Origin of the sequence: Kitasatospora sp. NPDC058063 (assembly GCF_042885395.1) — a bacterium.
Lineage (GTDB): Bacteria > Actinomycetota > Actinomycetes > Streptomycetales > Streptomycetaceae > Kitasatospora > Kitasatospora lactacystinica.
Genome location: NZ_JBHVSD010000042.1, coordinates 1 through 53,614, shown reverse-complemented (window position 1 = coordinate 53,614; position 53,614 = coordinate 1). Strand labels below are relative to the sequence as shown.

Below are 53,614 nucleotides of genomic sequence, written 5' to 3'. Positions count from 1 at the left end.
GCGTGAGTCGCTGGGGCCGCTCTGGCAGTACTCGGACGCCCCGGACGACGCCTCCTACACCGACGGCCACGTGCTCGGGCTGGCGGGCAACCTCACAGTGGTCTTCGAGCTGTCCATCAGGTTCAGGGCCAGTGGCACGGACATGCTGGCCGGCGTCTCCGTCGAGGACGATGCGGGGAACATCGCGGAACTGCTGTCCACAGGGCCCGAGGAGTTTCCCCTGAGCGCCGACGATCTCGGCATCGAGATCGGCCGGTGCCTGGACCGCATGGAGCAACTGGATCTTTCGGACGTGATCCGCTGACCCGACCGATCACATGGCGGACTGCCCGCGATGCGGTCTCGCTACGTGATCACGATCTGCAGCTGGAGCACGAGAGGCAGTTTGCTGCGCGTGCGTGAGAAGTCGACCCGGCCGACTTCCCACGCGTACCTGGAGATGACGGCAGTCCGTGGCCCAGGACGCCGGGGACACGGGCCGAAAGATGCACACCGCACAGGTCACGTCGTCAGGTGGTCGAACTCCCCGGCCCTCACGCCGCACAGGAACGCGCCGAGCGCACCGGGCGAAGTGGTGAGGACGGTGTCGGGGTCATCTCTCTCACGGAGCTTGATGCCGCTTTCGGGGGCTACGGCAAGGTAGATGCAGTTGGCCGACTCGGAACTGTAACTGGACTTCTGCCAGTTGAGATGCCATGCGCGCTTCCTCTCAGATGTCCTTCTCGACGCAGGAAATGAGATCCCACTCGGCCACGCCCCGCCCGCCGGCCGCTCTGACCTTCGACCAGGAGCTGCGCGGGCTCGTGATCGACACCGCGCCCCGACTGTTCGCCGTCGTCCAGGTGTGCGGCGAGGACGCTGACGGGTGGGTCCGCGGCCTGGGGGCTCACCGACTCGGACGGCCGGACCCACGTGATCGGCGTCGACGGGCGGACGCGCATGACCCTCGCGTCAGCCGAGCGGGCCGTGCGTCACTTCTCCAGGCGGCCGGATGTCACCGCCCGACTGATCCGGCTCGCGCAGCGGGAGGCCGCCGCGGCGAGCCGGGCCGAAGCCGCCTGAGCCCGAGCCGGCGCCCTCCAGATCTGTTCACAAGCGGAACCGCGCGCAACCGTAGCGCGAACGGGGCACCCGTGCCAGCCTGTTCGAGGCCTCGGGGGCAGTGGTCCGCACGGGACTCGGCCCGCCCGGCCTTCCTGCACTGTCGACTGGGACGGGAGTACGGAATGCGCATCAAGATCGGGCGGCGCACGGCCGCGATCGCGGCCGTGGCCACGATGACGGCCGGCGCGGTGGCCATGGCCACCGGGAGCGCCTACGCCGCAGGGCCGGGCGGGGTGGAGGCTTGCCCCAACGGCAGCGTCTGCCTGTACTACAACTCACCGGGAGTCGGCTGGGGATCGTTCGACAACTTCTCGCCGAACCAGAACCTCGACCTGCACAACTACACGTTCGCCCGCTACGCGAACGGCTCCGGCTACGGGGTGACGATGTACAACAACGCCGCCTCCATCGTGAACAACACCGACCACACGGTGTGGGTCAGCAGGATCAGCGACGGCCTCTGGGTGGCCTTCGGATCGGGGTACGCGGGCTCGCTCAACAGCGCCGCGAACAACGACGCCCGCCTGTTCTCCTGACACGCCGCGCGGAAACCCGAAGGGCCCTCCGCTCCACGCGAGGGCCCTTCGGGCCTTCCCGAGCTATCGCCCGACGGCGCCGATGAAGGCCAGCAGCCGTTCGTTGACCGCCTCCGGCCGCTCCAGGTTGAGCCCGTGCCCGGCGCGTTCCAGGATCTCCGCCCGCACGCCCGGCACCAGCCTCGTGACCCGCTCCACCACCTGGCGCGGCCGCAGCAGCGCACTGCGCCTGCCCACCAGGACGAGCACCGGCAGCTCGATCGACGCCAGTTCCTCGTCCGTGAACGGCCGGGCCGGCGGGCGGCTGCCCGGCTTGTAGCTCCGCATGGCGAGCATCAGCGGGGCGATCATCTCGCGCGGCGCGCTGAGCGCGGGGTTGGCGAGCAGTCGGCCGACCGCCGGGCGCAGCGGGCGCGGGGCGAGCATCCCGAACAGGCCGCCGATCATGTGGGCGTAGAACCGGGCGGGGACCTTCTCGATCCCGCCCGGGTCGAGCGGCGTGATCGAGGCCAGCCGCTCGGGCGCGTGGATCGCCTGGTTGAGCGCCAGCCAGCCGCCGTACGACACGCCGACCAGGTGGACCCGTTCCAGGCCGAGGCCGGCCAGGACCTCTCCCAGCCAGGTCGCGTTCTCCTGCGACCCGGCCGCGACGGCGCGCTGCACGCTGCGGCCGGGGTCGTCCAGGGTGTCGATGGCGTAGACGGGGTGGTGTTCGCCCAGCGCCGCGATCTGCGGGTACCAGTTGGACGGGTGTCCGGCGTGGCCGTGCAGCAGCACGATGGGTTCGCCGGTCGTGGCGCCGTAGCGGTGGACGTGGACGCTGCCGTACGCCGTCTCGATGTCGAGTTCCTGGCGCTGGCCGGGCCACAGCTCCATCGCCCGGTCGTACGCCGCAAGGAACTTCGCCCGGGCGGCCTCGCTGACGAAGTGTCCGACGCTGGTCCTGGTCATGATCCCTCCCCTGTTTGATGGTATGGTTGTACCACAAAAATATTCGGAAGGAACCCGATGCCGAAGCTGGTGGATCACGAGGAACGGCGGGCCCACATCATCGACGCACTGCTCCGCTCGGCGGCGAGCAGCGGCCTGCACTCCGTCACCATGCGTTCAGTGGCGGTCGAGGCGGGCGTCTCGGTGCGCCTCGTGCAGTACTACTTCGACACCAAGGAGCAGTTGCTGCTCGCCGCCATGACCCGGCTGACGGCCCGCATGGGCGAACGGGTCCAGCGGCGCGTCCGCGCGAGCGGCGCCGCCGACCCGCGCGGCATCATCGAAGCCGTCCTGCTCGAAGCCGTCCCCACCGACGAGGAGAGCCGGGCCTTCCACCTCATCCACACCGAGTACGCGGTGCTCTCCGTCACCGATCCGGCGCTCGGCGGGCCCCAGTTCCTCGCCGCGCCCGACGAGATGGAAGCCTTCCTCACCGCCCAGCTGACCGCCGCCCAGCAGGCCGGAGCCGCCGACCCCCGGCTGGACGCGCGCCACGAGGCCGTCGTCCTGCTCGCCGTCTCCGCCGGCCTGGGCCTCAGCGTCCTGCTCGACCAGCGGACGGCGGACCAGGCGACCACCGTCCTGCGCTACCACCTCGGGCGGCTCTTCCCGGGCTTGTCCGGTTCCGGGCTGTGAATCGCTTCGATGGTGGTACCGGCCGGAGGTGGTCGACGGTCGCCCGACGGGTGCCGGACCGGCCCTGTCGACGTGGTCGTCAGAAGTAGCCGAAGAAACGATCCGACCAGGTGGGCCGCTGAATGTACGAGGGCAGTCGGCTCGGCCCGTCGTAGTCGCTCTCCAGTAGTTCCTCGGCAACCACGACATAGCCGAGTTCGACCAGCGCCCGGGTGACCTTGGCGAGGTCCGCGCCGTCCAACTCGCCCTCGGCCCGGGCTTCCTCCGTTCCGAGGAAGGCGCCCGGGTTGTCGGCGCAGACCAGAGCCAGTGAGCCGAACTTGCTGACGCAGACGACGATCCGGGTTCCGCAGACGGTCGCGTCCCCGGGAACGACGACGCGTCCGTACTCGCTGGAGTCCTGGGCGTCCTGCTCGGCCGTGCAGGGAACCGCGAAGTCTCCTTCGAGCCGAGCCACCAGAGCACCGAAGTGAACCGCGGTCTCGCGACGGTCGTAGCGCTGCGGCCACTCCAGCCACGCCGGATCATCGAGCTTGCGCAGCAACGCCAGCAGATCCGCTTCACTCTCGGCCATACGCTCATCTTGACGCAGCAGCCGCCCGCGGAACAGTCCGGGGCACCGGCACATTCACCGTTCCCCGGCATCACCCGCTCAGGTTCACCAGTATCAGGGATTTCCGATCTTGAAGGAGTGCCGACCGCGTGGGACTCGTCCGCGACCCCGTGTACGGCGAAGTGGATCTCATGGTGGTCAACAGTCCGCACGGAGGCATGCCGATCCACTGAACGGGCCGTTGGCTGCTGCCCATGGCCATGGGCGACGAGCCCCGAACAACCGAGGCTCCGATCAGCAGGATGCCCGCCGGTGCGACACGCAGCACCCTCGACCCTTCGGCGGGCCGGAATCTCGGATCCGCTCTTGTCCAGACCAGGCCCCCGACTCCACGGGTTGGCGCGGAACGCCGTGGAACACCTGGTCCGCATGCCACTCCCGGTGCCGGTCCGCGACCGGCGGACGGCCCGGCTGCGGGCCGATGACCGGCCGTCCGGACAGCGCGAGCACATGGCGGCGACTGGCCTCGCTGCGGCCGACGAAGCGGTCGGAGACCAGGATGCGACGGCCCTCGCCCAGGCCGAGGACGCCCTTGTCGAAGAGCTTGTGGTGCAGTGAGCACAGGCACAGGCCGTTGTCGACCTCGTCCGGCCCGCCGTGCGACCACCAGCGCACGTGCGCGGCCTCCAACCCGACCGGTCTCCCCCCGAGGGCGCCGTCGTATCCGCAGAAGGCGCACTGGAACTCGTAGGCGGTGAGTATCAGTTCGCGCATCCGCCGGTCCCGCTGCCGCCGGGCCGCGGCCTCGGCCCCGCCCACGGCCCCGGTCTCGGCCCGCTCCAGGTCGAGGCCGACCGCCTCGCAGAGGTCGGTGTGCAGGGACGACGGGAAGTGGGCGTCCAGCAGCACCCTGGCCATCCGGCCCAGCAGGGCCGGCTCCTCGCCGAGCGCCGCCCGCAGCGCGGGCGCGAGCCTGCCCGCGGCCCCGCTCGACCGGAGGATCCCGACCCCGCTGCCGGGGCTTCCCGTCCCCTGATCGGTGCGGACCTCCCACACCCCGTCGCTGACCAGGTGGTGGAAGGGGTAGGCGGGGGTCGTCGGACGCGGCGGCCCGTACTCGGCGAGCAGCCGCTTCAGCTCCTCCTCGACCGCGCTGTACCGCAGTTCGCCCTCCGCGTCCCGCTGGTACCCGCCGAGCGCGTAGAGCAGCAGCAGCGGCTTGTGCGGCGCACGCTCGCCGCCCTTCGTCCAGCGCCTCAGCCGCGCCACCCGATCCAGCCAGTCCATGCCGGCCGGCGCAGTCCGCGGGCCGGCGGAGGAATCACCCGGGCCGATGGCCCGATCCGCCGTCATCCGGCGCTCAACTGGTCGTACTGGTCGAGGAGTTCTTCCGCCGTGGCCTGGTCCGGCGCGAGCTCCAGGGCCGCGGCGAGGTGCCGGCGTGCCCGTCCGTCGCCGAGGATTCCGTAGACCACCATCAGGGCGCCGTGCCCGTAGCAGTCGAGCCCCTCGGTGGCGGCGAGGCCCTCGGCCAGCCACAGTGCCTCGGCCACGTTTCCGATGCCGACCTCCACCTGTGCCAGGCAGCGCTGGACGTCCGGGTTGTTCGGAGCCGTCCGGTACTGCGCCCGGAGGTCGCGGAGCGCGCCGTGGGCGTCCTCGGTTTCGGAGGCGGCGATCGCGAGCAGCCGGTCCGGATTCGGCGGCGCGGCGGGCGGGCCCGAACGCCAGTGATCGGGGTGCTCGGATCCGGGCGCGACCCGTTCCAGCGCCAGCAGCGCCGCGTGCCACTGCGCCTCGGCGCCCGCGTGGTGAGCTGCCGCCGCCAGGAGTTCCAGCACCTGCTCGTTGCCGTCGTCGAGGTGGTGCGCCCGCTCCAGGGCGCCCACGACGTCCGGCCAGTCGACGCCGCTGCGCGGGACCGTGGCCAGCTGGTACAGCACCTTGCCGCGGGCGAGGTGGCCGGTCGGGCCGCCGGCCCCGTCGGCGGTCAGCGAGAAGAGCACCTCGGCCTGCTGCCGCAGGAGGTGCACGGCGTCCTCGTGCCACCGCAACCAGGCCCGGACCTCGGCGAGTTGAAGGACGGCCGGGGCCCATCCGGGCCGGTCCGCGAGGATCCGCTCCAGCTCCCTCCCCGCCCGGTCCACGCTGCCGATCCGGACGTAGGCTCCGGCCAGGTCGTACCGCACGGCCGGATCGTCCGGCTCCAGGAACGCCAGGAACTCCAGCAGCGGGACGGCCTCCGCCGGCCGCCCCGCGAGCAGGTGGGCCGACGCCAGCGCGTGCAGGTCCCCCACCTGCGCGCCCTCGGCCCGGGCCAGCTCCTTCAGGGCGGCCAGCCACCCCGGGTCGGACGTGGCGACGAACCGCTCGTAGCACTCGGCGACCTGGAGATTCGAGGAGGCGCCTCGGTACTGCGGCTCCCAGTCGATGGTCGGTTCCCCGCTCACAATCGCCTCCCCGGTCACCCGTTCGCTGCGTGGAATACCCAGGCCCCGTACGGTCTCACGCCGCACCGACACCCCGTCACCTCCGGCGGCCGCAGTGCCGCGCCGCCGTGCGCCAGGCGACGGTGACGGCCCGGTGGGCGGCGGCGGTGGCCTCGGGGATGTCGCCGGGCAGGTGGAGCGGGGTGCCGAGGTGGACGTGCAGGGCGGGGCGGCGCAGGGGGGCGGTGGCGAAGCCGGCGAGCTGTTTGGCGGTGCTGCCCGAGCTGAGGCGGCGGGCGCCGCACTGGCCGAGCGGCACCACCGGGGCGCCGGTCGCCGCCGCGAGCCGGGCGAGGCCGGTGCGGAAGGCGCCCGGCTCCGCGTCGCGGGAGTCCCGGTGCTTCGGCAGGCCGCCCTCGCCGTAGATGAGGACAACCCGGCCGGCCGCCAGCGCCGCCGCGGCCGCGTCGAGGGCCTCGGCCGCCCGGGCGGTGCCGCGGTGGACGGGGATGTGCCCGCCGGACCGCAGCACCCTGCCGAGCACCGGTACCCGCCACAGCCCGGCGGCGGCCATGACCACCGGTTCGGCGCCGAGCCGGCGCAGTGCGGCCAGCACCACTCCCGGGTCGGCCAGGGAGCTGTGGTTGGCCGCGACGATGCTGCCCGGGGTGACCGGGCCGGCCGTCTCGGAGGTGACGGACAGCCGGCCGAGGACGGGTACCAGGACGGCGGCGATCGTGCTGAGCATGGCTGTTCCCCCGTGTCCCGCGGCGAAGTGACACCTCCATGCTCGCGGAGCGCCGCCACCGGCCGCCTGAGTAGCCGTACTCAGACCGGGCCGGGTGCCGGCCGGGTCAGCCGCGCTGCACGGTGACCCGGTCCACGGCCGTGCCGTCCTCGGTCAGGGAGCGCACCTCCATCCGGGCGGGCCGGCCCGCGGCGGCGGGGGTCACCTCGACCGCGACCAGGCAGTAGCCGGTGTAGCGGACCCTGGACCAGGTGACCTTGACGGTCTGGTTGTGGCCGCTCCGGTCGGCGACCACCATCGGCACGGGCTTGTCGTCGGCGCTCTCGTGCCCGAGGTAGGTGTCGGCGGCCGGGAAGGAGTAGAGCCCGCCGCCACCGCCGCCCGCGACGACGTAGGTGGTGCCGTCCTTCGCGGGGTCGACGGTGTCGCCGGAGGCGGCCTTGCGGGTGGCCTTGCCGGCCCGGATGGGGTCGGTCCGCTCGTAGACGTGGTTGTGGCCGCTGAGCACCAGGTCCACCTGGTACTTGTCGAAGAGCGGGGCCCAGTCCTGCTGCGCGCCGAGTTCGGCGCCGTTGTCGTGGCAGGTGGAGTACGTGCACTGGTGCAGGTAGACGACGATGAAGTCGATGCCGGTGTCGGCGCGGAGCGCCGTGAGCCGGCTCTCCAGCCACTTCTTCTGCTTGCCCTTGGTGTAGTCGAGGTTGGCCGGGGTGTTGTAGCAGACGTCGTTGCCGTCGAGGCTGATCAGCCCGACGTTCTGGTACCGCCAGGAGTAGATGCCGGTGGACCGGCTCCAGGCGTTGTCGGGCGTCGTGAACCGGGCGCGCATGCCCCCGTAGCCGTCCGTCCCGTACCACGGCTCCATCTCGTGGTTGCCGATCGCCGGCATCCACGGGGTCCGTGCGGCGACGGGCTCGTTCTGCACGAAGAAGGAGTCCCACAGGCGGGCGTCGTACGCGTCGCTGGTCTTGCCGCTGCCGCCGGCGTTGGCGTAGGACAGGTCGCCCATGTGGAGGTGGAAGGCGGGGTCGAGGCCGGCGATCAGGTTGCCGGTGGCGGCCGCGTTGTACCCGATGCCCTGGTCGCCGAAGGCCGTGAAGGTGAACCCGCCGCCGCGGCCGGGGGCGGGTGCGGTGCGGAAGCTCGCCACGTCGCCGAGCCGGGCGCCCTGGCCCGCCGGGTCGTAGCCCTGGTGGCCCACGACGTAGTAGTACGTGGTGTCCGGGATCAGCTGGTCCAGCTGCGCGTGCAGGTAGTACTGGGTGACGGTGGTGGGCTTGATCAGCGGCTGGTCCTCGACCGGGTGCTGCCAGGAGAGCTTGCTGACCAGGGTGCGGACCTCGGCGGCGATCGGGGCGCCGAAGTCGCCGGGCTGGACGCCGATCCGGACGAAGGGCGCGGTCACCGCGTCCGGCACCTGCCAGGAGACGACGACCTGCTGGGAGGGGTCGGCCCCGAAGGCGAGGTGACGGCCGAAGGGTCGCAGCGCGGACCCGGCGGTCCGCTCGCTCCGGGGTGCGGGGCCGGTGGTGGCGGCGCGGGCGGTCGGGGCGTCGAGGGTGGCCGGGCGCGGGGCGGCCAGGGCCGTGCCGGGCAGCAGCAGGCCGCCGGTCGCGAGGACGGCGCCGCCCGCCGCGCCGGCCCGGAGGAGGTCGCGCCGGGAGTGCCGTGGGGTCTCGGTCTCGGACATGACATCAAGTTAGGAAACTTCCCTAACCTTCGACAAGAGGCCCGACACCACCGGATGTATTTTCGATTCCCTTGCACCGCAGGCGAGTTGGAGAGCCCGCCCGGGCCCGCCGCGCACGGTGCGCGACGGGCCCTCGGTGGACCCTCCGCGGACAGCGGTGGCAGGCCCGCTACCGGCGGACGACGAGGACGACGGCCGATCGGCCGCGGGCCACCGAGGTGGTACCGGGCCGCCGTGCGGGTGACCTGCCCGACGTGTCGGCGCCGGAACACCCCGTCCGGCGTGCATGGGTGGAAGGGCGCCGTCCGCGGACGGCGCAGGTTCTGTCCCCCAGTCCGAGAGCCGCCCATGCCTCCCACCGTCTGTCTGCGCCGCATCGTCCCGACCGCGCTCTGCGCCCTCACCGTGGCCCTCGCCGTCGCCCCGGCGGCCCACGCCGCGCCACCGGGCCGCGACGGCGGGTCCGACCCCGGAAGGGCGGACGGCGGCAGTTACGACTGGGACCGCGTCGCGGCCTGCGAGAGCAGCGGCAACTGGCGCATCAACACCGGCAACGGCTACTACGGCGGCCTCCAGTTCGACCGGCCCACGTGGCGGGAGAACGGCGGCCTCGCCTACGCATCGCGTGCGGACCTCGCCACCCGCGAGCAGCAGATCGCCGTCGCCGAGCACCTGGCCGGCCAACGCGGCCTCTCCCCCTGGCCCGTCTGCGGCGCCCGCGCCACCCGCGGCCACGGCCGCGAGGGCGTCCTGCCGGCGCCGACCGCCGCCCCGGCCAGGGCCGTGTCCAAGGACGGCACCTGGACCGTCCGCGAGGGCGACACCCTCGGCGGCATCGCCGAAGTCCTGCGCGTCCCCGGCGGCTGGCCCGCACTGTACGAGCTCAACGCCGCCGCCGTCGGCGAGGACCCGGACCTCATCGAGCCCGGTCTGGTCCTCGACCTCCCCTCCTGACCCCGTCCCCGCCCGCGACCCCTTCACCGCCCCACCGACCCGCCGCCCGCGCCCGCCCCGGCGCGGGCGGCGGTCCGTCGTTCACGCCGCTCCCGCGCGAAACGCCGACGGCCCGCCCGCTCACTCGGAGCGGACGGGCCGTCGGCGTGTCGGACCGGGCGGACGGGCCCGGTCAGCCGACGTGCACGCGCGGGCGGCGCGAGCGGTCCGGTTCGGCCTCGCGCAGCACCTCGCGGGTGACCGGCGCGACCTCGCCCTGCCCGAACAGGAAGAACCGCAGGAACTGGGCGAAGGGGCTGCCCTCGGTCCACTCGAAGTAGAGGTGCGGCTGCTGCCCGGTGCGGTCCCGGATGTTCAGCGCCAGCGCGGCGAGCGCGTTCGGGATACTGGAGCTCTCCAGGGTGAGCACCCGGTAGCGGCCGTGCAGCACCTCTCCGCGCACGGTGAGCTCGGCCTCGAAGTCGGAGGCGTCCCGGACGGTCACCTCGACGAAGACCAGGTCGTCCTCGCCGGGGATGTCGTTGTCGGCGCGGATCTGGCGGATCTTGTCGCGGTACTCGGCGACGTCGCGGTGGCTCGGCTCGTTGGCGATCAGCCGCAGCGGGCGGTGCGCGTAGTCCCTGATGAAACGTTCCGCCACATCGTCCATGGCCACATTGGTGACACGCAGCTCGAAGGCGCGGCGCAGCCGGGAGAGCAGCGAGACCAGGATGATCCCGGCGATGAAGCAGGCACCGATCTTCAGACCGTCCGGCCGCTCCAGCACGTTCAGCACGGTGGTGTAGAGGAAGATCGCCGAGATGACCGCGAAGGCGACGGTCCAGCCGCGCTCGCGCTTGCGGTAGGCGGCGATGGTCACCGCGATGGCGGCGGAGCTGATCAGCACCAGCACGCCGGTCGCGTACGCGCCGCCCTGGGCGTCCACGTTCGCGTCGAAGATCCAGGTGACCAGGAAGCCGATCAGGGTCAGCACGATCACCATCGGCCGCACCGCGCGCGCCCAGTGCGGGGCCATGCCGTAGCGCGGCAGGTAGCGGGGCAGCAGGTTGAGCATGCCCGCCATGGCGGAGGCGCCGGCGAACCAGAGGATCGCGATGGTGGAGAGGTCGTAGACGCTGCCGAAGGCGCCGCCCAGGTACTCGTGCGCCAGGAACGCCAGGGCGCGGCCGTTGGCGTCGCCGCCGGGCTTGAACTGGTCGGCCGGGATGAGCAGCGTGGTGATGAAGCTGGTGGCGATCAGGAAGCAGCTCATGATCACGGCGGAGGTGGTCAGCAGCTTGCGGGTGCCGCGGATCCGGCCCGCCGGCTCGGCCTCGGTGTCGGTCGGGTCGCCCTTGATGTGCGGCATCACGGCGACACCGGTCTCGAAGCCGGACAGGCCGAGCGCCAGCTTCGGGAAGGTCACCAGGGCCACGCCGACCATCACGATCGGGTTGCCGTGCTGGAGGGTCAGCGCGTGCGACCAGTCGGTGACCACGTGCGGCGCCTCGACGATCTTCCAGAGGCCGACGGCCACCACGACCACGTTCAGCACCAGGTAGGTCCCGACCAGGAACACCGCCAGGCCGATCGCCTCGCTGAAGCCCTTGAGGAAGACCGCGCCGAGCAGCGCCACCAGGACCAGCGTGATCACCACCTGCTTGCCGCCGAGGAAGCCGGTCAGGTGCGGGTTCTCCACCAGGTGCGCGCTCGCGTCGGCGGCGGACAGCGTGATGGTGATCAGGAAGTCCGTGGCCGCGAAGCCGAGCAGCGCCAGGACGAACAGCTTGCCCTTCCAGAACGACAGCAGCCGCTCCAGCATCGCGATCGAGCCCTCGCCGTGCGGGCTCTCCTTGGCCACCCTCCGGTAGACCGGCAGCGCGCCCAGCAGGGTGACCACCACCAGCACGATGGTGGCGATCGGCGACAGCACGCCCGCGGCGAGGGCGGCGATGCCCGGCTGGTAGCCGAGCGTCGAGAAGTAGTCCAGGCCGGTCAGGCACATCACCCGCCACCAGCGCTGGCCGGCCTGCGCGCCGTGCCCGGCGGAGTCCCCGGCCGCCGGGCCCTCGGGCGACGCCTCCGGGCCGTCCTCCGCCGCGGTCGGCTGGGCGGGCTTCTCCGCGGTCACGTCCTCCAGCAGCCAGCTGCGGAGGCGTATTCGCGCCGACGGCGCGTCCGTCTCCGCCGTCCCCGTCGTACCCGACGAAACCACCTTGCACCTCTTGTTTAAAGACCCCGTAAAACGCCGTCGGGCGACGGCCGTGCGAAACGCTATGCGACGGCCGTTAAGGATCCGTCATCGGGCCGCGTTAAGAAAACGTCATTACGGCGCAGGTCGGCGCGGGTGGCCGAGGTGGCACGGGGTGGCACGGTGCGACCGGAGGGGTGCCCGGGGAGGAAATGACCCCGAACCGTTCCGCCGGTTCGGGGTCATTTCGGGGGTCAAGTCCGGCGTCCCCTTCCTCGGGGGGGGGGGAGCCCCGGGTCAGGCCCGGTAGCCGAGGACGGTCATCATGCCCGTCTCCGCGTGGTAGACGTTGTGGCAGTGGACCATCCACAGACCCGGGTTGTCCGCGTCGAAGTCGACGGCCAGGGTCGCGCCCGGCAGCACGACCGCGGTGTCCTTGCGCGGGCCGTCGCCGGGCAGCGCGAAGCTGTGGCCGTGCAGGTGGACGGGGTGCCACATGGTGGTGCTGTTGCGGAACTCCAGCCGCACCCGCTCGCCCGCCGCCACCGGGTGGCGCTGCGCCGGGTCGTACCTGCGGCCGTTGAACGCCCAGTCGGCCTTCGCCATCCCGCCGGTGAGCTCCAGCTTCACCGTGCGGTCCGGCGCCTTGGCGGGCAGCCGCACGCCCGGGGCCGCCCTGAGCTGCCCGGCGGTGACCAGCCGGCCGTCCAGCTCGGCCGGGCGGACGGCGGCCCCGGGGGCGGCACCGCCGCCGGTGCGCAACACGGCCAGGGCGGTGGCGTTCTTGCCCTCGGCCAGCGCGGTCAGCGGGAAGACGCCGTCCCCGGCGGTGACCAGCACGTCGTAGCGCTCGCCCATGCCGAGCAGCAGCGCCTGGGTGGTGGCCGGTTCGACCGGGAAGCCGTCGGTGTGGGTGACGGTCAGCTCGTGGCCGCCGAGGGCGACCCGGTAGGCGGTGTCGCCGCCCGCGTTGATCAGCCGGATCCGGATCCGGTCGCCGGGTTTGGCGGCGAAGGTCTCGGGCGCGGTGGCGAGCCTTCCGTTGACCAGGTGGAACGGGTAGGCGACGTCGCCCGCGTCACCGCCCAGCAGCGGGCTCCGGGCGCCCATCAGCATCCGGCCGGGGGCCGCGCCGCTCGGGGCGCTTCCTCCCGTCCCGGGCGTCCCCGGCATCCCCGGCATGTCGTGCCCCGACATTCCCGGCATTCCCGGCATGTCGTGTCCGGAGCCGCCCGAGTGGTCCATCCCTCCCATGCCCTTGGCGAGTTCGGCGAGGACGGCGTCCGGGGTGCTGCCGTCGACGCCGTCCACCCAGTCGTCCAGGACGACGACCCACTCCTTGTCGTAGGCCAGCGGCTCCCTGGGATCCTCGACGATCAGCGGCGCGTAGAGGCCGCGGTCCTGCTGGACGCCGGAGTGCGGGTGGAACCAGTACGTGCCCGGGTGGGAGAGCGCGAAGCGGTACTCGAACGAGCCGCCGGGCCTGATGTCGGCCTGGGTCACGCCCGGCACGCCGTCCATGTCGTTGCGCAGGGCGAGGCCGTGCCAGTGCAGCGAGGTGGACTGCGGCAGGTGGTTGGCCAGAGTGACGGCGAGGGTGTCGCCGAGGGTGGCGCGCACCTCCTGGCCGGGCGGCCGGTCGCCGTACGCCCAGCTGCGGACGGTGCGGCCGCCGAGGTCGAGGGTGGCCTCGGTGGCGGTGAGCGCGATCCTGCGCTCCGGGCCGGGGTTGCGCGCGGCCTCGGCGGCGGCGACCTCGGGGCCGTTCGGGGTGAGGTAGCCGGCCGGGGCGGCGGACGGGCCGGCCGATCCGCTCGGGCCGGTCGCTCCGGTGGTGGGGCCGTGGTTCATGGACGCGTGGTCCATGCCCGGCATGGAGTCGGAGGAGCAGGCGGCGAGCAGGCCGGTCCCGGCGGCGGCGAGCGCGGCGCCGAGGACGGTACGACGGGTGGGTGTGCGCATAACGGAGTGCACCTCGTGCGGTGGGTGGGCGTACAGGGCGTCGCGTCGGCCGTTCCGTGCGCGGGCGCCGCGGGGCGCGAGCGGGCACATGGAGGTGTGCGCGGGCGCTCCCGAGCGGGCGCGGGCACGGGACGGCGGGCGCGCGCCTACTGACGCAGCACCGAAAGCCGGGCGAGGAGGATCCGTCCGCCTCCGGGCGGGGGCAGCGCGCGGACGGCCCGCAGCAGCCGGGCCCGCACCTCGGCGGCGGCGTCGCCGCTGCGGCGCAGCAGCGGGCCGGCGAGGAGCAGCACCAGGGTCCAGCCGGCCAGCACGGCGAGGCAGACCGCCATCGGGTCCATGCCGCCGGGGGCGGCGGGGTCGAGGGCGCCGACGGTGCCGACCGCGGAGGCGGCCCGGTGGACGGGGGTGAGGTGGTCGGCGGCAAGGTGAACCGGGGCGGGCCGGCCGAGGGCGGGCCCGGCGGCCGGTCCGTGCCGGACGGCGCCCGACGGGTGCGGCGGCGGGGCCAACGTCCCGGCGCCCTCGTGCCCGCTCTGCCCGCCGTGGCCGCTCGCTCGGCTCTGTCCGCTGTGTCCGGCGGACCCGCCGTGCCCGCCGACCGGATGGCCGAGCGTGTGCATGGTCACGACGCCGAGCAGCAGCGCGGCGAGCAGCAGCAGGCGCAGGGCCCACGGCACCGGCGGACCGAACGGCCGCGACCGCGACCGCGACCGCGACCGCGCCATCCTCCGCCTCCCGTCCCCGACGCCCGCCAAATGTACCCCCGCAGGGTATCCCGACCTTACGCCGCCGGCCGAGCCCGGCCGGGCAGGGCCGGGCCGCTCTCCTGTTCACTCCGTGGCGTGCTGGTCCGCGCCCAGCACCGCCGCCGCCACGTGCTCGCGGAACCAGCGGTGGCCCGGATCGGCCGCATTGCGCGGGTGCCAGGCCATCCCCAGCTCCAGCGGGGCGAGTTCGAGCGGGATCGGGAAGGTGCGCAGGCCCAGCGCGGCGATGGTGTCCGGCAGCCAGTCCGCCGGGGCGAGGGTGATCAGGTCGCTGTCCCGGGCCAGCAGCATCGCACCGGTGTGGCTCGGCACGACGACCGCCACCCGGCGCTTCAGCCCGAGCGCGGCCAGCGCGGTGTCGATCGGGCCGAGGCGCTTGCCGCGCCGGGAGACGCCGATGTGGTCGGCGGCGGCGAAGCGACGGGCGGTGATCCGACGGCCGTCGAGCAGCGGGTGGCCGCCGCGGGCGAGACCGACCAGCGGGACGCTCATCAGCCGACGGGTGCGGACCTCGGGGTCCAGGTGGCCGAGCACGCCGAGCTCGACGTCCACCAGGCCCTGCCGCAGCGCCGGGCCGCCCTCCAGGGTCTCCGGCAGGAACACCACGTCGACCCGCGGCGCCTCGGCCCGCATCCGCTCGGCGAGCGCGCCGGCCGTCCGCGCCAGCATCAGCTCTCCGGCCTGCACCGTGAAGGAGCGGTCGAGGTGCACGGGGTCGAACCCGGCGCCGGGGCGCAGCACGCTGTCGCAGCCGCGCAGCAACGCGCCGACCTCCTCCCGCAGTTCGAGCGCCCGCGGGGTCGGGACCAGCCCCTGCCCGGCGCGCACCAGCAGCGGGTCCTCGACGGCGCGGCGCAGCCGGGCCAGCATCCGGCTGACCGCGGCCGGCGAGGTGCCGAGCCGCTCGGCCGCACGGGTCACGCTGTTCTCCTGGAGCAGGGCGTCCAGGGCCCGCAGCAGGTTGAGGTCCATCGATCACACGCTCCTGAGCTGTGTCTTTGCGTTCCGCGCAACTATCCGATGCCGATCCTTGCATTGTTCCTGCCGGCGCCGGCCCCCGAAGGTGGAGGTGACAGGTGATCACCTGCCCCTCCACGACCACCCCTCGGAGCCCTCGTGTCCCAGCCCTCCCGCGCCGCCCGCGCCGGCGACGTCCTCGCCGTCGTCAGCCAGAGCGGCCCGACCGTCTCGTTCTTCGACGCCGCCACCGACCGGCACCTCGACACCATCCAAGTCCTCGCCGAGCCGCACGAGTTGTGCTTCGACCCGACCCAGCGGCTGCTCTGGTGCAGCAGCGCGTACCACTCGGGCTACTACCACGCCAACAGCGGCCGCCGCACCGAGCTGACCGTCATCGACGCGGACACCCGCCGGATCGTCGAGGTGATCGACCTCGCCCCCGAGCACGGTCCGCACGGGCTGGCACTGGACACCGCCCGGGGCCGCCTCTACGTCAGCGTGGAGGGCGGCGAGGACCGCCCCGGCGGCGTCGTGGTCATCGACACCGCGACCCGCCGCCCGCTCGGCCGGATCGACACCGACGCCCCCGGCCCGCACTGGTTCGCCGTCTCCCCGGACGGCCGGACCGGCTTCGCCACCAACAAGGAGGCACCCTTCGTCTCGGTGGTGGACCTCGAACGGGGCACGCTGACCGCCAAGGTGGAGGTCCCCGGCAGCGAGGGCCTGGCCGTCTCCCCCGACGGCACCCGGGTCTACGCCGCCGGCCCGTACCTCTCCACCTCCGCCGCCCCCGCCGCGGCGCCGGGCATCCGCGTCATCGACGTCCCGACCGCGACCGTCACGGCCGTCCTCCCCACGGACTCCCCGGCCCTGCCGGTCCACCTCACCCCGACCGGCCTGCTCCTGGCCGGCGAGGTCCGGCCGGCCCCCGCCCCCGACTCCGCCCTGGGGCGCCAACTCCCGGGCCGCCTCACCGTGTTCGCCACCGACGACCACCGCCGCCTCGGCTCCGTCGAGGTGGGACTCTTCCCCCTCACCATCACCTCCTCCCCGGACGGCGGCCTCGCCTACGTCGCCAGCGTCGTCTCCTCCACCGTCGACGTCGTCGACCTGGCCACCCTCACCCCCGTCTCCCGCCTGACCGTCCCCAAGCTCGCCGACCCGGGCGCCCACGGCCTGGCCTACCTCCCCCGCGCCGAGTGAACCTCCGAGCGGCCGCGAGGTGACCGCCGGGATGCGGCCGCCGGGCAGCCACCGTCCGGTCGAGGTGGACCGGCGGCCGCCCGGCGGCCGCGCCGCGTCATGATTCCGGTGACCGGGTCACCACCGGCGACCCCTTGGACGACACCCTGGAGGGAAGACTGATGCGCGATCGCAGCCCCGGACCCGACGGACGGCCCGTCAGGTCGCTCTGTCTCGGCGCGATGACCTTCGGCACCACCGTCGACGAGCGGACCGCGACGGCGATCCTCGACCGGTTCACCGAAGCCGGCGGGACGTTCATCGACACTTCGAACAACTACGCCTTCTGGTCGCCCGGCGCGAACGGCTACGAGAGCGAGGAACTGCTCGGCCGCTGGCTGGCGCGGCGCGGCAACCGCGACGACCTGGTGCTCGCCACCAAGGCCGGCGCCCGCCCGGTGCCCGGGCTGCCCTTCCCCGAACACGTCGAGGGCCTGTCCGCCCGCACGCTGCGCGAGGCCGCGGAGGGCAGCCTGCGCCGCCTCGGCACCGACCGGCTGGACCTGTACTACGCGCACGTGACCGACCCGGCGACGCCGCTCGAAGAGACCATGGGCGCCTTCGCCGGGCTGGTCGCCGACGGCAAGGTCACCGCCCTCGGCTGCAGCAACCACCGCGCCGCCGACCTGGCCGCCGCCAACGACCTCGCCGCCGAACGGAGTTGGCCCGGCTACCGGTACGTCCAGCAGCGCCACAGCTACCTGCGGCCGCGGCCCGGCGCGGACTTCGGCATCCAGCGGCACGCCGACGAGGCCCTGCTCTCCCACCTCGCGGCCCGGCCGGCGCTGACACTGCTCGCCTACTCCCCGCTGCTCGGCGGCTCGTACTGCCGCCCCGACCGGCCGCTGCCCGAGCAGTACGGATGGCCGGCGGCGCGGGCGCAGCTGGCCGCGCTGGCGGAGGTGGCCGAGGAGACCGGCGCCACCGTCAACCAGGTGGTGCTCGCCTGGCTGATCGGCCATCCCGTCCCGACCGTGCCGGTCGTCGGCGTCGGCTCCGTCGCCCAACTGGACGAGAGCCTGGCCGCGTTGGACCTCGTCCTCGACGAGGAGCAGCGCCGGCGGCTGGACACCGCGGCCTGACCGTCCGTCCCGCCGTCGGGGCCTGTCGTGCGGGACAGGCCCCGGCCCACGCCGACCGACCCGCGCCCCGTCCGCGCCCGTGGGCCTGGGCGCGCTCCGTGCCAAGTTCGCGGTTTTCCACGATGCCCGAGCGTGGCGGTCGCGTGCCAGTCTGTGACCACCACCGCACCCCACGGCCGGGCCGGGGCGGGACCGATCCGCCACGGGTGACCGGCCGTTCACGTGGAACACCAGGAGGGACTTGTCATGAACAGGCGAATTCGCGCGGCTTCGCTCTGCGCCGCTCTCGCCGCCGCGGTTCTCGTCGGCGGCACCGCCCAGGCCTACGCCGCCGCGGCCTCCCCCGCCCCGGCGCACGCCGCCGCGACGCCCGCCGTCCAGGAAGGCACCTCGACGCAGGCGATCGAGATCTGGCACTACGCCGGCCGGTACGACTCGTTCGTCGCGGCGCAGGCGGCCTACTGGGTGCTCTACGGCCTCGGAAGCGCCATCAAGGACAAGATCGAGCAGGTCGTGGTCGACGGCGCGTACCGGTGGGACCTCTACATCCAGTGAGTCCCCCGGCGCCGGCATCGAGCCGAGACGCCCTCCGGACGGAAACAAGGCGAGCGTGAGACACGTCCGCTCGCCCGGCCTCGAAGAGAGTTGGTAGACCCATGCAGCGTACGACGTCCATCACCGGTCTGGGCCGCACGGCCGCCGGCGCCCTCACCGCCCTGCTGATGGCGGCCGGAGCGGTCGCCCTCGCCCCGTCCGCCCAGGCCGCGGCCGGACAGACCGGGCCGCAGGCGTCCGCGGCGCAGCGCCCGGCCGCCGAGAGCGAGTCGGCGAGCGTGCCGCGGATCACCGCGGACCGTTCCACGAAGGTCACCCTCTCCAACAACAGCGGGTCCGGCCTGACCAAGACGTGGGAGAAGCTCGACCACGGCTGCTGGACGAACGACATGCTGCCGTCCGACTACGTCCCCAACACCAAGTCCTCCAGCTGGCAGAGCGAGTCCTGCGGCTTCGCGACCGGGACCGAGGGGAACATCACGTACACGCTCGCCGACGGCGGCGAGGTCAAGCTGCACTGGAACAACCCCTACTGGGGCAGCAACGACTACAGCTGCTCCGTCCCGTACGGCTACACCTGTTCCCGGAGCGGCGGCAGCGGGGACAACACCTCGGTGACGTTCAGCATCGGGCGGGCGTCCCTGGCCGCCGCGTCCCCGGCCGCCGCGGAGTCGCCCAGCCTCCTCTCCGCCGCCCGGAGCACCTCCGTCAACCTGACCAACAACTCCGGCAAGCTGCTCACCCGCTCCGGCGCGAGCCTGCAGTGGGGGATCTGGTCCGACGGCGGGATGCCCCCGTCCATGGTCCAGTCCGGTGTCACCGCGAAGTGGGCGAGCGAGTCGGACGGCTTCATGACCGGCACGGAGGGCGACGTCACCTTCGACGTGCTCGGGGAGCAGAACAAGGTGAAGGTGCACTGGAACAACCCCTACACCGGCAGCAACAGCTACAGCTGCGACGCCCCGGCCGGGTACAAGTGCACCTGGCAGGGGGGCGGCGGTGACAACGCCGCGGTCTCCTTCACCCTGTCGAAGTCCTGATCGCACCGCATGAACCGGCGCCGCCCCCGTCCGGGCCGGGTGCACCCCGCACCCCGGACGGGGGCGGCGCGGTCGGTCCCCGGTCCGCCGCGGCCCCGGACCCGGTCGCTACCGCTCCAACACCGCCACCAGCTGGGTGCGCCGGGCGATCCGCAGCTTCCGGTAGGCGTTGGTGAGGTGCGTCTCCACGGTGCGGCGGGTGAGGCAGAGCGCGGAGGAGATCTGGGCGTTGGTGTGCCCCGCCGCCGCCAGTTCGGCCACGCGCCGTTCAGCGGGGGTCAGGGCGTGTCCGCCGTCCCTGTTCCGCACCCCGCCCTCGCGCAACGCCTCCTGCGTCAGGCCGAGGAGACGGCCGACGGCGGCCGGCCCCCCGGCCTCCGGAGCGGGCGCGGCCAGTCGCCGGGCCACGGCGTGCGCCTCGCGCAGCGTGTCGCGGCCCTTGCGGCCGTTGCCCGCTTCGAGGTGGGCCCGGCCGAGATCGACCAGGATCTCCACGAGTTCCACGGGCGCGGAAGCCGGCCTGAGCAGTTCGGCGCCCTCGGTCAGCGAACACAGGGCCAGCCTGCCGCCCACGGTCGCGGCGTACGCCCGCAGCGCCCGGCCGACGGTACGCGCGGTGCCCCAGGTCCGGGCGTGGCGCAGCTCCTCCTCGGCGAGTTCGCGCGCCTCCTCCCGCCGCCCGAGCCGCACCAGGGCGAGCGCCGCCCCGGAACGCCACGGTGTGGCGACCGGACTGACGAAGTCACGGGCGCTCTGGCCGGCTCCGCAGCGCAGGTAGTCGTCGAGGGCGGCCTGCCAGTCGCCGTCCGCCGCGTGCAGCAGGGCCCTGGTGTAGCTGAGTTCGTTCCACTCCCAGGACCTGTCGCTGCCGGACGGGCCGGCGAGGGCCGCGGCCTCCCACGCCCCGGCGCGCCGGCCCGTCTCGCACAGGGCCGTCGCCACCATGGCCGCCAGATGCGGCAGTCGCACGCCCTGCCCCGCGGTCGCCGCCACCAGGGCGGCGTTCTCCGCGATGACGCGGTCGAATTCCCCCGCCCAGAGCGCCGCCTCGGCCCGGACGCTGAGCAGGCACTGCAGACCCACGTCCGTCAGGTCCGGGGGGACGGGCGGGACGGGCAGGCACAGGCCGGTCAGCTCACGCGCCTCCTCCAGGCGGTCCGCCCACTGCAGCAGGGTGGCCGCGCTGCCGAGCCAGGCGGTCCGCAGCCGCGGGTCCACCGGCACCGCCAGGCGCGGCCGGACCCGGGCGAGCACCTCGGCCGCCGAACGGAGGCCGGCCCCGGCTTCGTACTCGGTGATCAGTCCGCACACCAGCGGCTCGATGGCCGGGGGCACCGTCGGGGCCAGCGCGCGCAGGCCCGCGACGGCGCCGCGCCAGGCGTCGCTGTCGTGGGAGGAGACGAGCCCGCCGAGGGCCTGCAGCACCTGGACGAGCTCGTCGTCGTCGGCGGCACGGCTCACCTGGTGAAGGACCCGCAGCGCGGTGTCGGGATCCCGGCCCGCGACGAGGGCCGCGCTCAGGGCGGTCGCCGCGGTCGCCCGCTCCCGCAGATCGGTGTGCAGTTCCAGCCCGGTGTGGAGCCTGCGGATGCCGGCGGTCGCGTTGTTCGGAAGCTCCAGGGCGCCGAGGCGCAGGCAGAGGGCGGCACGCCGGTCGGGATCGAGCGGGCCGCTCAGCGCGTGGCGCAGATACGCGGCGGACTCCGCGACCTGGCCGGCGCGCATCGCCTCCTCGGCGGCGTCGGCCAGCGAGCGGGCCATCCACACCTCGCTGGGCCGGTCCACCCGCAGGAGCCGGGAGGCCACGGCCGTCGCCGGCGCACCGCTCTCGTCGAGCAGTTCCGCCATGCGCGTGTGGAGTTCGGCGACCTCCTCCGGCTCGGCGGCGGCGAGCACGGCCTCCCTCGCGAGGGGGTGGCTCAGCAGCCTGCTCAGGCGGCGCACCGACCGCTCGCCCGGGGGACGCCGGGACGTGCAGAGGCCGGAGAGCCGGCGGAGGAGGCCGGGGCCGGCCGGCATCCCCTCCTCGGCCGCGACGACGACGGCGAGGCAGGCGTGGCGCAGGCAGGGGTCCGCCCTCCGCAGCCAGTCGGCGATCGTGTCGCGGTAGCGGCTGTGCGACCGGGCGGACGGCGGGCGAGGGAGCGGCCCGTCACCGAGGTCGGCGACCAGCGCCCGCACCAGGGCCGGGTTGCCGACACCCGCCTCGACGCAGGTCACAACGGCCTTCTGCTCCAGGCCCGCGGCTCGGGCGATGCGGATGACCGCCGACACGCTGAGCGGGTGCAGGGCGACGGACACGCCCGTGGCGGGCGGGAAGGCGGCCGGACCGGACCGGTCGGCGCACTCGGTGGCCACCAGCAGGACGGGGATGTCGGCGATGCGGCGGGCGAGGTAGCCGATCCAGCGCCGGGACGGCTCGTCGGCGTGGTGGAGGTCGTCCACCGCCAGCAGCGCCGGCTGCTCGGCGGCCGACCGGGCCAGGCGCGTCACCAGCCGGTGGAACAGCCGCTGTTCGTCCGGTCCGCCCGGTGCCGAGAAGGGAACGGCCTCGTCGTCCGCGAAGAGCTGCCGGACCAGGCCGAACGGGAACGCCGTCTCCTCCGGTACGCCGCGTGCCCGTCCGACGCGCATGGCGTCGCCGTCGGCCTGCTGCCGGACGATCGCCTCCAACGCGGCGGTCCGCCCCCGGCCGGCCACGGGCGCCGAGAGCAGGACCGAGCGCCCGCTGCCCGCCCGTACGGCCGCCGCTGCTGTCGCAGTCATGCCAAGAACCTCGTCGCGCTCCAGGAGCATCCGATCCCGTCCCTTCGTCCTGTCCACCCGCGGCGCCGGCCCGGGCCCGCCTCCCCCGCCCGGGCATCGCCGCCCGGGGCCACCGGATCCGCATTTCCGCGGGAATACCGTGACGTTCCCGTCCCGGTCCGATCCTCACCCAGTAGCGACACGAACCGACTCACCGCGCGGAAAACGGCGCGATCACGTTTGTGGCAGAGCTTGATCCAGCCGCTTTTATCACGTTTCACGCACGAACTTTCCGCCCGCGACAACGGAGCGCACCGACCCCGAACCCGTCCGGCCGCATCCGGGACCGGCCCCGCGCAGGCAGCGGCCGGGACGGCGGACCGTCACCCGCACCCGCCGGCCACCGCGCGCGCACCGGTTCGCACCGATACGGATGATTCCCCCAGCCCGCTTTTCGACCGCCGGCCCGGCAGAGCCGGGGGAACCGTGAGTTCACCGGTTCGCCCACGACGAGTCCTCCGTCATCGGCACCCCGCCACCGGGCGCCGCCACCAAGGGAAAAGCGATATCCGACAGTCCGTCGCGACACACCCGGACAATCCTCACGGAGCGTTGACGCCACCCGGACCCCTACCCGGGACTGCGTCCCGGACCGGTCCGGCCGGGTGGAACGCACCGGGCGCCGACACTCCCGCCGTCGCGAAGGTGACGGCGGGAGTCGGACGACGACGGGCACGAGAACGCGACAACGCGGGCGCGACGAGGCGACGCCCCGGACGCAAGGCCGCGCCGACTCGCAGGCGCGGGGGGACCGGCGTGCGTCGGGTCAGTGGAAGCCGAGCGCGGAGGGCGTCACCGCCGGCCGGTCGGCGGGCCGCGGATTCGCCAGGGCCGCGCGGGTCAGCGCCGCGAGCTCTCCCCCGGCCCGTTCGATCCGCGCCGGCAGGCTGTCGGTGCGCGCGTCGCCCGCCCCGCCCCAGTCCTCGGAGGCCGCGAAGACGGCGGTCGGGGCCACCAAGGCGCGCTGGTAGGCGAAGAGCGGGCGCAGCGCGTGCTCCAGGGCCAGCGAGTGGCGCGCGGTGCCGCCGGTCGCGCCGATCAGCACCGGCTTGCCCGCCAGGGCGCCGGGGTCGAGCAGGTCGAAGAACGACTTGAACAGGCCGCTGTAGGACGCGGAGAAGATCGGGGACACGGCGATCAGCGCGTCGGCCGTGCCCACCTCCTCCAGGACGTCGCCGAGTGCCTGCGAAGGAAAGCCGGAGAGCAGGTGGTGCGCGATGGGGGTGGCCAGCGGGCGCAACTCGTGCAGGCGCACCCGGACTTCACGGCCGGTGTCGGCCAGGTGGGCGGAGGTGGCCTCGGCGAGACGGTCCGCCAGCAGGCGGGTGGAGGAGGGCAGGCTGAGCCCGCCCGAGATCACGGCGAGGGTGATCGGCGAGTTCGGTTCCATGGGGGACTCCATCCTGGTCAGGAGGCAGCGGGGACGGCGTCCCGGAGCGTGGCGTGGGTGGGGGCGTAGGGGACGGTCGCGGGCCGGCCCTTGGCGAACTCCTCGCGCAGGACGGGCACGACCTCCTCGCCGAGGATGTCGAGCTGCTCGAGCACCGTCTTCAGCGGCAGGCCGGCGTGGTCCATCAGGAACAGCTGGCGCTGGTAGTCGCCGACGGCCTCGCGGAAGCCGAGGGTGCGCTCGATGACCTCCTGGGGACTGCCCACGGTCAGCGGGGTCTGCTCGGTGAACTCCTCCAGCGAGGGCCCGTGCCCGTAGACCGGCGCGTTGTCGAAGTACGGACGGAACTCGCGCACCGCGTCCTGGGAGTTCTTCCGCATGAACACCTGCCCGCCGAGGCCGACGATCGCCTGCTCGGGCGTGCCGTGGCCGTGGTGCGCGTAGCGCTCGCGGTAGAGCTCGACCATCCGCCGGGTGTGGTCCTGCGGCCAGAAGATGTTGTTGTGGAAGAAGCCGTCGCCGTAGTACGCGGCCTGCTCGGCGATCTCGGGGCTGCGGATCGAGCCGTGCCAGACGAACGGCGGCACGCCGTCCAGCGGGCGCGGCGTGGCGGTGAAGGCCTGCAGCGGGGTGCGGAAGCGGCCTTCCCAGTCGACCACGTCCTCGCGCCAGAGCCGGTGCAGCAGCGCGTAGTTCTCGACCGCGAGCGGGATGCCCTGGCGGATGTCCTGGCCGAACCACGGGTAGACCGGGCCGGTGTTCCCGCGGCCGAGCATCAGGTCGACGCGGCCGTCGGCGACGTGCTGCAGCATCGCGTAGTCCTCGGCGATCTTCACCGGGTCGTTGGTGGTGATCAGCGTGGTCGCGGTGGACAGGACGATCCGCTCGGTCTTCGCGGCGATCCAGCCGAGCATGGTCGTCGGCGAGGACGGGACGAACGGCGGGTTGTGGTGCTCGCCCATGGCGAAGACGTCCAGGCCGACCTCCTCGGCCTTGAGCGCGATCGCCAGCATCGCCTTGATCCGCTCGCGCTCGCTCGGCGCCCGTCCCGTGGTCGGATCGACCGTCACGTCGCCGACGCTGAATATCCCGAACTGCATGGGCTGTTGCCTTTCCACTGACTGATCGCGGCCCGACGGGGCCACCCGGCGAAACCTAGGCAACCGACGGTGCGCGAAGGACTTCCGCAGCGCATGACCAGTGGCCCTGCAGCGCACTGAAGCGGTCGGCGGGCCCGGTCCGGCCGGCCGCGCTCCCCCGACCGCGGCCGTCCGCGATCAGGACGCGCGGTGGTTGCCCTCGGTCCGGGCGGCGTAGGCCTGCCACTCACGGGGCGAGATTCCGAAGGCGTCGCGGAACGCCCGGCTGAAATGGGAGTGGCTGACGAAGCCCCAGCGGTGCGCGACGGCGGCCACACTGGCCTGCCGGCGGGACGGGCGCCCCAGTTCCCGACGGCAGGCGTCCAGCCGACGCCGTCGCACCCACTGGCCCACGGTCATTCCGTCCTGCTGGAAGAGCTTGTGGAGGTAGCGCACCGAGATGTGCTGCGAGCGGGCGATCGATCCGGGCGAGAGGTTCGGGTCGGCGAGGTTCTGCTCGATGTGGGCGCGGATCCGGGACAGCAGCTCGGCCGCGCCGTTGGGGTGTTCCGGGTCCTTCCGGTCGAGCAGCTCGGCCACCAGGATGGCGACGATGTCGGAGGCGCTGAGCGCGAGGAGGTGGTCCCGCCGGGCCCGGTGGTCCCGCGCCTGGGTGGCCAGGGCGTGGAGGAACTGGAACGCGAGCGAACCGATCCCCTTGTTCCCGCGCGCCACCAGCCCACCCGCGCGCCGGACGTCGCCCTGCCGGACGTCCAGGTAGAAGCAGGGGACACGGAAGCGGACCATCCGGCACTCGGAGTCCTGCAACAGGCCCGCCGGGTACGGGGTGGCGCTGATCAGCAGGTCCCCCGGCGCCAGCACGCTGCTGACACCGCCGCGTCGGACGGAGGCCGCACCGCGGACGTGCAGGGCGACGTAGAGACAGTCCTCGGGGTCGGTTCCGGGCGGCGGGGAGAGGATGTCGATGCAGCCGTTGCCCCCGCCGCGCGCGGCCTGGTCGAGCAGGTGGGTTTCGGCTTCGGGCGTGGGGGTTTCGAGCATGGGCGAGGGACCCGACTGGTTCACGGGGGACTCCGACCGGTTGGAAGTGGTGCTGTGCGGATGCCGGCGGGGGCGGCTCGCCGGACGGCGGGGCGGCGGGGCCGGCAACGGGGCGCTCAGGGGAGGACGTTCTTCTGGCGCCATTCATACAAGGAGCGGAACGACTGGACAAACGTTCAACAAACCGAGGTTCCGTCGGCTCCGCCCGACCCGGACGGTGCTCGTCCCGAGTGGCACCCGCTCCTCGGAGAAGGCCTTGAAAACACCTCGGGTTGAAGACCGAATAGCCTGCAGGACACAGGAGTTAGGCCACATGAACCGGAGCGACGGCGGTCGGTGGAACCGCCTGACCGCACCCCTCGCCGAGACCGGGCACGGCCACGACGAACCCCCTTCCCGGCCGGCCCGGCGGCCGCAAGGTGCACAGGTTGTCACGTCGCCGTGCACCACCGGAACATCCCCGCGAACGGGTCGGGCTCAGTCCGCGCCCAGCTTCTCGCTCAGCTGGCTGCGGGAGGTGATCCCGAGCTTCGGGAAGGTCCGGTACAGGTGCGTGCCGATCGTGCGGGGCGACAGGTGCAGCTGCCGGCCTATCTCCTTGTTGGAGAGCCCTTGCGCCGCCAGCCGGGCGATCTGGACCTCCTGGGGCGTGAGCAGGTCCCGGTCGGGGCGGCCTTGGCTCCTGCTGCCCTCGCCCGCCGAGCGGAGCTCCTGGGCCGCCCGCTCGCGCCAGGGCTCCACGCCCATGGCCGCGAAGGACTCCCGGGCGATCCGCAGCGGGGTGCGGGCCTCCATCACCCGGCGGCGGCGCCGGAGCCAGGTGCCGTAGGCGAGCATCAGCCGGGCACGGACGAAGGGGGTTCGGGACATGTCCAGGTCGAACGCCGCCCGGAAGTGCTCTTCGGCGTGCTCGTCGTCGGCGAGCAGCGCCCGGGCGAATCCCAGGCTCACCCGGATCATCTGGACCTCGCTCGCCCCGGCGGACGTGAGGAGCTGTCGCAGGGCGGCCTTCGCCATGGCGCGCTGCTCGTCGCTGGTGGCGGCCTCGGCCAACTCGGTGATGGCCATGGTCTGCATGAACGGGTGGTAGGAGGGATCGGCCGGGTCGAAGACCCGCCAGACGCAGGAGAACGCCTCGGCGAAATGGCCCGCGGCGAGGCCGATGAGGCCGCGGGTGATCTGGATGTACGCGAGCTTGGAGGGGTCGACCACGGTCAGCCCCTGGCCCTCCGCCTCGCCGATCGCGACCAGCGCGGTGTCCAGGTCCCCGCGCAGCGCGGCGAACTGGGCCTTCGCCACCCGCGCACCGGTCAGCCACCGTGGTTGTGCGGTCTCCTCGGCCAGCCGGGCGGCCTCGGCCGCCGCCGGGAGTCCGGTCTCCCAGTCGACGGTGTGCACGGTGGCGAGGGCGAGGAGCACCAGTGTCTTGGTCAGCGGGCCCCGGCGCCCCTGACGACGCAGTCCGTTCGCCGCGTGGCGGGCGAATCCGGTGACCTGGTCGAACCCGTTCACCATGATGGCCGCGTTGGCCAGCGTGGCGGCGGTCACGACGTCGTACCCGCCCGCACGCTCGAGGCGCCGCAGCCGGTCGATCACCGTCGCCGACGCCTCCAGCGGGGCGGCCCCCGCCAGCGTGCACACCAGGTCCGGGTGGAGTTCCGGCACCGGTAGCCGCTCGGCGGCCGTCACGACGCGCTCCCGCAGCTCTCGCCCCGGGTCCGCCCACCAGCACCGCCACGCGGCCACGCGCAGCAGCCGCAGCGCGAGGTCGGGATCGCCGGCCTCGGCGGCCTGCTCGGCCGTGGCGACCAGCAGGTGGATCCGGGACGTGCTCGTGTCGGACTCCGACTCCAGCCATTCGCGCAGCAGGACCACGCGGGCCCGTTCCAGCGCGTCAAGGCCCAGCGATTCGGCCTGCTGGAGCAGCTCCGACACGCGATCCGCCTGCCCGAGTTCGAAGCGCAGCTCCGCGGCGCCGAGGAGTCGGGCCACACTGCCCGACGGCACCTCGCTCAGCGCGGTGGCGCGTTCCAGCGCGGTCAGGGCGGCCGCGGCGGCGCCGCGCTCCTTCGCGCTGAACGCGGCCCGGTCCAGTTGCCGCGCCACCGCTTCGTCGGGACGGCCGCCGGCCGCAGCCCGGTGCCACGCCTGCCGGTCGGGCTGTCCCTGGAGGGTGCGGGCCAGCGCGTCGTGGGCGGCGAGCCGGTCCGCGAGCGGGGCCGAGCCCAGGACGGCGGAGCGCACCAGCGGGTGGGTGAAGTCGATCCGGAACCCGTCGACGCGCACCAGACCCGCGGCCATGGCCGGCTCCAGCGACCGTACGGAGATCTCGGTGCCCGTCAGCGCCGAGGCCGCGGCGAGCACCTCGGTCAGTGCGCCGTCGTCGGCGGTGGCCGCGACCAGCAGCGCGTGCCGCGTGCCGGGCGGAAGGTCGGCCAGCGAAACGGAGAAGGCGCGCTCCAGCCGGGTGGTGAGCGCAAGCTCCGGCAGCACCCTGGAGTCCGCGGGTGCCCCGTCCGCCCCCAGGGTGAGCGGGAGCTCGGTCAGTGCGAGGGGGTTGCCGACCGACAGTTCCGCCACCCGGCGGCGCGTCCCCGGGGCGAGAGCGGGGTGGCGGGCGTCCAGCAGGGCGTCGGCCGCGACCGGCGCCAGGGGCGCGAGGTGCAGTTCGCGGATGCCGGGGGTGCCCCGCCACACCGTACGGTCCTCGCGGACGGCGACGAGCAGGCCGACGGATTCGGCGCCGACGCGGCGTGCGACGAACGCGAGGACGTCCAGGGTCGGCCCGTCCAGCCACTGGGCGTCGTCCACGACCATCAGAACGGGGGCTTCGGCGGCCGCCGCGCCGAGCAGGCCGAGGGTGGCCAGGGACAGCACGAAGAGCTGGGGCCCGGAGGCACCGGGGGACGGCTCCGCCATGCCGAAGGCCCCCAGCAGCGCCTGCGCCTGGGGGGTGGGCAGGCGCGCGACGAGGTCCGTCACGGTGTGGGTCAGCTGGTGCAGCCCCGCGAACGGCAGATCGCTCTCGGCCCGGACACCCGAGGCCCTGAGGACGGTGAATCCGCAGGCGCGCGCCCGGGCGGCGGCGTGGTCCAGGAGGGCGGACCTGCCGATCCCGGGGGCCCCGTGGATCAGCAGCGCGTCGCCACGCTCGGGCAGGGCGTCGACCAGTGCGTCGACGGCCGCCAGCTCCTCGTCCCGGCCGAACAGTGTGGTGCCTGACATCCGATCTTCCTCTGCGCCTAAGCCAGTGCTCTGACCTGGACCGTTGCAGTGTAGGTGCACGCATTGCACGGTTGGAATGCGCTGAGAGTCATGTGTCCGGCGACACACCACCCGCAGTCGCTTCACAGTCATTCGGCCGCCGACGTAAGTCATCCCGTGTTCCATGCTGGATGCCGTGCCGAGCGGAGGGAGAGGACCCATGACATCCGTGACCGACCCGGCCGGGTTCCCGAAGGACGGGAGCACCGGTCATCGCTGGAGCCGGGCCGCCTCCATCGCCGCCATGCCCGTGACGGTCGCCCCGTACGAGCCTGCGTCGGCCCCGGGCCGGATGACGACCCGGCAGCTGGGACACCTGCTCTTCATCACGACCCACGCCGGCCCTTGCCGCTTCACCCGCGGCCTGCGGGAGATCGCCCGCGGCACCCGGCAGGCCGAGGGGTACGTCGTGGTCGCCGTCATGGGGGCCACCGGTGCCGTGGTGCAACAGGACGGCCGGACGGTCGAGGTCCCCGCGGGAGCGGTTTCCTTCTGGTACACGGAGACCCCCCATGTGGTCGACTACCCGCACGGAGTGGACGTCAGGGTGTGCCTGCTTCCCCGCCGGGCCTTCGGCGTGCGCGACGAGCAGCTGGAACGGGTGACGGCCACCGCGGCCGACGCCGGCGGCCCGGTGGCCGCCCTGGTCAAGCAGTCCCTGCTGGCCTTGGTCGAGACGGCCGATGACTGCCCGGCATTCGTCGCCGGTCGGCTGGCGGGCAACTTCGCCGACCTGGTGGCCATCCTCGTCACCGAGCAGGCCGCCCGTGACGCGCCGGCCGCGGCGGACTCCCGCCACACCCGGATCTGGGAGATCCACGCCTACGTGGACCGGCACCTCAAGGATCCGGTGCTCGGGCCGCAGACGATCGCGGCCGCGCACCGCATGTCCGTTCGCTCCCTCCACAAGCTCTTCGAAGGGGAGGGGACCACCGTCAGCCGCCTGATCCAGCGCCGCCGGCTCCAGGCGAGTGCCGAGGACCTCTCCCGCGAGGACAGCGGCGACAGCACGGTCTCCGGCGTGGCGCAGCGGTGGGGCTTCACCGATCCGGCCCACTTCAGCCGGCTCTTCCGTGCCTCGTACGGCATCTCACCGAGCCAGTGGCGCGACACCCGCGGCGGCACCGGGCCGTCCGAGCCGCGGGACCCCCGGGGCCGGGTGTCCCGATGACCGATCGACCCGAGGGGAAGCCGATGTCCGCATCTCTCTCCACCGCGTCGCTGTCCGCCTCCGACCGGGCGGAGAGCTGGCGGGACGCCGTGTCCCGCACCTTCGTGCCGATGACCGTGGACTTCCTGGAGGAGGAGCCGTCGCCCGGGGAGATCGTCGGCGACCGACTGGGTTGCCTGCGGATCTCCAGGGTCCAGGCCGGGCCCCAGATGGCGACCCGCCGCAGGCACCTGATTGCCGACGGCGACTCGCCGACGCTCGTCCTCAGCCTCCAGGAACGGGGCACCGCCCTCAAGGAGCAGGACGACAGGGAGACGCTCATCCGGCCCGGCGGGTTCTCCATCACCGACACCTCGCGGGTCTTCCGGACGAGGATGGAGGAGGAGTTCGTCTTCACCTCCTTCCACTTCGCCCGCGCCGACCTGGATGTGCGGGAGAAGGACCTGCGGGCACTCACCGCCACGGCGTTCAGCGGCGCCGAGGGCAGCGCCGCGCTGCTGACGGACTACCTGTCGAGGATGGCGCACGAGGCGGCGGAGCTGGACGAGGCCGTCGGGCGCCGGGCCGCGGCCACGGCACTCGACCTGCTGGCGCTGTTCGTCGACGACCGGGCCGGGCGCGCCCGGCCGCAGGGTTCACGGACAGCGGCCTCCTTCGAGCGGGTCAAGGAGTACATCCTGCGCAACCTCCGCGATCCGGACCTGTCACCGTCCACGATCGCGGCGGCGAACTTCATGTCCGTCCGCTTCCTCCACAAGCTGTTCCAGCAGGAGGGGGGCACCACGGTCGGCGGGTGGATCCGGACCCAGCGGTTGGAGCGCTGCCACCGGGACCTGCTCCGGCCGATGGCGGGAGAGCTCGGGGTGGCGGGGATCGCCCGGCGCTGGGGCTTCGCCAACTCCAGCCACTTCACCCGCGCCTTCCGCGCGGCCTACGGCATAACGCCGCGTGACTGGCAGGCCGGCGCCCACCACATGCGCCGGAACGGCTGATTCAATGTCATCTGGTTTATTTTCTGCGGCATTTGGATGGCGCTTGCCTACACGCTCGCCGGAATCATCTGCTGCGTACTCATCGTCACGATCCCGTTCGGGATCGTTCGCCGGGGATCAGGATCACGCGGGGATCGACGCGCCCTTCGATTCGCGTTGGCGGCGTGAGATCGAGAGCAGGGGTCGGCACGCGCTCCACGTCCGCGAGTACGCTATTCAGTTCGGCCCAAGTCCCATCCTCAGCCCACTCGGTGAAATATTTCGACGCGGTGCTCGTCGAGCCGTACTTCCCGCGAAGGTGCGGCCACGGGAGTCCCGTCCGGGCCTTCGCGAAGATGGCGTCGACGGAGCGGCGGACGCGGTCGCGATACCCCTGCGGAAGCAGGTGGCGCACCAACTCCCATTGCTCCTCGGAAAGGTCAGCAGCCGGAACATCCAGGTGTGCCGATTGGTACCACTTCTGAACGGTGCACCGCGCGCCACCGCGGCGAAGGGGCACGGGACCCTCGACGGTGACCTTCACGTCGAGAAGGCCCAGAATCTCGTCCTGTTCCGCCAGGCGTAAGAGCCCTTGAGGCCCTTCCCTTCGATCCGGTAGCCGTACGGCGGCCTGCCGCCGATGTGCGGCGAGCCGGCTTCCTCGGCCTTCACGACCGTCGTAGACGCGGCCATCGCTCGCGAGATCAAACGCCGGCGCGCAGAGCTGGGACTGTCTGCCGAAGCCCTGGGGGCCCGCTGTGCCGACCTCGGCTATCCACTGACCCGGCAGGTGATCGCCAAGCTGGAGTCCGGCGCCCGGAGCGGGCCGGCTCCCGCAGAACTCCTCATCTTGGCACGCGCATTGGAAATGCCACCGGTCAGCCTGATCCTGCCGCTCGGCCAGGGGCCGACGACCCGGCCGACGCCCCTTTCGGAGTCCACTCCATGGGAGGCAGTTGCCTGGTTCACCGGGGAGGATCGTGCGGCCCTTCCCGAGACCCCGGAAGCCGGTTCGCCCCAGGCCATCCTTGACGCCTTCCGCCGCCATGACCGGCTCGTCCGCACAGCACTGCTGTCCACCCGGATGGCCGCCGAACGGCGTCGGGACGCCCAGCTCGCACCGCCGGACGACTACGAGCGGACCGACACCGCCGCCGCCCAGCTGGAGCAGGTCGCACAGGCGGACCGGAGCGACCTCCTCGCCGCCCGCCGGGCACTGCGCGATCAGAGCCTCTTCCCACCCCCGCTGCCCGCCGACCTTGCCCACATCGATCGCGAGCAAGTCTGACCGACAACCACTCACGGGCCCACCCCGACCATCACGGTCTCCGAGGCGACATTCACTCGCCCCCGAGGCCCCGACCTTGCCAGGCGATGTCCGGCGAAGCTCAGGAACGATGGCGGATTCGACCGCTTCGAGGTCAACCGACCCCCAATCGCATTCAAATGAGTGCCGGTCGAACCGAGGGCGGTGTCGTTCAGAGGTTTTGTCCGGCTGGATGCCGGTTCAGGTGGCTTGCGCGGAAGCCCAGTTACTCAGATTGAACCTGCGAGGGCGGCAACACGTCCACGCACACCAGGGCTCCGCGCAGAGCGGGTCATCTGCTCGGGTGGGAGGCCGCCCAGCCGTGTTCGAGCAATGCGAAGGCCTCGTCGGCCGCGCGGTGCGGCTCGGCGTGCCGCAGGATGAAGCCGCGGGCCTCAAGGGCGAAATGAGCCAGGGCGGCGCAGCTGACGTCGCCCTCGGGGGCGCCGACGTCCTCCGCGATGGCCCGCGCCAGGGCCTCTTCGTGGCGCGTCCACATGCGGTGGGCGTAGTCGCGTAGCGCGGGGGTCTCCTGCACCATGCGCGTGAAGTCGGCGAACCGCGGGTCCGTGGCATGGACGGCGAGCTGGGTCTGCTTGAGCAGGATGTGCTCGCGCAGAGCGTGCGGGATCGACGTGCCGGGGGTGCGGTCGCGCACGGCGGCAACAAGCGCCGCCTCCAGGTCGTCCTCCTGGTCGAAGACCAGGGCTTCCTTGCCGGAGAAGTGCTTGAACAGGGTGGTCACCGAGACGTCGGCGGCGTCGGCGACGTCCTTGACGCCGACCTGGTCGTAGCCGCGGTCGAGGAAGAGCTCGAGTGCGGCGTCGGCCAGGGACTGGCGGGTCTGGGCCTTCTTGCGCTCGCGGCGCCCGGTCGGTTCGGTCACTCGCATACCGTACCCCAGGGTGAATCGACTGCAAAAGTTGAGTCGTTGCACTTATTTGGTGAGTGTGCTTTCTTGGTGAGGCCGGACCTCCCGGCGGCTCACCCACCTCCCGAAGGGCACTCCCATGAGCCCTGCTCGTGATCCCCGCATCGCGATTGTCGGCGCCGGCCTCGGCGGCCTCACCTGCGCCCGAGTCCTGCAGCAACACGGCCGCTCCGTCACCGTCTTCGAACGCGACGCCTCCGCCGCCGCCCGCCCGCAGGGCGGCACCCTCGACCTGCACGCCGAAACCGGTCAGGCCGCCCTGCGGACGGCGGGGCTCCTCGACCGATTCCAAGCCCTCTCCCGCCCCGAAGGAGAGGAGTGGCGCGTGCTCGACTTCGCCACCGCCGCCCTCCTGGCGCATCAAGGGCCGGCCGCCGCAGGCGGCCGACCCGAGATCGACCGTGGCCAACTGCGCGAACTGCTCCTGGACTCGATCACCGAGGGCACGGTGCGGTGGGACCACGCCGTCACCGGAGTCACCCCGCTCCCGGACGGCACCTGCCGGCTGCTCTTCGCTGACGGCGCCGCCGAGGACTTCGACCTGGTGATCGGCGCCGACGGCGCCTGGTCGCGCGTCCGCCCGGCCCTGTCGCACGCCGTACCCCGCTACACCGGCGTCACCTTCGTCGAGACCGGATTCGACCACTGCGACACCCGCCACCCCGACCTCGCGCGGCTGGTCGGCAACGGATCGATGCTGGCGAAGGGCGCCGGCAGGTCCCTGGTCGCCCAGCGCAACAGCAACGGCCACATCCGCGCCTACATCGCGCTCCGCACGCCGCAGGACTGGCACATGGCCGCCGGTATCGACCTCGGCGACCAGCGGGCCGTACGCGCGCACCTGCTGAAGACGTTCGACAGCTGGGACGAGAGCCTGCGCTACATGCTGCGCAACAGCGACAGCGGGTTCATCAACCGGCCCCTGTTCATCCTGCCCGCCCCGCACACCTGGCAGCACGTTCCCGGCGTCACGCTGCTCGGCGATGCCGCGCACCTGATGCCCCCGGTCGGGCTCGGCGCCAATCTCGCCATGCTCGACGGCTCCGACCTCGCCCACGCCCTCGTCACCGAACCCAGCATCGACGACGCCGTCCGCGCCTACGAGAGCATCATGCTGCCGCGCTCGATCAAGGCCGCGACGAGCAGCGCGCAGGGACTCGACCACCTCGTTCCCGCAGCGACCTCCTGAGTCGGCTCCACCGCCCGGGCCGCGCGGCCGTTCCTGCGTCGATCATGTGCAGTCTCCCGGCGGTCGCATCCGCCCCAGGGCGGTGGACTCAGAGGGTCTGTCCGGTTTGATCACGTGACGGTGGCGCCAAGAGCGGTCAGCAAGGCGGGCGGCGCGTCGGCGGCCACTCCGCGATCGCGGCCAGGGACTTCGCGCCGGCCAGCACCGCGCACGCGGCGAGCGCGAGGACGAAGGCGACGGGGTGGCGGCGGCCCTTGGCCCGGCGCGGATCAGGCACCGCCGCGAGGCGCCCAGCAGCTGTGGGTGTTCCCCGGGCTCGACAGGCCGGGTGGTGGCGAGCTGGTCCAGGCCGGCGGGGACGGGCGATGACGAGCGGGCAGACACGGTCCTCCCTCGTGGTGATCAGGGCTTCGCCACCTCATGATCACCCGGAGGCCATGCCTGTCTCCGCTCATGCCTCGTCCGCGAACGCCACAGTCACGTCCGCCGCCTGAAGCGGCATCATGTCGGGCAGATCCCCTGAACGACGCTGCCCTGACACGTTGGCCGATCTCCTCGGTCACGAAGACCCTGCCTTCACGCTCCGGCGGTACGTCCACCGAGTCGCGCGGTCGTTCGAGAAGGCACGCGAAGCGATCGGCGACGCTACCGCCGCGCCGCGTAGCGTCGAGATCCAGGGGCCGGGGGTCGCCACGCTCCGTTCGATCGAACTCACGCGCCGCGTCTGCCCCGGCTGCCCGGGCCGGCACCCGGCGGGTTCGCCGTCGATGGTGCGGTTACGTCGTCGCGGGCTGGGCACCCGCGCAGCGATCGGTGAACACGTCACGAGACCGGGAGGCAGCAGTGAACGACATCCCCCAGGGCGGTGCAGGAGGCGTGCCGCTGCACCACGAAGCGGAGGAACCCGACGAGCGCCGGGACCCCCGTCTGCCGGGAGTCACCGGAGCGGAGGGGAACGGTCCCGAGGAGGACACGGTGCCCACCGAAAAACAGGGCGACGCGACCACCGCCGAACCCGGCCGGCCCCGTCGGCTTGGCGCCGACGAGTCCTGACATCTGTTCTGCTCGTCGCCCGGCGTACCTTCGCGGAAGGCGGGGATACGCGGGACGGCGATGCCTGCCCGCTCCTGGGCGGGCCGGCCTCGCGTGCGGCGCCACCTGCCCGGCCTCAGCGAGGCCACCGGATGGCGTCCGCCCGCCCATTCGACGCCCCCCTCGCAGCACCTCGCCGCTGGTCAAGGAAGCGCTGTGGCGTGGAGGCAGGTATGACGACCGGGTCCGGGTCCGGCGGTGAGCGGTCGGGCGATGTCGCCGATGATCTCTACCCGTAGGCTCCCGGTTGCGTCGGCGTACACCGGGCGGCCCTCCGCTGTGACCTCGCCGGTGGGCTGGACCAGGACGACCTCTGGTGGGCCGTGGCTTCCGGGCGGGCCGGGGAGGGTGATCGCGTAGCGGGAGGTGGTGTCCATCGGGTGCCTCACTCGGCGCCCGCGTCGGTGGGCTTGGCGAGGGCGGCCTGAATACTGTCACGGATAGTGAGGATTTCGTCGGCTCCGGTGATCTCCAGGAGCCGTTGCAGCTGGGATGGTGGGGCGGCCAGGATGAGCTGGACGCTGTTCGCCTGGGCCTCCAGGCGGGCTGTGAGCAGGGCATTGAGGCCCGTGGAGTCGCAGAAGGACAGGTCGGCCAGGTCGACGACGAGTAGCTGTGGCCCGTCTTTGACGCCCCGGGTGAGTGCGACCTCCAGGGCCGTGCGCTGGTCCCGGTCGACTTCGCCGTGCAGGTGCAGCACGCGGGCGGTGTGGGGGACGTCCGTCATGGCGATCCGCAGCAGCGGTGCGGTGGGCCTGTTGTCCTCGGGGGTTTCGTCTTGCCGGGTAGACATGAGCGGGCTCCCATCCGGCAGGGAAGCTGTCCGTAATCGATCCTGCCTCCGACGCCCCCGTCAGTCCACCGGGCAGGGTGGCGGGGCCGACCGCTCAACCGGCCCCCGCCACAGCCTTGCGGCTGACCCGCGCAGGCGCTGGGCAAACCGGGCCCGAGCTGCCAGCGCACGCGCACTTGGTGCCGCTGCGCGGCAAGATGGGATGAGCAGATCGTTGCGGTGCCGTGACCGCGACTCCGCATCGTGGCACCTACTCGCTCGACGATCCCCGGTGATCGGCCGTCGACCTGGAGGAACTGAGATGTCCCACCAAACCCTGGCCGAGCCTCTGCACATCTACCTGAACGATCACCTGACCGGCGCGTTCGGCGGGGCCGCGCTCGCCGACCGGATGGCCCGCACCCATCCCGACAGTCGCCGTGCCGATGATCTGCGGCGTCTGGCCCGCGACATCGAGCAGGACCGGGACGACCTCGTGCGGATCATGAACCGGCTCGGCGTGCCGGTTCGGCGCTACCGGACCTGGCTGGGCCTCGCGGGTGAGCGCCTCGGCCGGCTCAAGCCGAACGGGACCGTCGTGCGCCGCGCCCCGCTCAGCGACCTGGTCGAGCTGGAGACGCTGCGTACCGGGGTCGAGGGCAAGGCTGCGGTGTGGCGGGCGCTGCGCGCCATTGCCGACACGGACGAACGCCTCGACCAGGCGGAGCTGGACCGGCTTTCCGAGCGGGCTGCCGCGCAGGCTCGTACGCTGAACGGCTGGCACCAAGCGGTCAGCGCGGCCGTCCTTGCTCACCGGCCCGGACCAGGGCAACCAGGTGCCGGTTCGGGCAGCGCCTTGTGAGCAGCTCGGTCCCGGCGAGCGAGGAGGGCCAGGGCCGGGTGGTGCGTGCGCTTCATTCGGCGCTTCAGGCGGCCGGAAGCACAGTGTCCGTGGCGGAGTCCTTGACCGGCGGTCTCCTGGCGCTCGTGCTGACCGAGGCGCCTGGCGCGAGCGGGGTGTTCGTCGGCTCGGTGACGGCCTACACCGACGGCGTCAAGCATGGTGTGCTGGGCGTGGAGCGTGCCCTGCTGGAGCGGCGCGGTGCGGTCGATGCCGAGGTGGCCCGGCAGATGGCGTGCGGTGTGCGGCGGCTGATGGACAGCACCTACGCCCTCTCCACCACAGGGGTGGCCGGTCCACAGTCCCAGGACGGCCAGCCGGTGGGCACGGTGTTCATCGCACTCGCGGACGCGGATGGCACGCGCGTCATCTCGCGGCAGTTGGACGGCGACCGGCACGCCGTTCAACAGGAGTGCGTCGCCGAAGCCCTGTGTCTTCTGCAAAGCCGTCTGCGACCGCCGTCCTGACGGGATGGGGGCGGTGCCCGGTCAGAAGAGACCCCTTAACTCTGTGGCGCTGGGCACCTTCAGCGGGTCGCGGGTGTGGCGGTCTTCTTGGCGTCTTCGAGCTGTTCACCGAGGGCAACGAGGCGGTTGCGTCCTATGGCCTTGCGCACCTGGGGGAGCCAGTCCTTTCCCTCTTCCTCGACGTGGTGGCGCACGTTCTCCATCAGCACGGTCATCTTGGCGTCGAACCGCTCGTCCTTCGGGTCCAGGTCTGCGAGCTCGGAGAGCATCCACACCACCACGTGGTGTTCCTCGACGCTCTCCAGCACGGGGTCGGTGGTGTCCGGGGCGGCTTCGCGGGCCGCGGGGTAGAACACACCGTCTCCTCGATCACGGCGTGGACGGTCAGCTCCTCGATCACCTGGTCGGCGATGCGGCGCCTCTCGGCGTGGGCGCCGCCGCCGGCCTTCTCGAAGGCCTTGAACAGCTTCTCCAGCGTCTTGTGGTCGTCCTTGAGTAGAACGATCGCGGCCATCACAGCCTCAATCCGTCATTACAAGTCGAGCGGGGACGGGCGAAGGCGACGGGGGTCAGGTGGCCTGAGTGCCGACCGTGGGCGGCTCGGTCTCCTCGTCGGCCTCGCCCTCGTGGACGTCGTCGGCGTTGGCCCGGACGTCCTCGGGGGTGGGTGCCGTGATGCTGCGTTCCTCCGCGGACCGCTCCCGTACCGTGTCGTCTTCGCGTGAGGCGTCCTTCTTGCGGGCGCCCGTGTCGTCCGTGCTCATCTCGTCGTGATGGTGGCGGATTGGATGCGCCCAGGCGGCCCTGGACGGCGGCGGTCTCGCGCCGGCCGTCGTGCCGGGGAACGGTTCAGTGGCCGAGGGCGCTGGCGAGTTCCTTCTTGTTCATCTTCGAGCGGCCGTGGATGTTGCGCTGCTTGGCCTCGTTGTACAGCTGCTCCTTCGTCGGCCCCTGGGAGCCGGAGTGCGAGTGCAGTCCGCCGCGCCGGGAGGAGGACATGTCGTGGGTGGAGGAGCGGCTGGCGGTCTTCGACTCGCCGTGCTGGGCCCGTTCCTTGTTCACGGTCCGGGCCGCGATCTCCTGGGCCCGCTTCTGGCTCTCCCCGCGCTCCAGAGCGCTGTCCTTGATGTGCTCGTACTGTCGTTCACGCTTCTTGCTCGAACCCGCAGGCATGGTTCCTCCTCCGTGTGGTGTGCTGCATCGGCTACCCCGAACCTAGGACGCGATTCGGTCGCAGGCCTACTGGATGCGGCCGACGGACCCACGCGGGGCATCTGCGGAGCTGGCGAACGCCGGACGGTCAGGAGGCGCGAACGCGCGATGCCGAGCAACAGCAGGTACAGCACTCCGTCGACGACGCCCACCACGCCGCAGGACTACGGCAATCACCTCAGCGCCAAGAACACCGCTCGCGCTCAACCTCCCTCCCCTCGGGGCCGGGTCAGGTCAGGTCAGCCGGTCCGGCTGGACCGAGTACGTCTACCACCGGTACCAGCGGCTGCGTCCGCCCTCCGCGGCACCACGGAAGACGAAGCCGAGCAGCCACAACGCCAGGACCACCAGAGCGACCCACCACAGCACGTGGACGGCGAATCCCAGACCACCGAGGATCAGCACGAGCAGCAGGACAAGGACAAGAGCGAGCATGGGAGGTTCCTTTCCGAGATGCCTCGGCGCTCCAAGACGTGCCCGGCACGGAAGGGGCGGAGGCGCTGCGCCCGAGCGCCTACCCCTGTTACGCCATCCCACTCGCGCGGCAAGTACCACCTTCTGACGTCAGACGGCCCAGGGCGAGGTGTTCCCAGTGCCCGGGCCCCGGCGCTACCCGATCAGGTGACAGGCCGCTGCGGCAGCGAACAACGCGACGGTCTGCGGGAACCCCTTCCGATGGGGACGGGAGGAGCCCGTGCTGGACCATCTGGCGCCGCCAGCCGTCCAGGGCCGCGTAGACGAGGACGGAGGGGCTGGTGGTGCCCAGCAGGTCCTCGCGCTGCTTGAGGACGGCCGGGTCCACGAGCCGGCCCTGGAGGTGGAAGACGGAGCTCTGTTCCAGGCCGGAGCCCATCTTGTGGACGGAGGTGACGCACACGTCCGCGCGCCCGTTCATCGCCCAGGTCGGCAGGTCCGGGTGGAAGGGCAGATGTGCTCCCCACGCCTCGTCCACGATCAGGGGCTTCCCGGCCGCGTGGCAGGTGTCGGCGATGGCCGGCAGGTCGGCGCACGTGCCGTAGGGAGGTGACCAACGCCCCTCGGGCGTCCGGGTGCCGGGCGAGCATGGCGCGGAAGGAGTTCGCGGAGGGCGGGTGCGCCAGGCGCAGCCGTGGGTCCCACTGGGGTTCGACCCAGACCGGGCGGATACCGGCGAGGGCGAGCCCGGCAATGACGGACTTGTGCGCGTCGCGTCCCACCAGCAGTTCCTCGTGCGGACCGGCTACGGAGAGCATTGCGGCCTTGACCGACAGGGAGCTGCCGCAGATGGAGAAGAAGGTGCGGTCGGCGCCGACGGCTTCCGCCATCAGGGCCTGGGCGCGTGCTGGAGGGTGCCGCGGGAGCCGGTACGGTCGTCCAAGCCGCCGGTGGCGAGCACGTCCGCGCGGAAGACATCGGCGCCGAGCGTCGCCAGCACACGCGGGTCGGCGCCGCGGCCCTGCTTGTGCCCGGGAGGCGTGAAGCACGTCAGCGGGTTGGCGTGGAACGCCGCAAGGGCTTCGAGCACCGGGGCCTGGGACTGATCCATGCCCGGGCGTCTGCCCCGCGCCCGACATCAGAAACGCGGGCTGGGGGCAGCGGGGACTCTCGGGGTGGTAAAGCTCCCGCAGAGCCGCTACGTCCTGAGCCCCCATCGCCGCGCACCACCGAAGGGTGAAGGGCCTCTCCTGGCATCAGTTGCATGATGCTGGAACCCCAATGCCCCGGCTGTGATGCCCCAGGGCCCACGGGGGCCGCGTCCGGGGCCTGCCTGCTGGCGAGCGTTCGGGCCCGTCGTGGCGCGGCTTGGGGGCGTGTGCGGGCCACTCGATCGGTCCACCGGGAAGCCGGTCCGGAGCCGCTGCCGACTGGCAAGGGGACCATGCTGCGCACGTGCTGTGAGCGCAGGCCGATCTGACGAACCGGTTGCATGGCGGTGCACCTGAGGGCTCGCAGGCTGATCAAGGGCCTCCTCCGGATCCCGCCCGCGCCCCCCGGTGTCCGCCGGGCTGCTGCGGCTCTCGGCCCCCGCCGTTCGCTCTGACGCGGGCGAGCCTGGATCTCCCAGGACTCTCACGGAAGGAGGGCGTCCGGCGGGAAGCGGTCCCACGCGCGGTGGGTCCCGAGGAGGCCGACGATGCCGGCCAGGACCTCGTCCGGATCTTCGCTTGTCAGGACACCGGGTGCGTGCGGATCGATGCCCGCGGCCGCCCAGACGGCGCGGGCCGCCGGGTGGCCGCCGAGCGGCTTGGCGTGACGGTAAGCCTCGTTGACGAGCAACGCGACCCGGGAGTCCACGGGCGACGAGCCGCTGGACTTGGCGTCGCGTGCCCCGTGGTCGTCGGCTCCTCGCGCGGGCGTGCCGAGCACAAGCAGAGCGTCGAACTCGACGGAGCGGGCCGCGGCGAAGGTGCGCTGTACCGGCAGGCCGTCCGCGAGGGGCCCCGCGGTGGGGGCGATGATCAGGGCCGTCATTCCGGCTCCGCGCACAGCGTCACGGGCCGCTCGCACGTGGTCCGTGGTGCCGACGAAGTCGACGACGATGCCGACCACCCGACCGTCGACCGGCCAGGATGTGCCGAGCTGCGAGAGCGCGGCACTGGGCTCGACCGGCGGCAGCGCCACCGTGGCTTCGGGGGCCGGAAGGCCGAGCCCGGCGGCAACCTCGGCGCACAGGACCGGGTCGACGTTGGCCAGGACTGCCACGGCCCGTTCCCGGATCGCCGCTTCGTAGACCTTGGAGAGCTCGAAGGTGTAGGCGGCGATGACGTGCTGCTGCTCAACGGGGGTGAGGCTCAGCCAGAACAGGCGGGGCTGGGTGAAGTGGTCGCTGAAGGAGGCCGGCGCCTGGCGGACCTTTGCGGAGGCCGTGACGGGCGTCGGGTACTCCACGAAGGGGTGCTCGCCGGCGCCGGCGAAGAACGGGCAGCCGCCGTCGAGGGAGTTGGGCTTGTACGGGGCGACGCCGCTGTGCACGGCGTCCTGGTGGAAGCCGTCGCGGAGCATGTCGTTGACGGGGGCATGGGTGCGGTTGATCGGAATCTGCGCGAAGTTCGGGCCGCCGAGACGGGTGATCTGGGTGTCGAGGTAGGAGAACAGGCGCCCGGAGAGCAGCGGGTCGTCGGTGATGTCGATGCCGGGCACCAGGTGGCCGGGGTGGAAGGCGACCTGTTCGGTCTCGGCGAAGAAGTTGGTCGGGTTGGCGGTGAGCGTCATCAGGCCGATCGGGCGCACCGGGGCCAGTTCCTCGGGCACGATCTTGGTCGGGTCGAGCAGGTCGATGCCTTCGAAGGTCTGCTCGGGCGTGTCCGGGAAGGTCTGGATCCCGAGCTCCCACTGCGGGTAGGCGCCGGCCTCAATGGCGTCCGCCAGGTCGCGGCGGTGGAAGTCGGGGTCCATGCCGCCGATCAGCTGGGCTTCCTCCCAGACCAGGGAGTGCACGCCGAGCCTGGGCTTCCAGTGGAACTTCACCAGCGTGCTTGCGCCGTCGGCGTTGACCAGGCGGAAGGTGTGGATGCCGAAGCCCTCCATCATGCGGTAGGAGCGGGGGATGCCCCGGTCGGACATGTTCCACAGGGTGTGGTGGGTGGCCTCGGTGTGCAGCGAGACGAAGTCCCAGAACGTGTCGTGGGCGCTCTGCGCCTGCGGGATCTCCCGGTCGGGGTGGGGTTTGGCGGCGTGGACGACATCCGGGAACTTGATGGCGTCCTGGATGAAGAACACCGGGATGTTGTTGCCGACCAGGTCGAAGACACCCTCGCCGGTGTAGAACTTCGTCGCGAAACCACGGGTGTCACGCACGGTGTCCGCCGAGCCCCGCGAACCCAGCACGGTGGAGAACCGCACGAACACCGGCGTCTCGACGTTCTCCGCGAGGAACGCCGCCCTGCTCACGGCACTCGCGGTGCCGTAGCCGCGGAACACGCCGTGCGCGGCGGCACCGCGGGCGTGGACGACCCGCTCGGGGATCCGCTCGTGGTCGAAGTGCGTGATCTTCTCGCGCAGGTGGTGGTCCTGCAACAGGACCGGTCCGCGCGGGCCGGCTTTCAGGGAATGGTCGCTGTCGGCCAGGCGTGTGCCCTGGGCGGTGGTCAGGTAGCCGCCGCTCTGCGCCCGCGCGTCCTCGGACCCGCCGCCGCTACGGCCGGTCGCCGACAGGACGGCAGGTGGGCTCTGGTCGGGCTTGGACGGCAGCGGGGCGCGCGGCTGCGTGGGTTCCGCCACCGGCGGCGGTTGCGCGCCGGGGGCGCCCGGCACCTCCGCCCGGTCGCGGTCCTTGTCGTCCGAGACGGCGTCCGTCACGGCGTCCACGAGCTTGCGCACAGGGTGGGACTTGGTCATTGGTTCTCCAGATCGAACTCCGGCCCAGCCAGATCGGGGCGGACGGCTCAGCGGCACACACCCGGGCGCCCGGCGCCACTGGTCGACTCCGAGCGGTGGCCCGCCACAGCGAGACCCCAGGGCGTCCGGCCACCGTTGCCCGGTCCGCAGCGCGTTACATGCCTCGACCGACCCGCTGTGCGGGGCGCTGGGTGGGCACGATGCCTTCCCCAGGATCGGCGGTCGTGGCAGGTGCCGCGATGCAGGGCGCCGTTCGGCCCAGTGGCCCTCTGGGTCGGGCGGCGGGCGCGGTCACGGGGGCAGGCCGCTCAACCGGCCTACTCCACCGTCTTTGCGACTTGTTGGCAGCGCCGAGTAGGCCACGCCCCGCCCATGCGGTCCATGCCGCGCGCTTGGCGGCAGCTCGCGGCACGATGAGGAGTGTCGGCGACGGTTGAACCGTGGTTCTGGATCACTTTCCGGGCTCTGTCGCTGATTGAGGGGTTCCTTCTTGTTGATCACGGTGACAGGAGGATGCGGCGTCGCAGGAGGTCGAAGTTGGCCCGGCCGTACATCTGTCTCTTCAGCAGTTGATCTTGTTGTTGTGGCCCTCGACTGCGCCGGAGCTGTAGCTCAGGGTCAGGCCGGCGACGACCGCATCGAGGTCCTGCAGAAGACCGCTGGCGAAGCTGCGAAGGGCCGGGGCCTGGTCCCGCTCGACGCGTGCGATCCAGTTCTTGAGCTCTTGTCCGCGGCGGTCGTTCATCAGCTCGGCGAAAGCCCTGACGTGCTCGGCAAAGGTGGCCAGCGCCGGGACTCGGGCGAGAACCTCCTTGAGCTGTTGGGCGTCTTCGTCGCGGAGGCTGTCGGGGCGGCGGGTGATCCAGCTGGTCACGTCCCTGACGGAGGGCTTTCGTCGGGGCGGGTCCTGGTCGGGGAACGCCTCCCTCATCCGGCGCACGTAGACGCGCACGATCTGCTCCTGCCCTGGGAATCCGCGCTGGCGGATCTCCTCGAACAGGCGCCGGGCGATGGTGTGGCCCTCGGCGAACCGCTGGTGGAGGTAGGGCTTGCAGGGGTCGAGGATGCTGGTGCGTCCGGTCCAGCGGCCGGCCAGGAGCTCGTCCGGGTTCTTCGCGCCGGCCAACTTTCGAGACCGTCGCGAAGCGGGCCGGAGTGTCCCGGTCATGGCTCTATGCCCAGCCGGACCTGCGGGCGGAGATCGAGCGACTGCGGGCGGCACACCGCCGGGAGCCCAGATCGCCGGTTCCCGCACGTCAGCGTACTTCCGACGCTTCCTTGCTGCGGCGGCTCGAAGCCGCCAACGCCCGCATCCGGCGGCTCGCCGAGGAGAACCAGCAACTGCGCCAGCAACCCGCCCGTGCGCTCGGCGTACAACGCGCAGTGACGACTCGCACCAGCCCACCACGGGCAGGAGCGGGTAATCCACCCTAGGTGGGAGTAACCCGCTCGCATCGTCTTCACCTCATTGGCGCTGTGGGCTCGGGTAAGTAATTCCTGTGCACGGCCAGTCCTGCGGGGAGACACTCCCGAGGGCTGGTACGGACGGGACGCGGTAGTTACAAGAAGACGTGAAGTGCGAGCGGGGGAAGATCAGTTGGAACGGATCGGATCGTACGCCGTGGTGCGGGAACTCGGCGCGGGCGGGATGGGCACGGTGTATCTGGCCCGGACGCGCGGCGGGCGTCTGCTGGCGGTGAAGGTGGCCAGGCCGGAGCTGGCCGCGGACACTGCCTTCCGGGCCCGGTTCCGTGTCGAGGTGGAAGCGGCGCGCAGGGTCGGCGGCTTCCACACGGCGCAGGTGGTGGATGCCGATCCGGACGGTGAGCCGCCCTGGCTGGCCACGGCGTATGTGCCGGGCCCGACGCTCGCCCACTTGATAACCACCGAAGGGCCCATGACCGAGGGTAAGTTGAGACAGCTCGGCGCGGCGCTGGCGGAGGCGCTGCAGACGGTGCACGGGTGCGGGCTCGTGCACCGCGATCTGAAGCCAGGCAACATCATCATGGCGCCGGACGGCCCCCGGGTCGTGGACTTCGGCATCGCCCGGGCCGTTGAGTCCACCCGGCTGACGATGACGGGACACGCCTTCGGCACCCCTGGCTATCTCGCGCCCGAGCAGGCGGAGGGCCGGGAAGTGACGGGCGCCGCCGATGTGTTCGCCCTCGGCGCTGTCCTCGTGGCGGCTGCGGGCGGCAGCGCCTTCGGCGAGGGCACACCGATGATGCTGATGTACCGCTCGGTGCACGCGGAAGCGGACCTGTCACCGGTTCCGGAGGGCATATGCGCGACCGTCGGGGCCTGCCTGGAGAAGGACCCTGCACGGCGGCCCACCACGGAGCAACTGCTCGACGCGTTCACCGGGGTCGTGGACGCCTCGCACCCGCCCACGCTCGTGGTGCCATCACCCACCCTCGTGGCAATACCCACCGAGGACGGCCCTGGAGAGGCCCAGGAAGTCACCTCCGAGGATGCCGTGTTCTTCCACGCCGAGGACGACGAACGTGCCATGGTCATCGATGCCCACGGGGTCGAGATCAGGCTGCTCGGACCCAACGACATCAGCATCGACTTCCCCTGGAGCGAGATCGCGAGCATCGGCCACGCCCTCGAGAAAGCCGGCCTGCGGTGCACGCTGTTCATCGAGTGCACCGACGACGTTCCGTACGACTGCACGCTGACCGCGCCCGACGACGTGACGTACGACCGATGGGCTCGGCACCTGCCGTACGTTCTGAATCACTACTGCGACTAACGTGCACGGTCCGTGATCATTCGAATTCCCCAGTCAGTGGAACTACTCCCACCGGACCTCGAAGCCTGGCACCGGGAGCACTCCAACAGGGCCGCCCAGACGTTCCTGCGCTGGTCCATGCACAACGGCTGCATGCCCAAGCTGAAACGGGCTGTGCAGGCCCCGGCGGCTACCTCAGGTCGCACCCCACGCGAACCAGAGGGGCAGCGCTCCCGCGTCCTACATATGAAGACCTTCCTCGGCGCACCAGGGTCGCGGGAGCCCTCGTCCTCCTCTACGCCCAGCCGGTCACCCGCATCGTCAAACTCACGACCGAGCACATCGCCGCCGACGGCGCCGCGCTCACGATCACGCTGGGCGAGCCGCCAATGCCGGTTCCCGAACCCGGCACCGGCCGCGCCCAGGCGCTGCGCCGGTTCGTCGCCCACACACCGCCGCCTGTCGCCGCGAAGGCGCTCGGCTACGCCCACTTCACCACCGAGCAGGCCCCGATGGACATCGGGGCCGCCTGGAGCCGGTATGCCGCCGGAGGCCACCAGCGCTGACCGGCCCTGGGCGTGCCGGGGTGCACGGGAGCCGGTTCTGACGGCCGGGGTGGTTGCGGTGGATCCCGGCCTCGTCAGGCCGGCCGGTTGTTCGCCGGTGTGGTCTGCGGACCGCCCGGATCAGGGGCGGGCAGTGGCCAGTTGGGGTGGGCGAGGTGGTGGCGCAGGACGTCGAACCGGGCGAGGTGGTGGTCGAGGGCGGCGTTGACGGTGCTCGTGGTGGCGGCCACTCGCGCTTCGAGGTCGTGGATCCGGCCCAGGAGGTCCTGCCAGCGCCTATCGGCGGCGGCGACGGGGTCAGGCACGGCGTCGGTCACTGTCATCGCGCAGCTGAGTGGTGTGGTGGGTGAGGGCGTCGAGGCGGGTGGCGAGGTCGCCCTGACCGGTGCCGAGGTGGGGGCGGACGGCGGCGAGGGGCTCTATGAGGTCGGCGGGGTCGGTGGCGCCGAGGGCGGCGGTCAGGGCGACCTGGGCGGGACGGGCGCCGGGAGCGAGTGCGGCCGTGCTGATCCGGGCGGCGAGGACCCGCAACTCGGCGGCGTTGTCGCGGGCCCAGACGGTGACCGATCGGTCGGCGGCCCGCCGGTCGCGGACGGCCTTGACCCGTTCCGCGCCGGTACCGGACCGCGAGGCGTCGCTGGTGGCGGGCTTGAGGCGCAGGTAGCGGTTCTCGGCGGCCTGGCGGCTGGCGACGCCCATCGGGCAGGCGAGGTCGGCCCAGGTGGCGCCGGCCTCCCGGGCGCTCTCCACCAGGCCGGCTTCCCAGCCGGCGAGCCGGCCGCGCAGTTCGCGCAGCAGGACGAGTGCGGCCAGGGCCTGCTCGGGGCCTTCCTGCTCGTCAGGGGCGGCCGGGGGCTGGGAGGCGGGGTTCTGGGCAGTGCGGACGGCGTCGTCTATGGCGGCCAGCGCCGCCGCGGCCGCCAGGAATGAGGCGGGCCCGGCCGGCGGGGAGGCGTCGGGGGCGGCTCTGCGGGACTTCTCGCTCATGCAGTCACTCTATAGGCGACACAGCAACTTGTCATCGGATGGATGACGCGCTAGAAAGGAGTCAGGTGAAGCGCACTGGCACCCGTTCGATCCATGGAGGTGTTTCGCAATGCTGCTGCGCACTGACCCGTTCCGCGAGCTGGACCGGCTGACCCAGCAGTTCCTCAACACGACCGGCACCTGGTCGCGTCCGACGCCGATGCCGCTGGACGCCTACCGGGCCGGCGACGAGTACGTGATCTGCTTCGACCTGCCGGGGGTTGCCCCGGACGCGATCGACATCGACGTTGAGCGGAACATGGTCACCGTCAAGGCCGAACGCCGCCCGCGCCAGGAAGGCGAGGGCATCAAGTGGGAGCTGTCCGAGCGCCCGCTCGGCGTGTTCTCCCGCCAGGTCATGCTCTCCGACACCCTCGACCCCGCCGGGATCACCGCCGACTACGACGCCGGCGTGCTGACCCTGAAGATCCCGGTCGCCGAGAAGGCCAAGCCCCGCAAGATCGAGATCAGCCACAGCGGCGACCGCAAGCAGATCCAGGCCTGACCCGTTCCCCGATGCCGTTCCGGCCGCCCCTGATCTCTCCCCCCTCGATCGAAAGGGGCGGCCGGAACACCCCTCGACCGCCGGGCCGGCCTCGCCTGGACCGGCCTACCCGTAGCGACGCGGAGACGCCATGAACGGCCAGAGCAACCAGCCCTTCATCGTGCGAGCCCACGGCGAGATCGACCTCGACGCCGCACCCTCGCTGCGCCGTGCTCTGGCCACCGCGCTCGAGTCGCACCAGGAGGTGGTGCTGGATCTGTCAGAGGTGACGTTCATGGACTGCGCGGGCCTGGGCGCCCTGGTCCGGGCCCGTAACCAGGCCGACCGGTGCGGTGCCCGCCTGGTCCTGCGCGGGGCCGACCGCCGCGTGGTGCGGCTGCTCAAACTGACCGGTCTGCACCGGCCCTGGCCGTCGAGCCTTGAGGTCGCCCGGGCGCGCCGGGCCTTGGGACGGAGGAAGAACCGCGATGACGCTTCGATGGGAGACGTTCCTGGAAGAGGTCCGGGAGCGCGGTGAGTACGACAGCCCGCAGGAGGCCGAGCGGGCCGCCCGGGTGGTCCTGGCCCTGCTCGGTGCCCACCTGGTCGGCGACGTGCGGGCGGAACTGGCCGCCCGACTGCCCGAGACCATGTCCCTGATCCTGCTCAACCCGCTGCAGGCCGCCGAGCCCCTCAGCGCCGAGCGGTTCGTGCGCGCGACCGCGGCCTGGATCGAGGGCGCCACCGACGCCACGGCCCTGTGGGACATCGGCGCCATCCTGTCCACGGTGGCCGACGCCGCCGGCGACGACCTCACCGGGCGCGTCCTGCTCCAGCTGCCGCCCGGCTACGACCTGCTGTTCGGCCGCCCGGCCGCAAGGACACGACCCTGACCACCCTCACGCGCCGCCGGCCCGCCGGCGGCCAGCCCCAGGAAGGCCCCACGGTCATGACCCGCTACCGCCACCTCCTCCAGCAGGTCCGCAACCTCGGCCGATACACCACCGACGACGAAGCTGAACGGGTCCTCGACGCCGTCCTGGCCCTCCTCGGCTCCCAGCTCACCGGCGACGAACGCTGCGACCTCGCCGCAGCCCTGCCCGAACGGGCCCGCGCCGTCCTCGCCGCCCAGATCCCCCTCCCGTCGCCCGTCACCGCCCCCGCCTTCGTCGAAAGCCTCGCCCACACCCTGGGCACCAGCCTCACCGCCGCCCGCTGGGACGCCTCCTCCGTCCTGGCCGCCCTCACCACCCTCACCGACGACAACCTCACCGACCGCCTCCTCGCTCACCTGCCCCGCGGCTACGCCCTGCTTTTCGGCCGCGCCGACCTGGCCGCCGTCGCCTGAAGAAGCGGGTCCGACCCACTAGCGCGGGAGTGCTTCGCGCCGCCCTGGCAAGCACCCGACCGCACACCGGATGAGGCGAGGCGACCGATGGACAGACCCCAGCGCTACGCGGTCACCCTGCCCGGCCCACCCGGCCGGCACGGGCCGCCCGAGGTCGTCGTCGTCCACCTCACCGGCGCGTACACCGCTGCCGGGGAACCGGTGTACGCAGGTGAGTGGCTGTTGTCGTTCCGATCCTGAGCGGTGTTGGTCGAACGGGAGTCTCGATCGGGTGACTTCGGTGGGTGCCGGGCATGAGAACAGGGCCTCTTGGTAGCTCGAAGGGTGTCTACGCCAAAGAGCGATCTAGGAGGCCCTGTTGTCGCAGTTGTACGCCATCGCGGGAGCGGGGTCCACTTTGATGGGGATTCTTGGAAACGACCGGCGTTGCTCCTCGCCTCACTTGATTCAGTTCTCAACGACTTGGGAGGGTTGGCAGGTATCACGCCAGCGACAAACCGGCGCTGCGAGGCGGTCAGGTGCAGCCCGTGCTCGCGGCCCTGCTAAAGGCTGTACGAGGCTCTTCCGGGCGGGCTTACGCCTCTTCCGCGGGAATGGCCGGCCGTGCCGCGTAGCGGCTGCGCATCGCGTCGCTGGCTGCGGGGCCCGCGGCGAAGACGTAGGCGGTGCTGTCGTCGAGTCGGCGGCCGGTTTTGGCGTCGACGACGACGGGCTCGACTTCCTCGCCGCTGTGCGCGTCGACGAGGATCATGCTGCGCTCCGCCGCCGTGAGGCGGGCATTGCCCCACGCGGCCAGGGCGACGATCACCGGGCGCAGCGAGCGCCCGAGTTCGGTGAGTACGTACTCGTGCCGGACGGGGCTGGTCTGGTATGGCCGGCGCTCCAGCAGACCGTCCGCGACCAGGGTCTTCAGCCGGGTGGTGAGCATGCTGGAGGAGATGCCCAGGCTCTCCTGGAACTGGTCGAAGCGGGTGTAGCCGTCGAAGGCGTCGTGGAGGATCAGCAGCGTCCACCACTCGCCGACGTGTTCCACCGTCGTGGACAGCGGGCACTCCCGGTCCTCCAGCCTGATCCGGCTCGCCACGGCGACCATCCCCTCAGTTACTGCTAAAGTCGAAGTTAGTAGCTTCTACTTTAGCAGTAGAGACGGGGCGGCGCCTCGTATGCCCGCACCCGGGAACGGAGCACACCGTGACCACATCCATCAGCGAATCCCTCGAAGGCCGACGCGCTCTGGTCACCGGCGGCACCAAGGGCACCGGAGCCGCGATCGCCCGACGCCTCGCCGAGGCCGGCGCGACCGTGCTGGTCACCGCCCGCAGCCGCCCCGACGACGTCGAGGAGAAGGCGTTCATCACCGCCGACCTGTCCACCGCCCAGGGCGCCGCCCACGTCGCCTCCGAGGTGGACGCCCGCGTGGGAGGCGTCGACATCCTGGTCAACACCCTCGGCGGCTCCGAGGCACCGGCAGGAGGATTCGCCGCGCTCGGAGAGGACGACTGGGCCCGGGAGCTGAACACGAACCTGCTGGCCGCCGTCCGCCTGGACCGCGCACTCCTGCCGCACATGATCGCCACGGGCAAGGGCGCGGTCGTGCACGTCACCTCGATCCAGCGCCGCATGCCGCTGTGGAACGGCACCCTGGCCTACGCTGCCGCCAAGGCCGCCCTGACCACGTACAGCAAGGGCCTGGCCACCCAGGTCGCCCCGCACGGCGTCCGCGTCAACACCGTCTCACCCGGCTTCGTCCAGACCTCGGCCGCCGACAACCTCGTCGCCCGGATCGCCCACGACGCCGGCATCAGCCAGGAAGCGGCGCTGGGCCGGCTGATGGACTCCCTGGGAGGCATCCCGCTCGGCCGTCCCAACCGGCCCGAGGAGGTCGCCGAGCTCGTCGCCTTCCTCGTTTCCGACCGCGCCTCGGCCATCGTCGGCGCCGAACACGTCATCGACGGCGGCACCACCCCCACCGTCTGAACCCGCCACCACCATCAGGAGCGTCATGCACGACAACCAGCCCCGGACCATCACCCCGGACGACCTGCCCGAGGTGATCACCCGCTACCTCACAGCGCACCGCGCCCATGACACCGCCACCGCGGTCACGACGTTCACCGACGACGCCACAGTGATCGACGACGGCAACACCTACCAGGGCACCGTCGCGATTGAGCGGTGGCTGGACCACTCCGCCACCGAATTCACCTACACCATCGACCTCACGAACGCTCAGCAGACCGACACGGCCCACTACATCGCCACACACCACCTCGAAGGCAACTTCCCCGGCGGCACCATCGATCTCCGCTATCGATTCACGCTGCGCGACGACCTCATCGAACACCTCTCCATCGAACCCTGAGACCGCTCCCACGTGCCCACCCAGCCACCCGATCAAGAGCCAGCCGTCGAGTTCGGCATCCACCCGCAGGTCAGCACGTGCACGCCTGAGGAATCAAGGCGAGCAACTCCGGGGCCATCCTCAGCACAGGGTGAGGAGATTCAAAGATCCCCATCAACTTCGGTCACCCTCGCGTGTGACTGCCTCGCTCACCGGTTCGGGAATGCCGCCGACCGCGGGGTCCGTGCGCGCCGCTACCCGACGGACATGTCGGACGCGGAGTGGGTGGTGGTGCGGCCGCTGCTTCCGGTGCCGGCCCGGCTGCGAGGCCGGGGCGGTCAGCCGGAGGCCTACTGCCACCGCGTGATGTTGGACGCGATCCGCTACCTCGTCGACAACGGAACGAAGTGGCGGGCGATGCCGGCCGACTTCCCGCCGTGGGACCGGGTCTACGCGTTCTTCCGCCGCTGGCGCGACCACGGTCTGGTGAAGGAGTTCCACGACCGGTTGCGTGGAAGGGGCCGGGAGAGGGCGGGGCGGGATCCGGAGCCGAGCGCGGGCGTGATCGACTCCCAGTCCATCAAGGCGGACGCCGTCGTCGGCGCCGACAGCCGCGGCTTCGACGGCGGCAAGCTGATCAACGGCCGCAAGCGCCACGTGGTGGTCGACACGCTCGGTCTGCTGCTGGGGGTGATGGTCACCTCGGCGGACATCGGCGACCGCGCCGCCGCCCATGTCCTGTTCGCCCAGGTGGCTGCCGCGCACCACCTGCTTGCGCTGGTCTGGGCCGACGGCGGCTACACCGGCAGCCTCGTCGAGTACTGCCTGGCCGCCCTCGCCCTGGTCCTGGCCATCGTCAAACGCAGTGACGACATGCGCGGCTTCGTCGTGCTGCCCAAGCGGTGGATCGTGGAGCGGTTCTTCGCCCACCTGATGCGAAACCGCCGCCTGGTGCGGGACTTCGAACGCTCCACCACCAGCGCGGAGGCGATGGTCTACTGGTCGATGACGCTCCTCATGACCCGGCGCCTTGCCCGGCCACGGCCTTCGCGAGCGTGAACCGGCCCGGCGCTGGCTCGGCCAGCCACCCCCGCGCTGTCAGCCGCTTCATTTTCGACCGCAGGGCCTCCACCGTCCCGGGCACCGGGTCCAGGCCGAAGCAGCCGGCCATCTCCTGGCACGTCAGCGGCCCCTGGCCGAGACGATTCCGGTCCGCGAGAACCTGCACTATGCGCTGGTAGTCCACCGACAGTGCCGACCAGGCCAGCCCCGCACGCCACATCGGCACCACTGATTTGGGCCTCGCCGCCGCCAAAGATGCAGGCAGAGTCGGCGGTTCACCGCGATCCGACAGCCCCGCGGCGGCATCCGGGCGAGCACCGTCGCCTCCGCCCGGGGACAGCACCTCGTCGACACGCGAACGGGCGATGACCCACTCGTTCCACTCCCACTCGGCCACGACCAGCTCGGCCTGGATACGGTCGGCCTCCTCCCGAAGGTCGTCCAGACGACGGCGAGCAGTGAGCTCACGCTGTTCCAGCAGCCCCACGACCGACGGCATCCCGACCTCCACACGAGCGGCGACTCAACACGTCACCACTCCCCGAGGCCACCGACCCTATGCCTGAGCAGCGGAAACGCAGCCCTCACGCCCGGAAAGACAACAGCCACTGAGCTTGACTCTGTCGGGGATCTTGGTGATTGGCTGCGGGTGATCATGATGGTGCGCCAGTCTCGCGGGTGCACGATGACCGCGAGATTTCCG

58 protein-coding genes and 2 pseudogenes (1 of these 60 cut by a window edge) are annotated in these 53,614 nt (G+C 72.2%); 28 read left to right on the top strand and 32 right to left on the bottom strand.

Annotated elements, in window-relative coordinates; translation table 11 throughout:
* On the top strand, positions 1–304 hold the 3' portion of the coding sequence (locus ACFVUY_RS40850; RefSeq protein ID WP_387688572.1) for a hypothetical protein. 122 nt of this gene lie to the left of the window's left edge; only the last 304 of its 426 coding nucleotides appear in the window; its start codon lies off the left edge, out of view; its stop codon occupies positions 302–304.
* A gap of 197 nt (positions 305–501) precedes the next feature.
* On the opposite strand, the gene ACFVUY_RS40845 is transcribed toward ACFVUY_RS40850, so the two are convergent.
* Complete coding sequence (locus tag ACFVUY_RS40845; protein ID WP_387737076.1) at positions 502–912, bottom strand: DUF397 domain-containing protein; 411 nt, start codon at positions 910–912, stop codon at positions 502–504.
* Between the two features lie 27 nt (positions 913–939).
* On the opposite strand from ACFVUY_RS40845, the gene ACFVUY_RS40840 reads away from it, so the two are divergent.
* Positions 940–1,062 carry a hypothetical protein gene (locus ACFVUY_RS40840; RefSeq protein ID WP_387737075.1) on the top strand — a complete coding sequence of 41 codons (123 nt, stop codon included), beginning with the start codon at positions 940–942 and terminating at the stop codon, positions 1,060–1,062.
* Positions 1,063–1,226: 164 nt separating this feature from the next.
* The gene (locus ACFVUY_RS40835) at positions 1,227–1,640 is read left to right on the top strand and encodes a peptidase inhibitor family I36 protein (protein ID WP_387688578.1); all 414 of its coding nucleotides are present in this window, start codon (positions 1,227–1,229) and stop codon (positions 1,638–1,640) included.
* Positions 1,641–1,703: 63 nt separating this feature from the next.
* On the opposite strand, the gene ACFVUY_RS40830 is transcribed toward ACFVUY_RS40835, so the two are convergent.
* Positions 1,704–2,591, bottom strand: a complete 888-nt coding sequence (locus tag ACFVUY_RS40830; RefSeq protein ID WP_387737074.1) for an alpha/beta fold hydrolase — start codon at positions 2,589–2,591, stop codon at positions 1,704–1,706.
* Between the two features lie 57 nt (positions 2,592–2,648).
* On the opposite strand from ACFVUY_RS40830, the gene ACFVUY_RS40825 reads away from it, so the two are divergent.
* Entirely contained in the window at positions 2,649–3,266 is a 618-nt protein-coding gene (locus ACFVUY_RS40825) for a TetR/AcrR family transcriptional regulator (protein WP_387737073.1), read from the top strand.
* A 79-nt stretch (positions 3,267–3,345) separates the two neighbouring features.
* Here ACFVUY_RS40825 and ACFVUY_RS40820 read toward each other — a convergent pair whose 3' ends face one another.
* The 5 genes from ACFVUY_RS40820 to ACFVUY_RS40800 form a co-directional block, all read right to left on the bottom strand.
* On the bottom strand, positions 3,346–3,840 hold the full coding sequence (locus tag ACFVUY_RS40820; protein WP_387737072.1) for a hypothetical protein: 495 nt from the start codon (positions 3,838–3,840) through the stop codon (positions 3,346–3,348).
* Between the two features lie 273 nt (positions 3,841–4,113).
* Complete coding sequence (locus ACFVUY_RS40815; protein WP_387737071.1) at positions 4,114–5,106, bottom strand: phosphorothioated DNA-binding restriction endonuclease; 993 nt, start codon at positions 5,104–5,106, stop codon at positions 4,114–4,116.
* A 62-nt stretch (positions 5,107–5,168) separates the two neighbouring features.
* The gene (locus ACFVUY_RS40810) at positions 5,169–6,269 is read right to left on the bottom strand and encodes a tetratricopeptide repeat protein (RefSeq protein WP_387737070.1); all 1,101 of its coding nucleotides are present in this window, start codon (positions 6,267–6,269) and stop codon (positions 5,169–5,171) included.
* A 76-nt stretch (positions 6,270–6,345) separates the two neighbouring features.
* Entirely contained in the window at positions 6,346–6,996 is a 651-nt protein-coding gene (locus ACFVUY_RS40805; protein WP_387737069.1) for a lysophospholipid acyltransferase family protein, read from the bottom strand.
* A 106-nt stretch (positions 6,997–7,102) separates the two neighbouring features.
* Positions 7,103–8,686 carry a purple acid phosphatase family protein gene (locus ACFVUY_RS40800; protein ID WP_387737068.1) on the bottom strand — a complete coding sequence of 528 codons (1,584 nt, stop codon included), beginning with the start codon at positions 8,684–8,686 and terminating at the stop codon, positions 7,103–7,105.
* A 348-nt stretch (positions 8,687–9,034) separates the two neighbouring features.
* On the opposite strand from ACFVUY_RS40800, the gene ACFVUY_RS40795 reads away from it, so the two are divergent.
* Positions 9,035–9,640 carry a transglycosylase family protein gene (locus ACFVUY_RS40795; protein ID WP_387688593.1) on the top strand — a complete coding sequence of 202 codons (606 nt, stop codon included), beginning with the start codon at positions 9,035–9,037 and terminating at the stop codon, positions 9,638–9,640.
* Positions 9,641–9,812: 172 nt separating this feature from the next.
* On the opposite strand, the gene ACFVUY_RS40790 is transcribed toward ACFVUY_RS40795, so the two are convergent.
* The 4 genes from ACFVUY_RS40790 to ACFVUY_RS40775 form a co-directional block, all read right to left on the bottom strand.
* Positions 9,813–11,834, bottom strand: coding sequence for an amino acid transporter (locus ACFVUY_RS40790; protein WP_387737067.1), 2,022 nt, complete (start codon positions 11,832–11,834; stop codon positions 9,813–9,815).
* 273 nt (positions 11,835–12,107) lie between these two features.
* A complete protein-coding gene (locus ACFVUY_RS40785; protein WP_387737066.1) occupies positions 12,108–13,772 on the bottom strand; it encodes a multicopper oxidase family protein in 1,665 nt (554 codons plus the stop codon).
* A 146-nt stretch (positions 13,773–13,918) separates the two neighbouring features.
* Positions 13,919–14,452 carry a hypothetical protein gene (locus ACFVUY_RS40780; protein WP_387737065.1) on the bottom strand — a complete coding sequence of 178 codons (534 nt, stop codon included), beginning with the start codon at positions 14,450–14,452 and terminating at the stop codon, positions 13,919–13,921.
* 153 nt (positions 14,453–14,605) lie between these two features.
* Positions 14,606–15,514: a LysR family transcriptional regulator gene (locus ACFVUY_RS40775; protein ID WP_387737064.1), complete on the bottom strand. Its 909-nt coding sequence runs from the start codon at positions 15,512–15,514 to the stop codon at positions 14,606–14,608.
* A 144-nt stretch (positions 15,515–15,658) separates the two neighbouring features.
* Here ACFVUY_RS40775 and ACFVUY_RS40770 point away from each other — a divergent pair, with 144 nt between their 5' ends.
* The 4 genes from ACFVUY_RS40770 to ACFVUY_RS40755 all read left to right on the top strand — a co-directional run bounded on the left by ACFVUY_RS40770 (position 15,659) and on the right by ACFVUY_RS40755 (position 19,421).
* On the top strand, positions 15,659–16,705 hold the full coding sequence (locus tag ACFVUY_RS40770) for a YncE family protein (protein WP_387737063.1): 1,047 nt from the start codon (positions 15,659–15,661) through the stop codon (positions 16,703–16,705).
* Between the two features lie 161 nt (positions 16,706–16,866).
* On the top strand, positions 16,867–17,826 hold the full coding sequence (locus tag ACFVUY_RS40765; protein ID WP_387737062.1) for an aldo/keto reductase: 960 nt from the start codon (positions 16,867–16,869) through the stop codon (positions 17,824–17,826).
* Between the two features lie 246 nt (positions 17,827–18,072).
* Positions 18,073–18,381 (top strand): hypothetical protein, encoded by a 309-nt coding sequence (locus tag ACFVUY_RS40760; protein WP_387688605.1) that lies wholly within the window; start codon positions 18,073–18,075, stop codon positions 18,379–18,381.
* A 101-nt stretch (positions 18,382–18,482) separates the two neighbouring features.
* Positions 18,483–19,421: an aegerolysin family protein gene (locus tag ACFVUY_RS40755; protein WP_387688607.1), complete on the top strand. Its 939-nt coding sequence runs from the start codon at positions 18,483–18,485 to the stop codon at positions 19,419–19,421.
* Between the two features lie 108 nt (positions 19,422–19,529).
* Here the strand turns inward: ACFVUY_RS40755 and ACFVUY_RS40750 are convergent, their stop codons facing one another.
* The 5 genes from ACFVUY_RS40750 to ACFVUY_RS40730 all read right to left on the bottom strand — a co-directional run bounded on the left by ACFVUY_RS40750 (position 19,530) and on the right by ACFVUY_RS40730 (position 28,982).
* Positions 19,530–22,217: a LuxR C-terminal-related transcriptional regulator gene (locus ACFVUY_RS40750; RefSeq protein WP_387737061.1), complete on the bottom strand. Its 2,688-nt coding sequence runs from the start codon at positions 22,215–22,217 to the stop codon at positions 19,530–19,532.
* A gap of 775 nt (positions 22,218–22,992) precedes the next feature.
* The gene (locus ACFVUY_RS40745; RefSeq protein WP_387737060.1) at positions 22,993–23,616 is read right to left on the bottom strand and encodes an FMN reductase; all 624 of its coding nucleotides are present in this window, start codon (positions 23,614–23,616) and stop codon (positions 22,993–22,995) included.
* A 17-nt stretch (positions 23,617–23,633) separates the two neighbouring features.
* Positions 23,634–24,716 carry an LLM class flavin-dependent oxidoreductase gene (locus tag ACFVUY_RS40740; RefSeq protein ID WP_387737059.1) on the bottom strand — a complete coding sequence of 361 codons (1,083 nt, stop codon included), beginning with the start codon at positions 24,714–24,716 and terminating at the stop codon, positions 23,634–23,636.
* Positions 24,717–24,893: 177 nt separating this feature from the next.
* Positions 24,894–25,757 carry a helix-turn-helix domain-containing protein gene (locus ACFVUY_RS40735; protein WP_387737058.1) on the bottom strand — a complete coding sequence of 288 codons (864 nt, stop codon included), beginning with the start codon at positions 25,755–25,757 and terminating at the stop codon, positions 24,894–24,896.
* A 477-nt stretch (positions 25,758–26,234) separates the two neighbouring features.
* Positions 26,235–28,982 carry an ATP-binding protein gene (locus tag ACFVUY_RS40730; protein ID WP_387737057.1) on the bottom strand — a complete coding sequence of 916 codons (2,748 nt, stop codon included), beginning with the start codon at positions 28,980–28,982 and terminating at the stop codon, positions 26,235–26,237.
* 199 nt (positions 28,983–29,181) lie between these two features.
* Here ACFVUY_RS40730 and ACFVUY_RS40725 point away from each other — a divergent pair, with 199 nt between their 5' ends.
* From ACFVUY_RS40725 to ACFVUY_RS40715, 3 genes and pseudogenes are all read left to right on the top strand, one after another.
* Complete coding sequence (locus ACFVUY_RS40725) at positions 29,182–30,192, top strand: helix-turn-helix domain-containing protein (protein WP_387688619.1); 1,011 nt, start codon at positions 29,182–29,184, stop codon at positions 30,190–30,192.
* Positions 30,193–30,215: 23 nt separating this feature from the next.
* The gene (locus ACFVUY_RS40720) at positions 30,216–31,184 is read left to right on the top strand and encodes a helix-turn-helix domain-containing protein (RefSeq protein ID WP_387737056.1); all 969 of its coding nucleotides are present in this window, start codon (positions 30,216–30,218) and stop codon (positions 31,182–31,184) included.
* 36 nt (positions 31,185–31,220) lie between these two features.
* Positions 31,221–31,289: pseudogene (locus tag ACFVUY_RS40715) on the top strand (hypothetical protein); the annotation flags it as partial.
* Here the strand turns inward: ACFVUY_RS40715 and ACFVUY_RS40710 are convergent.
* Entirely contained in the window at positions 31,270–31,683 is a 414-nt protein-coding gene (locus ACFVUY_RS40710) for a transposase (RefSeq protein WP_387737077.1), read from the bottom strand. The pseudogene ACFVUY_RS40715 and the gene ACFVUY_RS40710 sit on opposite strands and share 20 nt — an antisense overlap.
* A 120-nt stretch (positions 31,684–31,803) precedes the next feature.
* On the opposite strand from ACFVUY_RS40710, the gene ACFVUY_RS40705 reads away from it, so the two are divergent.
* Entirely contained in the window at positions 31,804–32,451 is a 648-nt protein-coding gene (locus ACFVUY_RS40705) for a helix-turn-helix transcriptional regulator (protein ID WP_387737055.1), read from the top strand.
* 310 nt (positions 32,452–32,761) lie between these two features.
* Here ACFVUY_RS40705 and ACFVUY_RS40700 read toward each other — a convergent pair whose 3' ends face one another.
* Positions 32,762–33,361: a TetR/AcrR family transcriptional regulator gene (locus ACFVUY_RS40700; RefSeq protein WP_387737054.1), complete on the bottom strand. Its 600-nt coding sequence runs from the start codon at positions 33,359–33,361 to the stop codon at positions 32,762–32,764.
* Between the two features lie 118 nt (positions 33,362–33,479).
* On the opposite strand from ACFVUY_RS40700, the gene ACFVUY_RS40695 reads away from it, so the two are divergent.
* On the top strand, positions 33,480–34,589 hold the full coding sequence (locus ACFVUY_RS40695; protein WP_387737053.1) for an FAD-dependent oxidoreductase: 1,110 nt from the start codon (positions 33,480–33,482) through the stop codon (positions 34,587–34,589).
* Positions 34,590–34,725: 136 nt separating this feature from the next.
* On the opposite strand, the gene ACFVUY_RS40690 is transcribed toward ACFVUY_RS40695, so the two are convergent.
* The 3 genes from ACFVUY_RS40690 to ACFVUY_RS40680 form a co-directional block, all read right to left on the bottom strand.
* On the bottom strand, positions 34,726–34,866 hold the full coding sequence (locus tag ACFVUY_RS40690) for a transposase family protein (RefSeq protein ID WP_387737052.1): 141 nt from the start codon (positions 34,864–34,866) through the stop codon (positions 34,726–34,728).
* Between the two features lie 958 nt (positions 34,867–35,824).
* Positions 35,825–36,058 (bottom strand): DUF6296 family protein, encoded by a 234-nt coding sequence (locus ACFVUY_RS40685; RefSeq protein WP_387688635.1) that lies wholly within the window; start codon positions 36,056–36,058, stop codon positions 35,825–35,827.
* A gap of 8 nt (positions 36,059–36,066) precedes the next feature.
* Complete coding sequence (locus ACFVUY_RS40680; RefSeq protein WP_387688637.1) at positions 36,067–36,474, bottom strand: STAS domain-containing protein; 408 nt, start codon at positions 36,472–36,474, stop codon at positions 36,067–36,069.
* A gap of 301 nt (positions 36,475–36,775) precedes the next feature.
* On the opposite strand from ACFVUY_RS40680, the gene ACFVUY_RS40675 reads away from it, so the two are divergent.
* On the top strand, positions 36,776–37,315 hold the full coding sequence (locus ACFVUY_RS40675) for a hypothetical protein (RefSeq protein WP_387688639.1): 540 nt from the start codon (positions 36,776–36,778) through the stop codon (positions 37,313–37,315).
* Complete coding sequence (locus ACFVUY_RS40670) at positions 37,312–37,821, top strand: CinA family protein (protein WP_387688641.1); 510 nt, start codon at positions 37,312–37,314, stop codon at positions 37,819–37,821. Before ACFVUY_RS40675 ends, ACFVUY_RS40670 begins: the two co-directional genes overlap by 4 nt.
* 59 nt (positions 37,822–37,880) lie before the next feature.
* Here the strand turns inward: ACFVUY_RS40670 and ACFVUY_RS40665 are convergent, their stop codons facing one another.
* Positions 37,881–38,177 carry a hemerythrin domain-containing protein gene (locus ACFVUY_RS40665; protein WP_387737051.1) on the bottom strand — a complete coding sequence of 99 codons (297 nt, stop codon included), beginning with the start codon at positions 38,175–38,177 and terminating at the stop codon, positions 37,881–37,883.
* Between the two features lie 20 nt (positions 38,178–38,197).
* On the opposite strand from ACFVUY_RS40665, the gene ACFVUY_RS40660 reads away from it, so the two are divergent.
* Positions 38,198–38,320, top strand: a complete 123-nt coding sequence (locus ACFVUY_RS40660) for a hypothetical protein (RefSeq protein ID WP_387737050.1) — start codon at positions 38,198–38,200, stop codon at positions 38,318–38,320.
* Between the two features lie 70 nt (positions 38,321–38,390).
* On the opposite strand, the gene ACFVUY_RS40655 is transcribed toward ACFVUY_RS40660, so the two are convergent.
* The 6 genes and pseudogenes from ACFVUY_RS40655 to ACFVUY_RS40630 all read right to left on the bottom strand — a co-directional run bounded on the left by ACFVUY_RS40655 (position 38,391) and on the right by ACFVUY_RS40630 (position 44,476).
* A complete protein-coding gene (locus ACFVUY_RS40655; RefSeq protein WP_387688645.1) occupies positions 38,391–38,585 on the bottom strand; it encodes a hypothetical protein in 195 nt (64 codons plus the stop codon).
* 85 nt (positions 38,586–38,670) lie between these two features.
* On the bottom strand, positions 38,671–38,994 hold the full coding sequence (locus ACFVUY_RS40650) for a plasmid stabilization protein (protein ID WP_387688647.1): 324 nt from the start codon (positions 38,992–38,994) through the stop codon (positions 38,671–38,673).
* Between the two features lie 306 nt (positions 38,995–39,300).
* Positions 39,301–39,468 carry a hydrophobic protein gene (locus ACFVUY_RS40645; protein WP_387688649.1) on the bottom strand — a complete coding sequence of 56 codons (168 nt, stop codon included), beginning with the start codon at positions 39,466–39,468 and terminating at the stop codon, positions 39,301–39,303.
* A gap of 256 nt (positions 39,469–39,724) precedes the next feature.
* A pseudogene (locus ACFVUY_RS40640) lies at positions 39,725–40,558 on the bottom strand (aminotransferase class I/II-fold pyridoxal phosphate-dependent enzyme); the annotation flags it as partial.
* Between the two features lie 524 nt (positions 40,559–41,082).
* A complete protein-coding gene (locus ACFVUY_RS40635; RefSeq protein WP_387737049.1) occupies positions 41,083–43,350 on the bottom strand; it encodes a catalase in 2,268 nt (755 codons plus the stop codon).
* A gap of 562 nt (positions 43,351–43,912) precedes the next feature.
* Positions 43,913–44,476: a transposase gene (locus tag ACFVUY_RS40630; protein WP_387737048.1), complete on the bottom strand. Its 564-nt coding sequence runs from the start codon at positions 44,474–44,476 to the stop codon at positions 43,913–43,915.
* A gap of 29 nt (positions 44,477–44,505) precedes the next feature.
* On the opposite strand from ACFVUY_RS40630, the gene ACFVUY_RS40625 reads away from it, so the two are divergent.
* The 3 genes from ACFVUY_RS40625 (at position 44,506) to ACFVUY_RS40615 (ending at position 46,650) form a co-directional block, all read left to right on the top strand.
* Positions 44,506–44,784 (top strand): hypothetical protein, encoded by a 279-nt coding sequence (locus ACFVUY_RS40625; protein ID WP_387737047.1) that lies wholly within the window; start codon positions 44,506–44,508, stop codon positions 44,782–44,784.
* A 163-nt stretch (positions 44,785–44,947) separates the two neighbouring features.
* The gene (locus ACFVUY_RS40620; RefSeq protein ID WP_387737046.1) at positions 44,948–46,105 is read left to right on the top strand and encodes a serine/threonine-protein kinase; all 1,158 of its coding nucleotides are present in this window, start codon (positions 44,948–44,950) and stop codon (positions 46,103–46,105) included.
* Between the two features lie 368 nt (positions 46,106–46,473).
* The gene (locus tag ACFVUY_RS40615; RefSeq protein ID WP_387737045.1) at positions 46,474–46,650 is read left to right on the top strand and encodes a hypothetical protein; all 177 of its coding nucleotides are present in this window, start codon (positions 46,474–46,476) and stop codon (positions 46,648–46,650) included.
* Positions 46,651–46,724: 74 nt separating this feature from the next.
* Here the strand turns inward: ACFVUY_RS40615 and ACFVUY_RS40610 are convergent, their stop codons facing one another.
* Both ACFVUY_RS40610 and ACFVUY_RS40605 read right to left on the bottom strand, forming a co-directional pair.
* Positions 46,725–46,955 carry a hypothetical protein gene (locus ACFVUY_RS40610; protein WP_387737044.1) on the bottom strand — a complete coding sequence of 77 codons (231 nt, stop codon included), beginning with the start codon at positions 46,953–46,955 and terminating at the stop codon, positions 46,725–46,727.
* Positions 46,948–47,637 (bottom strand): hypothetical protein, encoded by a 690-nt coding sequence (locus tag ACFVUY_RS40605; RefSeq protein ID WP_387737043.1) that lies wholly within the window; start codon positions 47,635–47,637, stop codon positions 46,948–46,950. Before ACFVUY_RS40605 ends, ACFVUY_RS40610 begins: the two co-directional genes overlap by 8 nt.
* Before the next feature lie 109 nt (positions 47,638–47,746).
* Between ACFVUY_RS40605 and ACFVUY_RS40600 the strand changes: the two genes are divergently transcribed.
* From ACFVUY_RS40600 to ACFVUY_RS40580, 5 genes are all read left to right on the top strand, one after another.
* On the top strand, positions 47,747–48,181 hold the full coding sequence (locus ACFVUY_RS40600) for an Hsp20/alpha crystallin family protein (RefSeq protein WP_387737042.1): 435 nt from the start codon (positions 47,747–47,749) through the stop codon (positions 48,179–48,181).
* Positions 48,182–48,311: 130 nt separating this feature from the next.
* Positions 48,312–48,698 (top strand): STAS domain-containing protein, encoded by a 387-nt coding sequence (locus ACFVUY_RS40595; protein ID WP_387737041.1) that lies wholly within the window; start codon positions 48,312–48,314, stop codon positions 48,696–48,698.
* The gene (locus ACFVUY_RS40590) at positions 48,649–49,053 is read left to right on the top strand and encodes a DUF2267 domain-containing protein (protein ID WP_387737040.1); all 405 of its coding nucleotides are present in this window, start codon (positions 48,649–48,651) and stop codon (positions 49,051–49,053) included. The genes ACFVUY_RS40595 and ACFVUY_RS40590 overlap by 50 nt, the downstream gene beginning before the upstream one ends.
* A gap of 56 nt (positions 49,054–49,109) precedes the next feature.
* A complete protein-coding gene (locus ACFVUY_RS40585) occupies positions 49,110–49,508 on the top strand; it encodes a DUF2267 domain-containing protein (RefSeq protein WP_387737039.1) in 399 nt (132 codons plus the stop codon).
* Positions 49,509–49,595: 87 nt separating this feature from the next.
* Entirely contained in the window at positions 49,596–49,748 is a 153-nt protein-coding gene (locus ACFVUY_RS40580; protein WP_387737038.1) for a DUF6296 family protein, read from the top strand.
* A gap of 334 nt (positions 49,749–50,082) precedes the next feature.
* Here the strand turns inward: ACFVUY_RS40580 and ACFVUY_RS40575 are convergent, their stop codons facing one another.
* On the bottom strand, positions 50,083–50,601 hold the full coding sequence (locus tag ACFVUY_RS40575) for a winged helix-turn-helix transcriptional regulator (protein WP_387737037.1): 519 nt from the start codon (positions 50,599–50,601) through the stop codon (positions 50,083–50,085).
* Between the two features lie 98 nt (positions 50,602–50,699).
* On the opposite strand from ACFVUY_RS40575, the gene ACFVUY_RS40570 reads away from it, so the two are divergent.
* The 3 genes from ACFVUY_RS40570 to ACFVUY_RS40560 all read left to right on the top strand — a co-directional run bounded on the left by ACFVUY_RS40570 (position 50,700) and on the right by ACFVUY_RS40560 (position 52,908).
* On the top strand, positions 50,700–51,485 hold the full coding sequence (locus ACFVUY_RS40570; protein WP_387737036.1) for an SDR family oxidoreductase: 786 nt from the start codon (positions 50,700–50,702) through the stop codon (positions 51,483–51,485).
* Positions 51,486–51,510: 25 nt separating this feature from the next.
* Positions 51,511–51,870, top strand: a complete 360-nt coding sequence (locus ACFVUY_RS40565; protein ID WP_387737035.1) for a nuclear transport factor 2 family protein — start codon at positions 51,511–51,513, stop codon at positions 51,868–51,870.
* A gap of 246 nt (positions 51,871–52,116) precedes the next feature.
* Positions 52,117–52,908 carry an IS5 family transposase gene (locus ACFVUY_RS40560; RefSeq protein WP_387737034.1) on the top strand — a complete coding sequence of 264 codons (792 nt, stop codon included), beginning with the start codon at positions 52,117–52,119 and terminating at the stop codon, positions 52,906–52,908.
* Here the strand turns inward: ACFVUY_RS40560 and ACFVUY_RS40555 are convergent.
* Positions 52,865–53,410, bottom strand: a complete 546-nt coding sequence (locus tag ACFVUY_RS40555; protein ID WP_387737033.1) for a hypothetical protein — start codon at positions 53,408–53,410, stop codon at positions 52,865–52,867. The genes ACFVUY_RS40560 and ACFVUY_RS40555 overlap by 44 nt on opposite strands.
* Positions 53,411–53,614: the final 204 nt, after the last annotated feature.

Bases quoted from the DNA above. Each gene is read 5' to 3' on its own strand.
- ACFVUY_RS40745 (WP_387737060.1), bottom strand. From the start codon at position 23,616: ATGGAACCGAACTCGCCGATCACCCTCGCCGTGATCTCGGGCGGGCTC.
- ACFVUY_RS40675 (WP_387688639.1), top strand. From the start codon at position 36,776: ATGTCCCACCAAACCCTGGCCGAGCCTCTGCACATCTACCTGAACGAT.
- ACFVUY_RS40645 (WP_387688649.1), bottom strand. From the start codon at position 39,468: ATGCTCGCTCTTGTCCTTGTCCTGCTGCTCGTGCTGATCCTCGGTGGT.
- ACFVUY_RS40755 (WP_387688607.1), top strand. From the start codon at position 18,483: ATGCAGCGTACGACGTCCATCACCGGTCTGGGCCGCACGGCCGCCGGC.
- ACFVUY_RS40765 (WP_387737062.1), top strand. From the start codon at position 16,867: ATGCGCGATCGCAGCCCCGGACCCGACGGACGGCCCGTCAGGTCGCTC.
- ACFVUY_RS40740 (WP_387737059.1), bottom strand. From the start codon at position 24,716: ATGCAGTTCGGGATATTCAGCGTCGGCGACGTGACGGTCGATCCGACC.
- ACFVUY_RS40655 (WP_387688645.1), bottom strand. From the start codon at position 38,585: ATGAGCACGGACGACACGGGCGCCCGCAAGAAGGACGCCTCACGCGAA.
- ACFVUY_RS40785 (WP_387737066.1), bottom strand. From the start codon at position 13,772: ATGCGCACACCCACCCGTCGTACCGTCCTCGGCGCCGCGCTCGCCGCC.
- ACFVUY_RS40650 (WP_387688647.1), bottom strand. From the start codon at position 38,994: ATGCCTGCGGGTTCGAGCAAGAAGCGTGAACGACAGTACGAGCACATC.
- ACFVUY_RS40700 (WP_387737054.1), bottom strand. From the start codon at position 33,361: ATGCGAGTGACCGAACCGACCGGGCGCCGCGAGCGCAAGAAGGCCCAG.
- ACFVUY_RS40705 (WP_387737055.1), top strand. From the start codon at position 31,804: ATGTGCGGCGAGCCGGCTTCCTCGGCCTTCACGACCGTCGTAGACGCG.
- ACFVUY_RS40615 (WP_387737045.1), top strand. From the start codon at position 46,474: ATGCCGGTTCCCGAACCCGGCACCGGCCGCGCCCAGGCGCTGCGCCGG.
- ACFVUY_RS40825 (WP_387737073.1), top strand. From the start codon at position 2,649: ATGCCGAAGCTGGTGGATCACGAGGAACGGCGGGCCCACATCATCGAC.
- ACFVUY_RS40585 (WP_387737039.1), top strand. From the start codon at position 49,110: ATGACCCGCTACCGCCACCTCCTCCAGCAGGTCCGCAACCTCGGCCGA.
- ACFVUY_RS40635 (WP_387737049.1), bottom strand. From the start codon at position 43,350: ATGACCAAGTCCCACCCTGTGCGCAAGCTCGTGGACGCCGTGACGGAC.
- ACFVUY_RS40750 (WP_387737061.1), bottom strand. From the start codon at position 22,217: ATGCTCCTGGAGCGCGACGAGGTTCTTGGCATGACTGCGACAGCAGCG.
- ACFVUY_RS40695 (WP_387737053.1), top strand. From the start codon at position 33,480: ATGAGCCCTGCTCGTGATCCCCGCATCGCGATTGTCGGCGCCGGCCTC.
- ACFVUY_RS40720 (WP_387737056.1), top strand. From the start codon at position 30,216: ATGTCCGCATCTCTCTCCACCGCGTCGCTGTCCGCCTCCGACCGGGCG.
- ACFVUY_RS40565 (WP_387737035.1), top strand. From the start codon at position 51,511: ATGCACGACAACCAGCCCCGGACCATCACCCCGGACGACCTGCCCGAG.
- ACFVUY_RS40815 (WP_387737071.1), bottom strand. From the start codon at position 5,106: ATGGACTGGCTGGATCGGGTGGCGCGGCTGAGGCGCTGGACGAAGGGC.
- ACFVUY_RS40760 (WP_387688605.1), top strand. From the start codon at position 18,073: ATGAACAGGCGAATTCGCGCGGCTTCGCTCTGCGCCGCTCTCGCCGCC.
- ACFVUY_RS40575 (WP_387737037.1), bottom strand. From the start codon at position 50,601: ATGGTCGCCGTGGCGAGCCGGATCAGGCTGGAGGACCGGGAGTGCCCG.
- ACFVUY_RS40595 (WP_387737041.1), top strand. From the start codon at position 48,312: ATGAACGGCCAGAGCAACCAGCCCTTCATCGTGCGAGCCCACGGCGAG.
- ACFVUY_RS40830 (WP_387737074.1), bottom strand. From the start codon at position 2,591: ATGACCAGGACCAGCGTCGGACACTTCGTCAGCGAGGCCGCCCGGGCG.
- ACFVUY_RS40680 (WP_387688637.1), bottom strand. From the start codon at position 36,474: ATGTCTACCCGGCAAGACGAAACCCCCGAGGACAACAGGCCCACCGCA.
- ACFVUY_RS40725 (WP_387688619.1), top strand. From the start codon at position 29,182: ATGACATCCGTGACCGACCCGGCCGGGTTCCCGAAGGACGGGAGCACC.
- ACFVUY_RS40605 (WP_387737043.1), bottom strand. From the start codon at position 47,637: ATGAGCGAGAAGTCCCGCAGAGCCGCCCCCGACGCCTCCCCGCCGGCC.
- ACFVUY_RS40600 (WP_387737042.1), top strand. From the start codon at position 47,747: ATGCTGCTGCGCACTGACCCGTTCCGCGAGCTGGACCGGCTGACCCAG.
- ACFVUY_RS40805 (WP_387737069.1), bottom strand. From the start codon at position 6,996: ATGCTCAGCACGATCGCCGCCGTCCTGGTACCCGTCCTCGGCCGGCTG.
- ACFVUY_RS40735 (WP_387737058.1), bottom strand. From the start codon at position 25,757: ATGCTCGAAACCCCCACGCCCGAAGCCGAAACCCACCTGCTCGACCAG.
- ACFVUY_RS40685 (WP_387688635.1), bottom strand. From the start codon at position 36,058: ATGGACACCACCTCCCGCTACGCGATCACCCTCCCCGGCCCGCCCGGA.
- ACFVUY_RS40590 (WP_387737040.1), top strand. From the start codon at position 48,649: ATGACGCTTCGATGGGAGACGTTCCTGGAAGAGGTCCGGGAGCGCGGT.
- ACFVUY_RS40840 (WP_387737075.1), top strand. From the start codon at position 940: ATGACCCTCGCGTCAGCCGAGCGGGCCGTGCGTCACTTCTCCAGGCGG.
- ACFVUY_RS40560 (WP_387737034.1), top strand. From the start codon at position 52,117: ATGTCGGACGCGGAGTGGGTGGTGGTGCGGCCGCTGCTTCCGGTGCCG.
- ACFVUY_RS40555 (WP_387737033.1), bottom strand. From the start codon at position 53,410: ATGCCGTCGGTCGTGGGGCTGCTGGAACAGCGTGAGCTCACTGCTCGC.
- ACFVUY_RS40800 (WP_387737068.1), bottom strand. From the start codon at position 8,686: ATGTCCGAGACCGAGACCCCACGGCACTCCCGGCGCGACCTCCTCCGG.
- ACFVUY_RS40795 (WP_387688593.1), top strand. From the start codon at position 9,035: ATGCCTCCCACCGTCTGTCTGCGCCGCATCGTCCCGACCGCGCTCTGC.
- ACFVUY_RS40835 (WP_387688578.1), top strand. From the start codon at position 1,227: ATGCGCATCAAGATCGGGCGGCGCACGGCCGCGATCGCGGCCGTGGCC.
- ACFVUY_RS40820 (WP_387737072.1), bottom strand. From the start codon at position 3,840: ATGGCCGAGAGTGAAGCGGATCTGCTGGCGTTGCTGCGCAAGCTCGAT.
- ACFVUY_RS40730 (WP_387737057.1), bottom strand. From the start codon at position 28,982: ATGTCAGGCACCACACTGTTCGGCCGGGACGAGGAGCTGGCGGCCGTC.
- ACFVUY_RS40775 (WP_387737064.1), bottom strand. From the start codon at position 15,514: ATGGACCTCAACCTGCTGCGGGCCCTGGACGCCCTGCTCCAGGAGAAC.
- ACFVUY_RS40580 (WP_387737038.1), top strand. From the start codon at position 49,596: ATGGACAGACCCCAGCGCTACGCGGTCACCCTGCCCGGCCCACCCGGC.